General features: G+C 73.3%; 44 protein-coding genes and 1 tRNA gene (1 of these 45 running past the window's edge). 20 read left to right on the top strand and 25 right to left on the bottom strand.

Annotated features, from left to right (window positions below):
* From ACFV20_RS26570 to ACFV20_RS26540, 7 genes are all read right to left on the bottom strand, one after another.
* Window positions 1-2,431, bottom strand: the 5' portion of a protein-coding gene (locus ACFV20_RS26570) for an amino acid adenylation domain-containing protein (RefSeq protein WP_385660406.1). Its footprint begins 8,471 nt before the window's first position; only the first 2,431 of its 10,902 coding nucleotides appear in the window; the start codon lies at window positions 2,429-2,431; the stop codon falls past the left edge of the window.
* Between the two features lie 53 nt (window positions 2,432-2,484).
* On the bottom strand, window positions 2,485-4,272 hold the full coding sequence (locus ACFV20_RS26565; protein ID WP_385660404.1) for an ABC transporter ATP-binding protein: 1,788 nt from the start codon (window positions 4,270-4,272) through the stop codon (window positions 2,485-2,487).
* Between the two features lie 4 nt (window positions 4,273-4,276).
* Window positions 4,277-5,335, bottom strand: coding sequence for an iron-siderophore ABC transporter substrate-binding protein (locus ACFV20_RS26560; RefSeq protein ID WP_385660401.1), 1,059 nt, complete (start codon window positions 5,333-5,335; stop codon window positions 4,277-4,279).
* Between the two features lie 91 nt (window positions 5,336-5,426).
* Entirely contained in the window at window positions 5,427-6,281 is an 855-nt protein-coding gene (locus tag ACFV20_RS26555) for an ABC transporter ATP-binding protein (protein WP_385660398.1), read from the bottom strand.
* A gap of 39 nt (window positions 6,282-6,320) precedes the next feature.
* Window positions 6,321-7,382 (bottom strand): FecCD family ABC transporter permease, encoded by a 1,062-nt coding sequence (locus tag ACFV20_RS26550; RefSeq protein WP_385660396.1) that lies wholly within the window; start codon window positions 7,380-7,382, stop codon window positions 6,321-6,323.
* Window positions 7,379-8,440 (bottom strand): FecCD family ABC transporter permease, encoded by a 1,062-nt coding sequence (locus ACFV20_RS26545; protein ID WP_385660394.1) that lies wholly within the window; start codon window positions 8,438-8,440, stop codon window positions 7,379-7,381. Before ACFV20_RS26545 ends, ACFV20_RS26550 begins: the two co-directional genes overlap by 4 nt.
* Before the next feature lie 97 nt (window positions 8,441-8,537).
* A complete protein-coding gene (locus ACFV20_RS26540) occupies window positions 8,538-9,893 on the bottom strand; it encodes a lysine N(6)-hydroxylase/L-ornithine N(5)-oxygenase family protein (protein ID WP_385660391.1) in 1,356 nt (451 codons plus the stop codon).
* A 248-nt stretch (window positions 9,894-10,141) separates the two neighbouring features.
* On the opposite strand from ACFV20_RS26540, the gene ACFV20_RS26535 reads away from it, so the two are divergent.
* Window positions 10,142-11,089: a methionyl-tRNA formyltransferase gene (locus tag ACFV20_RS26535; RefSeq protein WP_385660389.1), complete on the top strand. Its 948-nt coding sequence runs from the start codon at window positions 10,142-10,144 to the stop codon at window positions 11,087-11,089.
* A 24-nt stretch (window positions 11,090-11,113) separates the two neighbouring features.
* On the opposite strand, the gene ACFV20_RS26530 is transcribed toward ACFV20_RS26535, so the two are convergent.
* The 4 genes from ACFV20_RS26530 to ACFV20_RS26515 all read right to left on the bottom strand — a co-directional run bounded on the left by ACFV20_RS26530 (window position 11,114) and on the right by ACFV20_RS26515 (window position 16,272).
* A complete protein-coding gene (locus ACFV20_RS26530; protein WP_385660387.1) occupies window positions 11,114-11,815 on the bottom strand; it encodes a response regulator in 702 nt (233 codons plus the stop codon).
* The gene (locus ACFV20_RS26525) at window positions 11,812-13,440 is read right to left on the bottom strand and encodes an ATP-binding protein (RefSeq protein ID WP_385660384.1); all 1,629 of its coding nucleotides are present in this window, start codon (window positions 13,438-13,440) and stop codon (window positions 11,812-11,814) included. Before ACFV20_RS26525 ends, ACFV20_RS26530 begins: the two co-directional genes overlap by 4 nt.
* Before the next feature lie 264 nt (window positions 13,441-13,704).
* Window positions 13,705-14,244 carry a hypothetical protein gene (locus ACFV20_RS26520; RefSeq protein ID WP_385660381.1) on the bottom strand — a complete coding sequence of 180 codons (540 nt, stop codon included), beginning with the start codon at window positions 14,242-14,244 and terminating at the stop codon, window positions 13,705-13,707.
* Window positions 14,245-14,376: 132 nt separating this feature from the next.
* On the bottom strand, window positions 14,377-16,272 hold the full coding sequence (locus ACFV20_RS26515; protein WP_385660524.1) for an ABC transporter ATP-binding protein: 1,896 nt from the start codon (window positions 16,270-16,272) through the stop codon (window positions 14,377-14,379).
* Window positions 16,273-16,572: 300 nt separating this feature from the next.
* Here ACFV20_RS26515 and ACFV20_RS26510 point away from each other — a divergent pair, with 300 nt between their 5' ends.
* Entirely contained in the window at window positions 16,573-17,472 is a 900-nt protein-coding gene (locus tag ACFV20_RS26510; RefSeq protein WP_385660521.1) for a YbhN family protein, read from the top strand.
* Window positions 17,473-17,783: 311 nt separating this feature from the next.
* Window positions 17,784-18,881 (top strand): mechanosensitive ion channel family protein, encoded by a 1,098-nt coding sequence (locus ACFV20_RS26505; protein WP_385660378.1) that lies wholly within the window; start codon window positions 17,784-17,786, stop codon window positions 18,879-18,881.
* A 69-nt stretch (window positions 18,882-18,950) separates the two neighbouring features.
* On the opposite strand, the gene ACFV20_RS26500 is transcribed toward ACFV20_RS26505, so the two are convergent.
* Window positions 18,951-20,495 (bottom strand): M1 family metallopeptidase, encoded by a 1,545-nt coding sequence (locus ACFV20_RS26500; protein ID WP_385660376.1) that lies wholly within the window; start codon window positions 20,493-20,495, stop codon window positions 18,951-18,953.
* Between the two features lie 187 nt (window positions 20,496-20,682).
* Here ACFV20_RS26500 and ACFV20_RS26495 point away from each other — a divergent pair, with 187 nt between their 5' ends.
* Window positions 20,683-22,902 carry an NADP-dependent isocitrate dehydrogenase gene (locus tag ACFV20_RS26495; RefSeq protein ID WP_385660374.1) on the top strand — a complete coding sequence of 740 codons (2,220 nt, stop codon included), beginning with the start codon at window positions 20,683-20,685 and terminating at the stop codon, window positions 22,900-22,902.
* A 142-nt stretch (window positions 22,903-23,044) separates the two neighbouring features.
* Window positions 23,045-23,833, top strand: a complete 789-nt coding sequence (locus tag ACFV20_RS26490) for an N-formylglutamate amidohydrolase (protein WP_385660371.1) — start codon at window positions 23,045-23,047, stop codon at window positions 23,831-23,833.
* 36 nt (window positions 23,834-23,869) lie between these two features.
* On the opposite strand, the gene ACFV20_RS26485 is transcribed toward ACFV20_RS26490, so the two are convergent.
* The 3 genes from ACFV20_RS26485 to ACFV20_RS26475 all read right to left on the bottom strand — a co-directional run bounded on the left by ACFV20_RS26485 (window position 23,870) and on the right by ACFV20_RS26475 (window position 26,441).
* Window positions 23,870-24,349, bottom strand: coding sequence for a hypothetical protein (locus ACFV20_RS26485; RefSeq protein ID WP_385660518.1), 480 nt, complete (start codon window positions 24,347-24,349; stop codon window positions 23,870-23,872).
* Between the two features lie 23 nt (window positions 24,350-24,372).
* Window positions 24,373-24,948 (bottom strand): RNA polymerase sigma factor, encoded by a 576-nt coding sequence (locus tag ACFV20_RS26480; RefSeq protein ID WP_234845394.1) that lies wholly within the window; start codon window positions 24,946-24,948, stop codon window positions 24,373-24,375.
* Between the two features lie 62 nt (window positions 24,949-25,010).
* Window positions 25,011-26,441, bottom strand: a complete 1,431-nt coding sequence (locus tag ACFV20_RS26475) for a S8/S53 family peptidase (protein WP_385660368.1) — start codon at window positions 26,439-26,441, stop codon at window positions 25,011-25,013.
* A 170-nt stretch (window positions 26,442-26,611) separates the two neighbouring features.
* Here ACFV20_RS26475 and ACFV20_RS26470 point away from each other — a divergent pair, with 170 nt between their 5' ends.
* Window positions 26,612-29,179, top strand: coding sequence for a CHAT domain-containing protein (locus ACFV20_RS26470; RefSeq protein ID WP_385660515.1), 2,568 nt, complete (start codon window positions 26,612-26,614; stop codon window positions 29,177-29,179).
* 116 nt (window positions 29,180-29,295) lie between these two features.
* Here the strand turns inward: ACFV20_RS26470 and ACFV20_RS26465 are convergent, their stop codons facing one another.
* Window positions 29,296-31,023: a LuxR C-terminal-related transcriptional regulator gene (locus ACFV20_RS26465; RefSeq protein ID WP_385660366.1), complete on the bottom strand. Its 1,728-nt coding sequence runs from the start codon at window positions 31,021-31,023 to the stop codon at window positions 29,296-29,298.
* Window positions 31,024-31,122: 99 nt separating this feature from the next.
* On the opposite strand from ACFV20_RS26465, the gene ACFV20_RS26460 reads away from it, so the two are divergent.
* The 5 genes from ACFV20_RS26460 (at window position 31,123) to ACFV20_RS26440 (ending at window position 38,503) form a co-directional block, all read left to right on the top strand.
* Window positions 31,123-32,208 carry a M12 family metallopeptidase gene (locus ACFV20_RS26460; protein ID WP_385660363.1) on the top strand — a complete coding sequence of 362 codons (1,086 nt, stop codon included), beginning with the start codon at window positions 31,123-31,125 and terminating at the stop codon, window positions 32,206-32,208.
* A gap of 619 nt (window positions 32,209-32,827) precedes the next feature.
* Window positions 32,828-34,081 carry a hypothetical protein gene (locus ACFV20_RS26455; protein WP_385660361.1) on the top strand — a complete coding sequence of 418 codons (1,254 nt, stop codon included), beginning with the start codon at window positions 32,828-32,830 and terminating at the stop codon, window positions 34,079-34,081.
* A 56-nt stretch (window positions 34,082-34,137) separates the two neighbouring features.
* Window positions 34,138-35,076 carry a hypothetical protein gene (locus tag ACFV20_RS26450; RefSeq protein WP_385660358.1) on the top strand — a complete coding sequence of 313 codons (939 nt, stop codon included), beginning with the start codon at window positions 34,138-34,140 and terminating at the stop codon, window positions 35,074-35,076.
* Window positions 35,073-36,161 carry a hypothetical protein gene (locus ACFV20_RS26445; RefSeq protein WP_385660356.1) on the top strand — a complete coding sequence of 363 codons (1,089 nt, stop codon included), beginning with the start codon at window positions 35,073-35,075 and terminating at the stop codon, window positions 36,159-36,161. The genes ACFV20_RS26450 and ACFV20_RS26445 overlap by 4 nt, the downstream gene beginning before the upstream one ends.
* A gap of 47 nt (window positions 36,162-36,208) precedes the next feature.
* Entirely contained in the window at window positions 36,209-38,503 is a 2,295-nt protein-coding gene (locus ACFV20_RS26440; protein ID WP_385660353.1) for a hypothetical protein, read from the top strand.
* On the opposite strand, the gene ACFV20_RS26435 is transcribed toward ACFV20_RS26440, so the two are convergent.
* The 3 genes from ACFV20_RS26435 to fxsA form a co-directional block, all read right to left on the bottom strand.
* Complete coding sequence (locus tag ACFV20_RS26435; RefSeq protein ID WP_385660349.1) at window positions 38,481-39,476, bottom strand: hypothetical protein; 996 nt, start codon at window positions 39,474-39,476, stop codon at window positions 38,481-38,483. The two genes, ACFV20_RS26440 and ACFV20_RS26435, sit on opposite strands and share 23 nt — an antisense overlap.
* A gap of 45 nt (window positions 39,477-39,521) precedes the next feature.
* Window positions 39,522-43,145: an FxSxx-COOH system tetratricopeptide repeat protein gene (fxsT, locus tag ACFV20_RS26430; RefSeq protein ID WP_385660346.1), complete on the bottom strand. Its 3,624-nt coding sequence runs from the start codon at window positions 43,143-43,145 to the stop codon at window positions 39,522-39,524.
* Between the two features lie 124 nt (window positions 43,146-43,269).
* A complete protein-coding gene (fxsA, locus tag ACFV20_RS26425) occupies window positions 43,270-43,464 on the bottom strand; it encodes an FxSxx-COOH cyclophane-containing RiPP peptide (RefSeq protein ID WP_385660343.1) in 195 nt (64 codons plus the stop codon).
* Window positions 43,465-43,720: 256 nt separating this feature from the next.
* Between fxsA and ACFV20_RS26420 the strand changes: the two genes are divergently transcribed.
* The 3 genes from ACFV20_RS26420 (at window position 43,721) to ACFV20_RS26410 (ending at window position 48,101) form a co-directional block, all read left to right on the top strand.
* Complete coding sequence (locus ACFV20_RS26420) at window positions 43,721-44,944, top strand: FxsB family cyclophane-forming radical SAM/SPASM peptide maturase (protein ID WP_385660340.1); 1,224 nt, start codon at window positions 43,721-43,723, stop codon at window positions 44,942-44,944.
* Between the two features lie 20 nt (window positions 44,945-44,964).
* Window positions 44,965-46,308 carry an aKG-HExxH-type peptide beta-hydroxylase gene (locus tag ACFV20_RS26415; RefSeq protein WP_385660337.1) on the top strand — a complete coding sequence of 448 codons (1,344 nt, stop codon included), beginning with the start codon at window positions 44,965-44,967 and terminating at the stop codon, window positions 46,306-46,308.
* Window positions 46,309-46,418: 110 nt separating this feature from the next.
* A complete protein-coding gene (locus ACFV20_RS26410; protein WP_385660334.1) occupies window positions 46,419-48,101 on the top strand; it encodes an FAD-dependent monooxygenase in 1,683 nt (560 codons plus the stop codon).
* 100 nt (window positions 48,102-48,201) lie between these two features.
* Here ACFV20_RS26410 and ACFV20_RS26405 read toward each other — a convergent pair whose 3' ends face one another.
* The 3 genes from ACFV20_RS26405 to ACFV20_RS26395 form a co-directional block, all read right to left on the bottom strand.
* The gene (locus ACFV20_RS26405; RefSeq protein ID WP_372486533.1) at window positions 48,202-48,279 is read right to left on the bottom strand and encodes a 50S ribosomal protein bL37; all 78 of its coding nucleotides are present in this window, start codon (window positions 48,277-48,279) and stop codon (window positions 48,202-48,204) included.
* A 231-nt stretch (window positions 48,280-48,510) separates the two neighbouring features.
* Window positions 48,511-48,584, bottom strand: a tRNA-Pro gene (locus ACFV20_RS26400).
* Window positions 48,585-48,627: 43 nt separating this feature from the next.
* Window positions 48,628-48,873, bottom strand: a complete 246-nt coding sequence (locus tag ACFV20_RS26395; protein WP_385660332.1) for a hypothetical protein — start codon at window positions 48,871-48,873, stop codon at window positions 48,628-48,630.
* Between the two features lie 256 nt (window positions 48,874-49,129).
* On the opposite strand from ACFV20_RS26395, the gene ACFV20_RS26390 reads away from it, so the two are divergent.
* The gene (locus ACFV20_RS26390; protein WP_385660329.1) at window positions 49,130-49,474 is read left to right on the top strand and encodes a cupin domain-containing protein; all 345 of its coding nucleotides are present in this window, start codon (window positions 49,130-49,132) and stop codon (window positions 49,472-49,474) included.
* Between the two features lie 240 nt (window positions 49,475-49,714).
* Here the strand turns inward: ACFV20_RS26390 and ACFV20_RS26385 are convergent, their stop codons facing one another.
* Window positions 49,715-50,719: a LacI family DNA-binding transcriptional regulator gene (locus ACFV20_RS26385; RefSeq protein ID WP_385660326.1), complete on the bottom strand. Its 1,005-nt coding sequence runs from the start codon at window positions 50,717-50,719 to the stop codon at window positions 49,715-49,717.
* Window positions 50,720-50,852: 133 nt separating this feature from the next.
* On the opposite strand from ACFV20_RS26385, the gene ACFV20_RS26380 reads away from it, so the two are divergent.
* Window positions 50,853-52,016, top strand: a complete 1,164-nt coding sequence (locus ACFV20_RS26380; RefSeq protein WP_385660324.1) for a Gfo/Idh/MocA family protein — start codon at window positions 50,853-50,855, stop codon at window positions 52,014-52,016.
* A 9-nt stretch (window positions 52,017-52,025) separates the two neighbouring features.
* Here ACFV20_RS26380 and ACFV20_RS26375 read toward each other — a convergent pair whose 3' ends face one another.
* Entirely contained in the window at window positions 52,026-52,637 is a 612-nt protein-coding gene (locus ACFV20_RS26375) for a TMEM175 family protein (protein WP_385660321.1), read from the bottom strand.
* Between the two features lie 63 nt (window positions 52,638-52,700).
* Window positions 52,701-53,732, bottom strand: coding sequence for a LacI family DNA-binding transcriptional regulator (locus tag ACFV20_RS26370; RefSeq protein WP_385660318.1), 1,032 nt, complete (start codon window positions 53,730-53,732; stop codon window positions 52,701-52,703).
* Between the two features lie 108 nt (window positions 53,733-53,840).
* Here ACFV20_RS26370 and ACFV20_RS26365 point away from each other — a divergent pair, with 108 nt between their 5' ends.
* From ACFV20_RS26365 to ACFV20_RS26350, 4 genes are all read left to right on the top strand, one after another.
* The gene (locus tag ACFV20_RS26365; RefSeq protein WP_385660316.1) at window positions 53,841-54,998 is read left to right on the top strand and encodes a phytanoyl-CoA dioxygenase family protein; all 1,158 of its coding nucleotides are present in this window, start codon (window positions 53,841-53,843) and stop codon (window positions 54,996-54,998) included.
* Between the two features lie 8 nt (window positions 54,999-55,006).
* Window positions 55,007-55,783 carry an SDR family oxidoreductase gene (locus tag ACFV20_RS26360; RefSeq protein ID WP_385660314.1) on the top strand — a complete coding sequence of 259 codons (777 nt, stop codon included), beginning with the start codon at window positions 55,007-55,009 and terminating at the stop codon, window positions 55,781-55,783.
* 121 nt (window positions 55,784-55,904) lie between these two features.
* Entirely contained in the window at window positions 55,905-56,909 is a 1,005-nt protein-coding gene (locus ACFV20_RS26355) for a Gfo/Idh/MocA family oxidoreductase (RefSeq protein WP_385660312.1), read from the top strand.
* 311 nt (window positions 56,910-57,220) lie between these two features.
* Window positions 57,221-57,607 (top strand): hypothetical protein, encoded by a 387-nt coding sequence (locus tag ACFV20_RS26350; protein ID WP_385660310.1) that lies wholly within the window; start codon window positions 57,221-57,223, stop codon window positions 57,605-57,607.
* Window positions 57,608-57,671 lie beyond the last annotated feature (64 nt).

Below are 57,671 nucleotides of genomic sequence, written 5' to 3'. Positions count from 1 at the left end.
GGTCGCTGCGCTGCCAGCCGGGCGCGGCCCCGTCCGGCCCGGGGATGTCGAAGCTCCAGCGGCTGCCGCGCACCAGCTTGGCGCGGAGCATGTCGTGCCGGGTGAGGAGGGCGGTGAGGAGCGCGTCGAGGGCGTCGCCGGTCAGCTCGGCGGGGGTGTTCAGGACGACGGACTGGACGAAGCCGTCGACGGCGTCGGTGGTCTCGCCGAGCCACTGCACGACGGGTGAGCCCACGACGGTGCCGGTGGCGACGTCGTTGTGGTCCACGGCGGCGATGTCCTCGCGGGCGGCGACCGCGGCCAGCGCGCCGACGGTGCTGTGTGTGAAGATCTGCCGTGCCGTGACGTGCAGGCCCCGTTCGCGCAGGGCACTCAGCAGGGAGATCGCCAGGATGCTGTCGCCGCCGAGCTGGAAGAAGTCCTGGTCGACGCCGACCTCGTCGAGGCGCAGCACCTGCGCGACCGCCGCGCTCACGGCCCGTTCGTCGTCGGTGGCCGGGCGGAGGAGCGAGCCCGTCCCGAGGGCGGGTTCGGGCAGGGCGTTGCGGTCGAGCTTGCCGTTGGCGGTGAGCGGGAACTCCGCCAGTACCACGATGTGCGCGGGCACCGTGTACGCGACCATGTGCGCGCCGGCCCATGCTCTGACCTCGTCGGCCCGCAGGTCCTCGCTGCCCGCGGCGGGTATGACGTAGCCGATGAGGTAGGTGCCGCCGGCCGCGTTCTTCCTCGCGACGACGCAGGTGTGCCGGACCCTCGGGTGTTCGGCGAGAGAGGCCTCGACGTCCTCGATCTCCAGGCGCATGCCGCGGATCTTGATCTGGTTGTCGGCGCGGCCGAGGAAGTCCAGCGATCCGTCGGGGGCGAAGCGGGCCAGGTCGCCGGTGCGGTAGAGGCGGGAGCCGTCGTTCGCGAAGGGGTTGGCGACGAAGCGTGCGGCGGTCAGGCCGGGCGCGCCGACGTAGCCGCGGCCCAGGAGGAAGCCGCCCACGTAGAGTTCACCACCGACGCCGACCGGGCACGGGCGCAGTTCGTCGTCCAGGACGTAGAGCTGGGTGTTGGGGTTGGCCTTGCCGATGGACGTCGACAGGCGTTCCGCGGCGCCCCGGTAGATGACGTGGGAGACGCCGATGGTCGTCTCCGCGGGGCCGTAGCCGTGGTACATGGGGATGTCGAGCCGGGTGCGGAAGCGCTCGTACAGCTCGGGGGTGAGAACCTCGCCGCCGCACCACACGTGGCGCAGGCTGTCCAGGCGCCCGGAGTCGCCGGCCATCTCCAGCAGCACGTCCAGCATCGACGACACCAGGTACGTGAAGGTGACGCGCTGTTCGGCGATGACGCTCAGCAGGTGCTGCGGGTCGCGTTCGCCGCCGGGCCGCAGGACGACGAGCCGGCCGCCCGAGACGAGCGGCAGGAAGATCTCGTTGATGGAGATGTCGAAGGACAGCGGTGCCTTGAACAGGGAGGCGTCGCCGGGGCCGAAGCCGAGGATCTCGTTCACCTGCCACAGCAGGCGCTCGCTGATCGCCTCGTGCCGGATCATCGCGCCCTTCGGGCGTCCGGTCGAACCGGATGTGAAGATCACGTAGGCCAGTGCGTCGCCGAGGACGTGGACACCGGGCCCTTCGGCCGGGTACGAGCCGTACCGCCACCGGCCGAGGTCGACGGCCACGGCGTCCGGTTCGGCCGGGTCGTGCGCGCCGGAGGCGTTGAGCTGCACGGCGACGCGGGCGTCCTCGATGACGACGGCCCGGCGCTCGGCGGGCCACTGCGGGTCGAGCGGCACGAAGGCGCACCCGGCCTGAAGCACGGCGAGCAGCCCGACGACCATGTCGGCGGAGCGGGTCAGGGAGATGCCGACGACCTGTTCGGCACGGAGCCCCCGGGCCCGCAGATGATGGGCCAGCTGAGCCGCGTGGGCGGCCGTTTCACGGTAGGTCAGCGACCGGTGCTCGTCGACGACGGCGACGGCGTCCGGGCGCGCGCTCGCCTGCCGGAGGAACATCTCCACGAGGGTGGGCCGGTCCCGGTCGGCCCGGTTGTCGTTCCACTCGGCCAGGACCCGGAGCCGGTCCGCCACGCCGGAGGGGCCGATGGTGCCGAGCGGCCGGTCCGGGAAGTCGGCCAGGTCGTCGAGCGCCGCCTGCGCGTCCGCCAGGGTGACCCCCTCGGGGACGGTGATGCCGAGCCCGTCCGGGGTGACGTCCCAACCGCCGGGCGGTGTACCGCCGTTGCCGGTCCAGCCGAGGACGTCGGCGAAGAGCGTGCCGGGCGTGAGGTCGATGCCTTCGGGGCTGCGGCCCGTCGCCCAGTACGACAGCCCGATGGCGCAGGCCCGGGTGATGGTCAGGTCGGGGTGGTCGCCGATCCGCCGGCGCACATCGGCCAGGCGCGTGGGAGAGAGCAGGGCGAGACGTGCGTGCGGTTCCATCAAGACTCAGCGTCCCTTCCAGAATGTGGAGTTAGGCTAACCTAAATAAGGGTTGCCTAACTACCCTCTCGCCAGGCCCGCCACAGTCGTGCGTACCGGCCGCTCAGAGCCACCAGTTCCTCGTGCGTCCCCTGCTCCACGACCCGTCCGGCGTCGAGCACGGCGATCCGGTCCGCCGCCATCGCCTGGGTCAGCCGGTGCGCCACGAACAGCGTGGTCCGCCCCTCGCACGCGGCCAGGACGGCCCGTTCCAGCTCGGCGGCGCCCTCGCTGCCGGCCTCCGCGGTCGACTCGTCGAGGACCACCACAGGTGCCCGCCCCAGCACCAGCCGCGCCAGCGCGATCTGGGCGACCTTGGTGACGTCCAGGCGCTCGCCCCCCTCGCCGACGGGCGTACGCAGACCGTCGGGGAACGCGCCGACCCAGCCCTCGGCCCCGACGATGCGCAGGGCGTCCATCAGTTCGGCGTCGGTCGCTCCCGGGGCGGACAGCCGCAGGTCGTCGGCGAGCGGGCCGGAGAACACGTGCGTCTCCTGCGTCAGGATGCTGACCAGGGCCCGCGCCCCGGCCTCGTCCAGGCCGGCCAGATCGGTCCCGCCGATGCGCACCGAACCGGCCTCGGGCGTGCCGATGCCGGCGATCAGCGCGGCCAGCGTCGTCTTGCCCGCGCCCGTGGCGCCCACCAGGGCGAGCGAACCGCCGGCGGGGATCGTCAGGTCGACGTCGCGCAGCACCGGCTCCTCGGAGCCCGGGTAACGGAACGTCAGCCCCTCGACCGTCACCGGGCACGCCCCCGCGGGGGGCGCCGGGACGGACTCGTCTCCGACCAGCCGCTCCTCGGCGGACTCCCCCAGCACCCCGACCAGGCGGGTCAGGCTCGCGCCGGACTTCTGCGCCTCGTCGAAGGTGAACATGATGGCGCCGAGCGGCGTGAACAGCCGGTGGAACAGCAGCGGGGCCGCCGACACCTCGCCCAGAGTGGCCGCGTCCGCCTCCAGCAGCGCGTAGCCGACCACGAGGATCAGGACGAGGCCGATGAACTCGGCGCGGTTCTCCCGGCCGACGAACCGGCCGAAGAACCGGAACACCTCGATCCCGAGTTCACGCACCCGCCAGGACTCGGTGGTGACCTTCTCGCGGAAGGCGCTCTCCAGGCGGTAGGCCCGGACCGTGTCGATGCCGTTGAGGCCGCTGATGAGCGCCTGGGCGCGGTCGGCCTGGGCGAGGCGCTGCTTGCGGTAGAGGGGGGCGGACCGGGGCAGGTACCAGCGCAGCGCCAGCGCGTACGCGGGCAGCGCGCCCGCGCCGGCCAGGCCCAGCCGCCAGTCCAGTCCGAACATGCCGAGGGTCGCGATGACGACGAGCACGCCCGCCGAGAACACCGTGGGGACGGCGGTGCGGATGCCCTTGGAGATGACGGCCACGTCGTCCCCGACCCGGGAGAGCACGTCTCCGCGGCCGACCTGCTCGATCCGGGCGCTGGGCATGCCGAGCACCGCCCGTACGGCGCCTTCGCGCAGCCGTGCGAGCAGATCCGCGCCGAGCCGTCCGATCAGGTAGGTCGAGGCGGCGGTGGCCGCCGCGCCGAGCAGCGCGGCGGCACCGATGAGCACGCCGATCGTGACGAGGACGGAACGGTCGCCGCCTTTGACGACCGCGTCGACCACACGGCCGAGCAGGAGCACCGGGAGCACTTGGAGTGCCGCCCCCGCGATCGTGGTGAGCACGGTCGCGACCGTCAGGCCGGGCATCGCGCGGCAGTGGTCCGCGACCCAGCGGGCGGCCTCGCGTCCGGTCGTCGTGCGCAGGGTCGCCGGGGCGACGCGCGTGTCGGTGGCGCTCACTTCCCTACTCGACCGACTTGACGAGTTCGTCGATGGCGTAGGGCATGGACAGCAGCGTGCCCTGGGAGATGGCGGCGCCGACCGCCGGCCCCTCACTGTCCAGCAGGTAGGACACGTCGCCCTTCTGCACGGCGTCGAGGTTGGCGAACAGCTTGAACTTCTTGAGGGCCTCGGTGTCGGCCTTGTCGTTGATGACGAAGATGTGGTCGACGTCGACCAGGTCGACCCGCTCCGGCGAGAGCGTGGTGTAGAAGCCGCCGTCAGCGATCTTGTCGATCTCGGTCTGGTACGTGTAGCCGATGCCCGTGACGAGCCGGCCGCGCACGTCCGTGGAGGTGAAGGGCGCCACCGAGTCCTTGTACCAGGACAGGGCGACGGCGGTCTCCCTGGCGAGTTCGGGGTGCGCCTTCCTGGCCGCGTCCAGCTGCCCCTGGATGCCGTCGACCATCTTCCGGCCCTCCTCGGCCCGGCCGAGGGCCTTGGCGATGTGCAGGGCGTTGTCCTGCCAGGGGGCGCTGAAGGGCTCCTTCTCGCCCTTGGTGCGCGCCACCGTGGGGGCGATCCTGGAGAGCTTGTCGTAGGCGGCCTTGTCGATCTCGGAGTACACCGCGACGATCAGGTCGGGCCGGAGGGCGGCGATCTTCTCGTAATGGGGGCCGGAGTCGCCGTTCTTCATGACGACCTCGGGCCTGGTGTCGCCCCACTTGTCTTTCACCCAGGGCCACTGGGTGTTGATGTCGGGGCTCCTGCCCGGCGGGTTCGGGTACTGGTCGACCATGCCGACGGGCTTGATGCCGAAGGCCAGGACGGTCTGGTCGTCGGTGTAGCCCACGGAGACGACCCGCTGCGGTGCCTTCTCGACGGTGGTGGATCCGAAGGCGTGCTCCACGGTGACCGGGAAGTCGCCGGCGGTCGCGGCCCGCGTGTTCCCGCCCTCGCCGTCCGCCGTGTCCGCCGGGCCGGAACCGCATCCCGCGAGGAGACCGACCCCGAGGGCGGCCGCGGACAGGGCCGCCGCCAGCCGACGCCACGGCTTCCCGGGCGTCGTTCGATTCAGGAGCATCCACATCCCCTTGCTGTCGCGCCGGTTCGCTGCGCCCGTGCCTGAGGGCAGCCACACCTTACCGCGCCCTGGTGAGGCTAGCCTAGCCTTACTAATCCTTCCGCTCCGGGATGTGGACCGGCCGTACGTGAGTCCGCCCGATCGGCACGACCAGCGGCCGGTCGCCGACCGGGTCGTCGATCACCCGGGCACGCAGCCCGAAGGCCTCGTGCAGCAGTTCGGCGGTGACGACGTCACGCGGATGCCCCTGCGCCAAAATCGAGCCGTCCCGCATCACCACCAGGTTGTCGCTGTAGCGGGCGGCCAGGTTGAGGTCGTGCAGCACCATCACGACGGTGCAGCCCGACTCGTGCAGGTCGTCCACCAGATCCAGGACGTCGAGGGCGTGCGCCAGGTCCAGGTAGGTCGTCGGCTCGTCCAGCAGCAGCAGATCGGTGCCCTGAGCCAGCGTCATCGAGATCCAGACGCGCTGGCGCTGCCCGCCGGACAGCGCGTCGACCGGGCGGTCGGCCAGGTCGGAGACCCCGGTCATGGCCAGGGCGCGTTCCACCACGTCGGCGTCGTCGGACGACCACTGCCGCAGCCAGCTCTGGTGCGGATGGCGGCCCCGGGCGACCAGGTCCGCCACCGTCAGCCCTTCCGGGGCGAGAGGTGTCTGCGGCAGCAGGCCGAGCTTCTGCGCCACGTCACGGGTCTTGAGCCCGCCGATGTCCTCGCCGTCCAGGACGACCGTCCCGCGCGCCGGCTTGAGCAGCCTCGACAGCGTCCTCAGCAGGGTCGATTTGCCACAGCCGTTGGGGCCGATGATCGTGGTGATCACACCGGGCGGTATCGCCACGTCGAGCTCGTCGATGACGACCCGGCCGCCGTAGCCGACCGTGACGCCTCGGGCTGCCAGCCGCGAAGCGCCCCCGACCGCGGCCTCGGTGACGGACTGTGCGACCACGGGTCCCCCCTTGTTCGGATCCACCTGACTCCGGTCCCTCTAGCGCAGGTTCGCCCGCACCAGCAGATACACGAGAAACGGTCCGCCGATCGCGGCGGTGACCACCCCGACCGGGAGCGAGACCGGCAGCGCCGTACGCGCGACGAGGTCCGAGCCGGTCAGCAGCAGGGCACCCGTCAGGCCCGAGGCCGCCAGCGGCGGCGTGGGGCAGCGGGTCAGACGCATCGCCAGCTGTGGCGCCACCAGCGCGACGAACGGGACCGGCCCCGCCGCGCTCACCGCCACACCGGCCAGCAGGACCGCGCACAGCAGCAGCGTCGCCCGCACCCTCGCGTACCGGACGCCGAGGCCCGCTGCGACGTCGTCGCCGAAGTGCATCGGCCTGAACTGGAAGGCGACGCAGGAGACGACGAGCAACAGGGCGAGTCCGCACCACAGGGCCGTCCGGACCTCGCCCCACGAGCGGTCCGCCAGCGAGCCGACCAGCCACGCCTGGGCCCGGGCCACGTCCCGGATGTCCGCGGTGACCAGCAGCCAGGTCGTGATCGCTTCCATCACGGCGCTCACCGAGATGCCGATGAGGATGAGCCGGAAGCCGTCCACCCCGCGCCGCCACGCCAGGAAGTACACCAGCAGGCCGGTGCCCAGCCCGCCCGCGAGCGCCGCGGCCGACAGGCCCACCGAGTCGGCGATCGCCGAGGCGGTCCCGCCCGTGACCGTCACCAGGAACACCGCGACGGCCGCGGCACCCGAGGTGACCCCCAGGACGTCCGGGGCGGCCAGCGGGTTGCGCGCGACGGACTGCGTGAGCGCCCCGGACACCCCGAGCGCGACACCCACGACGACGCCGGCCAGAGCGCGCGGCATCCGCAGGTCCATGATGACGAACGCGTCGACCTGTTCGCCCCGCCCGAAGAGTGTGGCGACGACCCGCGGGAGGCCGATCGGGAACTCCCCGACGCCGATCGACACGCAGAACACGAGGAAGGTCGCCGCCGCGAGCAGCAGCGTGACGCACAGGGGCCAGGGCCGCCACACGAACGACATCCGGCCGAGCCGCACGCCCGGCGGCAGGGACGCCCTCACCTCGGTCACGTTCATGCTTTCCTGAACTTTCCGCGCCGGACGAGCACCGCGAAGAAGGGGGCGCCGAGCAGCGCCACGAGGACACCGGCGTCCAGTTCGCCCGGCCGCACCACCAGCCGGCCGGCCATGTCGCACAGCAGCAGCACGACGGCCCCGAGCAGCCCGGCGTACGGCACCAGCCAGCGGTAGTCCGGACCGGTCAGGTACCGGGCCACGTGGGCGACCATCAGACCGAGGAAGGCGACGGGACCGCACGCGGCCGTCGCGGCCCCCGCCAGCAGGGTGACGGCGGTGATGCCGACGGTCCGGCTCAGCGCGATGTTCACGCCCAGCCCCCTGGCCACGTCGTCCCCCAGGTTGAGCAGGTTGAGCGAGGGCAGTGTGCTCACGGCCAGCACCAGCCCGGCGCCGATGAACACCGTCACCGGCCCGATGACGTCGAACCCGACACCGGCGAGGGAGCCCGCGTTCCAGAACCGCAGGGCGTTCAGCGCGGCCTGGTCCGACAGCGCGACGGCGGTGGTCATCGCCGCGAGGAACACCGTGACGCCCTGGCCGGCCAGGGCCAGCGTCAGCGGGTTGCCCGCCCCGCGTCCGATGCTCGCCAGCCCGAACACCACGACACCGGCGACGGCGGCCCCGGCGAACGCGAACCAGACGTACTGGAACGGATCGCCGAGCCCGAACACGGAGATCGCCACCACGACCGCGAACGAGGCGCCGGCGTTCACGCCCAGCAGTCCGGTGTCGGCGATCGGGTTGCGCGTGAACCCCTGGATCAGCGCCCCGCCGGCCCCGAGGGCGAGACCCGCGACGATCCCGAGGACCGTGCGGGGCACCCGTACCGTCTCGACGATGAGTCTGATCTCCGTGAGCCGCCGGTCGGGATCGGGGGCGTCGAACAGCCCGTGCCACACCTCGGCGGGGCTCAGCGCCCGTGCGCCGACGGCCAGCGAGAGCGCGGCGGCGATCACGAGGGACGTCACCAGGGCGGCCAGTCCCACGGCCCGTCGCCGGTGGACCGGGGCCGAGCCCCTGGCCGAAGGGCGCTCCACTGCGGCAGTCGTGCCCATGTCGACGTACGGTCTCCCTTGCGCGGTGGGCGGGTTGACGAGTCGGCTCCTGCGACGCCCGAAGGGGCGCGGGGAACCGGACGACCGGCGCGGAGCGCTAACGGGTGGCGCTGCCCGTGCCGTCGGCGAGGGTGTGCCCGCGGTCCGCGGCGGGCCCGGCTCCGCGGCCGAGGAGGGAGTCCAGGATCTCGCCCACCCGGACGGCGGTGTTGGACAGCAGCGACGAAGTGATGCCGTGCGTGTGCTCCGTGCCGCCCTGGAGGTAGATGCCGCAGCGCAGGGCGGGATCGGTCGCGATGCGCCAGTCCCGCTCGACGCGGACGCGGCCCTCGTCGTCGCGCAGACAGCGGTCGGCGACCTCACCGAGCAGGCCGGTGGGGTCGACGGGGCTGTAGCCGGTGGCGAGGACCACGACGTCCGCGTCCAGGTCGGTCTCCTCGCCGGTGACGAGGGAGGCCACCGAGGCACGGACGCTCGTCGGAGTCTCCTTGACGGCGGTGAGCCGGGACACGTTGAGGAACCGCAGCCGCTCGGTGCCCAGCACCTTCTCCTGGTACGACTGCCGGTAGAGGTCGTCGATCAGGTCGATGTCCACCACGGAGTAGTTGGTGTTGCCGTGGTAGTCCATCAGCCGGCGCTTGACGTCCGCGGGCGCGGCGAAGTACTCGTCGACGGCCTGCGGGTCGAAGATCCGGTTGGCGAAACCGCTGTCGTCGGCGGGGCTGTAGCCGTAGCGGGAGAAGACCGCGCAGACCTCGGCCCCGGGAAAGCGCCGGTGCAGGTAGGCGACGTTCTCGGCGGCGCTCTGCCCGGCGCCCACGACGACGAACCGGGTGGGCGAGGTGCCCTCCAACCGGTCGACGTTCGCGAGCAGTTCGGAGTTGTGCCAGACGCGTTCGCCGCGCTCCACGCCCTCGGGCAGAAGGGGGCGCAGACCGGTGCCGATGACGAGGTTGCGGGCCCGGTGGATCTCGAGGCCGCCGCCCGACCGGACGGTCACCTCCACGTGCTCCACGACGCCGTCCCGGGTCACGGGCGCGACCCCGACGACCTCGTGACCGTAGGAGACCATGTCGTCGACCTGGGCCGCGGCCCACTCGAAGTAGTCGTGGAACTCCACGCGCAGCGGGAACAGGTTCTTGTGGTTGATGAAGTCGATCAGCCGGCCCTTGCTCTGCAGGTAGCAGAGGAAGCTGTACTCGCTGGCCGGGTTGCGCAGCGTCACCAGGTCCTTGAGGAAGGAGACCTGCATGGTGGCGTCGTCGATGAGCATGCCGCGGTGCCAGCCGAAGCGGGGCTGCTGCTCGAAGAAGTGAGCGGTGACGGCCTCCTGCCTGCCGGCGCGGGCGTTGTGCTCGCGGAGCGCGATCGCCATGGCCACATTGGACGGCCCGAAGCCGATACCGATCAGGTCGTGGACCGGCGATGCGTCATCAGGAAGAACCTGCGACATGTCACTCCCATCGTGCGGGGCAGCCGCGCGTGTCAGCTGTGGGGAAGGGGAGGCGGGCGTGCCGACGACGCGACACGCCAACGAACTTAGGTGAGCCTAAGCTAAACCGATGGAGGTGTCGACAGGGCAAAACGGACACGCCCCGAGGGGCGATCTCGTCAACTGATCCATTCCATAAGGCCGTTGCGCACTAAGGTAAGGCTTGCTTTACTTGCGTCGGCCACCACCGCGCTCTGAGGAGGAACCCCATGCGGGTCGTCATGTTCGGTTACCAGACCTGGGGGCATCGCACCCTGCAAGCCCTCCTGGAGTCCGAGCACGACGTGGTGCTGGTGGTGACCCACCCCCGGAGCGAGCACGCCTACGAGAAGATCTGGAGCGACTCGGTCGCCGACCTCGCCGAGGAGCACGGTGTCCCGGTGCTGATCCGCAACCGCCCGGACGACGACGAGCTGTTCGAGCGCCTCCGGGACGCCGACCCGGACATCATCGTGGCCAACAACTGGCGCACCTGGATCCCCCCGCGCATCTTCGGCCTGCCCCGCCACGGCACGCTGAACGTGCACGACTCGCTGCTGCCGAAGTACGCCGGGTTCTCCCCGCTGATCTGGGCGCTCATCAACGGCGAGCCGGAAGTCGGCGTCACGGCGCACATGATGAACGACGAGCTCGACGCCGGCGACATCGTCCGGCAGGAGGCGGTGCCGGTCGGCCCCACGGACACCGCGACCGACCTCTTCCACAAGACCGTCGACCTCATCGCCCCCGTCACCATCGGCGCGCTCCGGCTGATCGCCTCAGGACGGACCGAGTTCACGCGGCAGGACCGCTCGCAGGCGTCCTTCTTCCACAAGCGCGCCGACGAGGACAGCCGCATCGACTGGAGCTGGCCGGCCGAGGACCTGGAGCGCCTGGTGCGCGCCCAGTCCGAGCCGTACCCGAGCGCCTACACCTTCCACCGGGGCAAGCGGCTGGAGGTCCTGGCCTCGCGCGTCTCCGAGGGCCGCTACGGCGGCACCCCCGGCCGGATCTTCTACCGCGAGGGCGAGGGCGTGGTGATCGTCGCCGGCGCCGACGCCCGTACGGGACGCAACCGCGGCCTTGCCCTGACCCGCGTACGCACCGAGGACGGCCGGGAGCTTCCCGCGGCCGAGTACTTCACCTCCATGGGCGGCTACCTCACCACCCACGCCTGATCGTGTGCCCGGGCCCGTGACGGCTCAGGCCCGCCAGGCGTAACGGCGTTCGGGCCGGCCGGCGGCGCCGTAGCGCAGGGACACCTCCGCGCTGCCGATGCCGTGGAAGTACTCCAGGTAGCGGCGGGCGCTCACCCGGGACACGCCGGTGGCGGCGGCGCACTCGGTGGCGGACAGGGTGCCCTCCGCCGCGCGCAGGGCCCGCTCGACGAGCTCGGCGGTCTCCACGCTCATGCCCTTGGGCAGGGTGGGGGCCGGTGCCGGGCCGAACGCGCCGGCCAGGACGCGGTCCACGTCCGCCTGGCCGCGGACCACCGTCGTGAGCAGCCTGCCCCGCTGCACCGCGTAGCGCTCCAGGCGCAGCCGCAGATCCTCGAAGTCGAAGGGTTTCAGGAGGTAGTCGGCCACGCCCCGGCGGACGGCCCCGCGCACCGTCCCGGCCTCCGTCGCCGCGCTGATGACCATGACGTCGCAGTCGTGCCCCGCGGTGCGCAGCCGCGGTATGACGTCGAGCCCGAAGAGGTCGGGGAGGTACAGGTCCAGCAGGACGAGGTCGGGGCGCAGCGCGTCGACCGCCTCGATGGCCTGTCCGCCCGTGTGGGCCGTGCCGACGACCCGGAACGGCTCGACGCGTTCGACGTACGCGCGGTGGACCCGGGCCACCATGAAGTCGTCGTCGACCACGAGGACGTCGATCGCGTCCGCCTTGTCGCCCGTCCCGGTCATGGGGCTGCTCCTTCCGCCACCGTGCCCGTGAGGTGGCCGACCGTCATCCGCGCGGTGAACACCGCCCCTTCAGGGGTGTTGGACACCGAGATCTCTCCCCCGTGCCGTTCACAGACCAGCTTGGTCAGGGCCAGTCCGATGCCGCGCTCGCCCTCCCGGGCGGCCTTGGTGGTGAAACCGTGGGAGAAGACCTCGCGGGCCAGCTCCGGAGCCACGCCCGGCCCCGAGTCACGGACCACGATCTCCACGCTGGAGGCGTCCTGCCGCAGCGCCACCTCCACCCAGGCGTCGTGGCGCGCGGCGGCGGCGTCGACGGCGTTGTCCACGAGGTTGCCGACCACGGTCGCCACATCGGCGGCGTCCTCGGGGGTCAGCCGCTCCAGCGCGGTGTCGTCCGAGATCCGCAGGCTGACCTTCCGTTCCGCGGCGAGGGAGGCCTTCGCCGTCAGCAGCGCGGCGACCGCGGTGTCCCGGACACGGCGGCTGAGGGACACGTCGAGGGACTGGCGGTGCCGGCTCAGGGCGCGGATGTAGGCCACGACTTCGTCCTGCTCCCCGATCTGGATCAGCCCGGAGATGGTGTGCAGCTGGTTGGCGAACTCGTGCGCCTGTGCGCGCAGCAGCTCCGAGGAACTGCGGAAGGAGCCGATCTCCCGTTCCAGCCGGGCGAGTTCGGTACGGTCGCGCAGGGTGGTGACCGAGCCGAGGGCCCGCCCGTCCTTGGTGACGGTCATCCGGTTCATCACCAGGACCCTGCCGTGGCGTACGACGACCTCGTCGCGCTCGCCGGCGGCGGTGCCGGCCAGCACGTCGCGCAGCCGCCCGTCGATGCCGAGCCCCTCCAGGCTCTGGCCGACGCAGTCCTCGGGCAGGTCGAGCAGGCGGCGGCCCATGGCGTTGACCAGGGTGAGCCGGTGCTGCGGGTCCAGGGCGATCACGCCCTCGGCGATCCCGTAGAGCATTGCCTCCCGGTGCTCGGCGAGCCCGGCGATCTCGCGCGGCTCCAGCCCCAGGGTCTGCCGCTTCACCCGCCGCGCGAGCAGCCAGGAGCCGGCCACACCGAGTCCGCTGGCGATGCCCAGATAGGCGAGCAGGTAGGAGGAGGCGCCGCTGAGCCGCTGCCACACCGTCGGATCGGCCTCACCGATCATCACCGTGCCGAGGATCTCGCCCAGGTTCTCCTCACTCGCCCCGAGGACCGGCACCTGCGCGGCCAGTTCGCGGTCGCCGTCCAGCGTGAACTGCCCGGACCAGCCACGCCCGCGGGCCGTGCCCGGTCCCAGCCGCAGTCGCTCCCCGACGACCGTGGGGTTCGTGGAACTGACGATGCGTCCCTCCACGTCGGCCACCGTCACCGAGGTCACCCCCGACTGCGCCTGGGTGGCGAGCACCAGCGGGGCGAGCGCCTCCCCCGGCGCGGGGCGCACCAGCTGGCTGCGCACCAGGGGGTTGGCGGCCAGTTGCTCGGCGAGCGCGCCCACCCGGCGTCCTTCGACGCGATTGAAGGTGGCCTGGGACTGGGCGAGGGAGACCGCGGCGACGGCCAGCAGCACCACCACGACGATGGCGAGCTGCAGCACCAGCATCTCGCCCGCGAGCGAGTGGCGACGAAAGGTGGCGACCACGACGAACTCAATCTGCGATGCCGCCGCGGCGGGGGCGGCTCATGTGCCGAGCCGCACCATCATGACGCCCACCAGCCGAAATCGAAAGAGACCACCCACCGCCCACCCGACTCGGGCCCAGAAGCCCCATGGCCTCCCGCCCGGCTCGGGGCCCAAGGCCCTATGGCTCCCCGCCCGGCTCAGGGCCCAAGGCCCCATGGCCTCCCCCGCCCGACTCGGGCCCCGAAGCCCTACGGCTCCCCGCCCGGCTCGGGCCCCGAGGCCCTACGGCTTCCCGCGCTGCTCGGGGCCGTTGCCCCGTGACTCTCCGCCCTGCTCGGGCCCGATGCCGCGCAGCTCCCTGATCGTGCCGCCGAGCTTCGCGCGGAAGGACTCCAGCAGCGCCGGTTTCACGCTGACCACCCAGCGTGTGCCGACGAGGTACGTGCCTCCGTAGACGCGCGCCTCCTCCAGCCAGGTCTCCTTGAGCTTCTCCTTCGGGAAGGTGGTGATGAGGTAGTCGGCCTTCTCGGTGTGGCACAGGCCCTGGCGCAGCTCGTCGGCGTCGATGCGGATCTCCGCCTTGCAGCCGGTCAGCCCGGCGATCACCTCCACCTTGGCCGGTGCGACGACTCCGGCGGCCGGGGCCGCGGTCACGCTCGGTGCCGCCTTGCCGCCGTCGGTGCCCTTGCCGTCGCCACCGCCGCCACACGCCGTGACGAGGGGGAGGACGGCCAGGGCGCCGGCCGCCGCGAGGGCGCGCGGCCGGCGGGCACGGGGCGGGGTGCGGCGGGTGGGTCGTGCGGGCGGTTGATGCTGGGACACGTCGCCTCTCCGGGTGCGGTGCTCGTCGACTGGCCGACCTGCCTCGCCCCGCGGGTCGACGGCATCGCTCCCGGGAGTCCTTCGGCAGGTGCTCGACAGGAGTACGCACAGGTCCGGGCGGGCGTTCACGCCTCAGGCGGCGTCCTCCACCGCCTCGCCCCGCGTGGCGGCGGCCGGTTCCGCGAACTGGGTGCGGTACAGCTCCGCGTACCGCCGCCCCGCCGCCAGGAGTTCCTCGTGCGTACCCCGTTCGACGATCCGGCCGGCCTCGACGACCAGGATCTGGTCGGCCGCGCGGACGGTGGAGAGGCGGTGGGCGATCACGACGGCCGTGCGGCCCTCGAGTGCTTCGGTGAGGGCCTCCTGGACGGCGGCCTCGGAGGTGTTGTCGAGGTGGGCGGTGGCCTCGTCGAGGATGACGACGCGCTGGCGGGCCAGCAGGAGCCGGGCGATGGTCATGCGCTGGCGTTCACCGCCGGACAGGCGGTAGCCGCGCTCGCCGACCACGGTGTCCAGACCGTCGGGCAGGGACCGTACGAGGTCGTCGAGGCGGGCCCGGCGCAGGGCGTCCCACAGGTCGCTCTCGGTCGCCTCGGGACGGGCCAGGAGCAGGTTGGCGCGGACGGTGTCGTGGAAGAGGTGGCCGTCCTGGGTGACCATGCCCAGGGTCTGCCGCAGCGACCGGGCCGTGAGGTCGCGGACGTCGACGCCGCCGATGCGCACCGCCCCCTCGTCGGTGTCGTACAGACGCGGCATCAGTTGCGCGATGGTCGACTTGCCCGCGCCGGAGGAGCCGACGAGCGCCACGGTCTGACCGGGTTCGGCGCGGAAGGACAGGCCGTGCAGCACCTCGTCGCCGCCTCGGCCGTCCAGGGACGCGACCTCCTCCAGGGAGGCGAGGGAGACCTTGTCGGCCGCGGGGTAGCCGAAGCGTACGTCGTCGAACTCGACCGCGACGGGCCCGTCGGGCACCGCACGGGCGTCCGCCTTCTCCTCGATGAGGGGCTTGAGGTCGAGCACTTCGAAGACCCGCTCGAAACTGACCAGGGCGCTCATCACCTCCACACGCGCCCCCGCGAGCGCCGTCAGCGGCGCGTAGAGCCGGGTCAGGAGCAGCGCGAGCGACACGACCGCGCCGGGTTCCAGGGCGCCGCGCAGGGCGAACCAGCCGCCGAGGCCGTAGACCAGGGCCAGGGCGAGGGCCGAGACCAGGGTGAGCGCGGTGATGAAGGCCGCCTGGGCGGTCGCCGTGCGGATGCCGATGTCCGCGACGCGGCGGGCCCGTTCGGCGAACTCGCGCGACTCCTCCTCCGGCCGTCCGAACAGTTTGACGAGCGTGGCACCGGGGGCGGAGAAGCGCTCGGTCATGCGGGTGCCCATCGCGGCGTTCAGCGTGGCCGCCTCCCGCTGCATCCGGGCCATGCGGCGGCCCATGCGGCGGGCCGGGATCACGAACACCGGCAGCAGCACCAGCGCCAGCAGGGTGATCTGCCAGGACAGCGTGAGCATCACCGCGAGGGTGAGCAGCAGCGTGACGAGGTTGCTGACCACTCCGGAGAGGGTGTTGCTGAACGCGCGCTGCGCGCCGATGACGTCGTTGTTGAGCCGGGAGACGAGAGCGCCCGTACGAGTGCGTGTGAAGAACGCGACCGGCATGCGCTGCACATGGTCGAAGACGGCGGTCCGCAGATCGAGGATCAGATGCTCCCCGAGCGTCGCCGACAGTCTCCGGCCCAGGATGCCCAGGGCCGCCTCCGCCACCGCGATCAGCGCGATGAGCAGGGCGAGACGTACGACCCTGTCCTCGTCCCCGCGGGACACGATCGTGTCCACGACCCACCCGGCCAGGACGGGTGTCGCCACGGCCAGCAGGGCGGTGCCCACGCCCAGCAGGACGAAGAGGGCGATGCGGCGCCGGTGCGGGCGGGCGAAGGCCCCGATGCGGCGCAGGGTCGCCAACGCGAAGGGGCGGCGCTCCTGTTCGGCGTTGATCACGCTGTGCAGCTGTGTCCACGCTGTGGTCTCCATGCTCATGAGGACGACCGTAGGACCTCAAGCAATATTGAGGTCAAGGAAGCTCGCACATTGCCCCGACATCCCGCACAATCAGCCCGATCCCCCTCTTCCCCGCCCCTTCGCACAAAGGCCCCGATGACGCTCCCCACCCAGCCGCTTCCGGCGCGCAATCCCCAGTCCCCGCTCCCGCAACCCGCAGTTGGCACGGCCTGGACAGCCTCGGGAGACGTGACAGCGGTACAACTCCCCGAACTTGGCCCGGGACGACTCCCCCGTCGCGTCCCGGCCCGCCGTCTGCGGCAGATCCTGTGCCTGCTCCCGCTCCTGCTCGTCACCGTGGTCGCGGTGCGGCACCGTTCGGTGCTGGCCGACGGTTTCGCGCACCTGGGCACCGCCGAGTGGCCCTGGCTGCTGGCGGCGGTCGGCGCGACCTGCCTGACCTGGGTCGCCGCCGCCTGCACCCGACAGGGTGCGGTCGTCGAGCGGCTGCCCCGACGGCGGCTGCTGGCCACGCAGTTCGCGGCCGGCGCGGCCAACCACCTGCTGCCGACCGGGCTGGGTGCGAGCGCGGTCAACCTGCGGTTCATGACGGTGTGCGGGCTGCCGCTCGCCCGTTCCTCGGCGGCTCTCGGCCTGTACCTGCTCGCCGAGAGCGCCGGCCGGGTGCTGCTGCTGGGCGCCCTGCTCGTCGCCTTCCCCGACGCGCTGCGCCTCGGCACGCTGGTGCCGGAGACGGCGTTCGGCCCGCTGCTGGCCGGTGTCGCGGTGGTGCTGGTGATCGCCGCGACGGTGCTCGCCCTCGTACGGCGGTTGCGTTCGGCCCTGGTGTCCTTCCTGCGGACGGCGCTCGGCGAGGCGCGCGCGGTGCACACCCGGCCCGCCCGGGTCCTCGCGCTGTGGGGCGGCTCCTTCGCCTTCCCGGCGTTGCAGGCGTCCGTCCTGGTGCTGGTGGGGCGGGCGCTGGGGCTCGACGTCCCGGCCGCGCACATGGCGGTGGCCTACCTGGCGGCGACGGTCGCCGTCGCGCTGGTGCCCACGCCGGGCGGCATCGGCTCGGTCGAGGCGGCGCTGGTGGTGGCGCTGGTCGCGGCGGGCGGCCCGGCGGCGGTCGCCACCGCGGTGGTGCTGGCGTTCCGGGTCATCACCGTCTGGCTGCCGCTGGCGCCGGGCGCGTTGACGCTGGCGGCACTGGTCCGGCTGAAGGTGATCTGACCCGGCAAGCGCGCGGACTCCGTGCACGCGGAAGGAACTTCGGCCTGCCGCAGCGGTGCATCCGTCCGGGTGGGACGACCACCGCCGCCCGCTCCCGCCCCCGTGTGCACCAACTCACCCTCGTCCGCCCCCGTCTCCGGTACGGAACCCCGTGCGGGATACGGCAGGATGAACGATCGTGCCGACCGCAGGTCAGGGTGGTCGGGCACCTTCTGACATCCCGGAAGACGAGCAGGTGACGACGTGATGACACTTCACATCCGGCCGCAGGCGGCGGCGTTCGCCGCGGTTCCCCGCCCCGGAGGTGACCGGTGAACCGGGCACTGACCGTGGACGATCTGCTGTTCGCCGGCATCGCCCTCGGCTCGGGCCTGCTGGCGGCGTTCGCGCTGCGCGTCCTGCTGCGCTGGCTGGGCCGGCACGCCGACCGCACCCGCTGGAGCGGCGACGACGTGATCGTGCACGCGCTGCGGGCCGTGGTGCCCTGGGCGGCGGTCGTGGGCGGCGTGGCGGGCGCGGCGGCGGTGCTGCCGCTGACCCGGGCGGTGCAGCACACCACCAACCAGGTGCTCACGGTTCTGCTGATCTTCGTGGCGACCGTGTCGGTGGCCCGGGTCGTGACAGGGCTGGTGCGTACGGTCACCCAGTCCCGCTCCGGGGTCGCCGGATCGGCCACGATCTTCGTCAACATCACCCGGATCCTGGTCCTGGCGATCGGCTTCCTGGTGGTCCTGCAGACCCTGGGCATCTCGATAGCGCCGCTGCTCACCGCCCTCGGCGTCGGCGGTCTGGCGGTCGCGCTGGCGCTTCAGGACACCCTCGCCAATCTCTTCGCGGGCATCCACATCCTCGCCTCCAAGACCGTCCAGCCCGGTGACTACATCAAGCTCAGCAGCGGCGAGGAGGGCTACGTCGAGGACATCAACTGGCGGCAGACGACGATCCGCAACCTGTCCAACAACCTCATCGTGCTCCCCAACGGTCAGCTCGCGCAGGCGAACATGACCAACTTCATGCGCCCCGAGGAGCAGCTCACCGTCCTGGTCCAGGTCGGAGTGGCCTACGACAGCGATCTCGACCACGTGGAGCGGGTGACCAACGAGGTCATCGCCGAGACGATGACCGAGGTCGAGGGCGCCGTGCCGGACCACGAGCCCATCATCAGGTTCCACACCTTCGGCGACTCCCGCATCGGTTTCACCGTCATCCTGGGCGTGGGCGAGTTCAGCGACCAGTACCGGATCAAGCACGAGTTCATCAAGCGTCTGCACAAGCGCTACCGCGCGGAGGGCATCCGCATCCCCGCCCCGGCGCGCACGGTCGCGCTCCAGCAGGGCGGCGTCGTCATCCCGCAGCAGCGCACGGGCGAGATCGAGCCGGGCGGCCTGAGCTCCGCCCGGCTCGACTGAGGCACGCCGGCGCGGGCCCGGGGGTGCCCCGGCCGGGGCACGAGGGCTCGGCCGGGGCACCCCTTTCCGCTACAGCGTCGCGGAGTTCTCGTGGTGGCGGCTGTCCCTCCGGTCGCGCGGTGACGCGAGGGACGACTTCACGGGCGTCACCGTCCAGTCCGGGTGCCCCGGCATCCGCGGCGTCTTCGTGCCGTACAGCCAGTCCCGCAGGAAGCCGGTGAGGTCCTGCCCCGAGACCTCCGAGGCGAGGGCGATGTAGTCCTCGGTGGAGGCGGTGGAGTCGCGGTACCGCTCCAGGAACGTGCGCTCCAGGGCCGTGAAGGCCGCCTCGCCGACCTGCTGCCGCAGCGCGTACAGCACGAGCACGCCGCCCAGGTAGCGCTGGCTGTCGAACAGGTTGGCCGCGTTGGGCGCCGCCACCGGGCCGGAGTCGCGACGCCACTGGTCGCCCTGGGCGTAGGTGTGCTTCATGCGCGCTTCCAGCGTGGTCAGGCCGAGCGAATCGGCCCAGCCGCGCTCGTAGCGGTACAGCAGTCCGTAGAAGTCGGCGTGGCCCTCGTTCAGCCACAGGTCGGCCCAGGTCGCGGGGCTGACGCTGTTGCCGAAGTAGGAGTGGACCAGCTCGTGCATCATGTGCGAGCCGATCTTGCTCTCCTCCTGGAGGAGGTAGTTCGGCTTGTAGAGCGTGAGGGTCTGGGTCTCCAGGCCGGTGAAGTCGAAGGCGTCGGGGGCGTCGTTGTTGCAGGGCAGCAGGCCGTACGTCTCGAAGGGGTACGCGCCGAGCCGCTGCTCGACCCACGCCACCAGGCCCGGGGTGAGCGCCAGGGCCGGTTCCAGGGCGGTGGCCCGGGCCACGGGGACGACGTCGCGCAGCGGCAGGCCGTGCGGGCCCTGCCGGTCCTTGATCACGTAGTCGCCGACGGTGATCTGCACCACCTCGGTGGCGATCGGCGAGCGCGAGCGGTACGTGTACGCGGTCAGGCCGCCGGGCAGCTGCTCGGTGCACACCGGTGTGCCGCTCGCGACGCCCCGCAGCCCCTCGGGCACGGTGATCCGGACGGTGAAGTCGGCCTTGTCGGAGGGGTGGTCGTTGCAGGGGAAGACGGTGTGCGCCAGGTCCGGCTGGCAGCACACCGCGAAGCCGTCCGGGGTGGCCACCCAGCCGCCGGCGGGCGGCGGGGTGCGGCGCGGGTCGGCGCCGTAGGCCACCACGACCTTGACCCGGGCCTTCGCCGCGAGCGGGTGGGCGGGGGTGATCCGCAGCTTCTCGGCCACCTGCTCGAAGGCGGCGGTGCGGCCGCCGACCCGGACGGAGCGTATGTCCAGGCCGCGCGCGTCCAGGGAGAAGCGGCTCAGGGCCTGGGTGGTGCGGAGAGTCAGGGTGGCGGTGGCCTCGACGAGTTTGGTCGTGGCGTCGTAGGCGATGTCGAGGTGGTAGGCCGAGACGCGGTATCCGCCGTTGCCGAGGGCGGGGTAGACGGAGTCACCGAGGGTCTCGGCGCCGGGGGTGGCGCCGGTCCCGGGCGCGGCCTGGGCGGGGATCCCCGTGGTGAGCGCCGCCGCGGTGCCGATCAGGGCGGCCGCGGGGGCCGTCACTCTGGTGCGATATCTCATGGTCCGCTTTCGCTCGGACGGCCGGGTGGTCAGGTCCGGCCGTGGCTTGGAGTGAGTGATCTCTCTCCCAGACACGGCAGCGGGGCGATCGGTTGCACGAAACCGGTCGCGGACCCCTGTCGAGACGAGGTCGGCCACGAGATATCTTGATGTCGAGCAATGTTGCAGACGTGGAGCGGAGCACCCGGTGACTGACTCGACCATCATCTATACGCACACTGACGAGGCCCCCGCCCTGGCGACGTATTCCTTCCTGCCGGTGGTCCGGGCGTACGCATCGCAGGCGGGTGTCCCGGTGGAGACCCGCGACATCTCGCTGGCCGGACGCATCATCGCCGTGTTCCCGGAGTACCTGACCGAGGACCAGCGCATCCCGGACGCCCTCGCGGAGCTCGGCGAGCTGGCCAAGACGCCCGCCGCCAACATCATCAAGCTGCCGAACATCTCGGCGTCCATCCCGCAGCTCAAGGCCGCCGTCGCCGAGCTGCAGGGCCAGGGCTACGCGCTGCCGGACTACCCGGACGACCCGAAGACCGACGAGGAGCGCGAGATCCGCGCCCGCTACGACAAGGTCAAGGGCTCCGCCGTGAACCCGGTCCTGCGCGAGGGCAACTCCGACCGGCGCGCCCCCGCCTCGGTCAAGAACTACGCCAAGTCCCACCCGCACCGCATGGGCGCCTGGACCCCCGAGTCCAAGACCAACGTGGCGACCATGGGCCAGAACGACTTCCGCTCCACCGAGAAGTCGGTCGTGATCGCCGAGGACGGCGCGCTGCGCATCGAGCTCGTCGGCGACGACGGCACGACCACCGTGCTGCGCGAGTCCGTACCGGTGCTCGCCGGTGAGGTCGTCGACGCCTCCGTGATGCGCGTCGCCGCGCTGCGCGAGTTCCTGACCGCGCAGGTCGCCCGCGCCAAGGCCGAGGGCGTGCTGTTCTCGGTGCACCTGAAGGCGACGATGATGAAGGTCTCCGACCCGATCGTCTTCGGCCACGTGGTGCGCGCCTTCTTCCCGAAGACGTTCGCGCAGTACGGCGACAAGCTCGCCGCGGCCGGCCTCACCCCGAACGACGGTCTGGGCGGCATCTGGAAGGGTCTGGACGCCCTGCCGGAGGGTGCCGAGATCAAGGCCTCCTTCGACGCCGAGCTCGCCGAGGGCCCGGAGCTGGCGATGGTCGACTCCGACAAGGGCATCACCAACCTGCACGTGCCCTCCGACGTCATCATCGACGCCTCCATGCCGGCCATGATCCGCACCTCCGGCCACATGTGGGGCCCGGACGGGCAGGAGCACGACGCCCTCGCGGTCATCCCGGACTCCTCCTACGCGGGCGTCTACCAGGCCGTGATCGAGGACTGCCGGGCCAACGGCGCCTTCGACCCGTCCGTCATGGGCACCGTGCCGAACGTGGGTCTGATGGCGCAGAAGGCCGAGGAGTACGGCAGCCACGACAAGACGTTCGAGATCCCGGTCACGGGCACCGTCCGCCTGGTCGACGCCGACGGCACCGCCCTGGTCGAGCAGGCCGTCTCGGCCGGTGACATCTTCCGCGCCTGCCAGACCAAGGACGCGCCGATCAAGGACTGGGTGAAGCTGGCCGTCACCCGCGCCCGCGCCACCGGCGACCCGGCCGTGTTCTGGCTGGACGAGACCCGCGCGCACGACGCCAACCTGATCGCCAAGGTCAACACCTACCTCGCCGAGCACGACACCGAGGGCCTGGACATCCGGATCCTCAATCCGGTCGAGGCGACCAAGCTGTCGGTGGAGCGCATCCGCCGCGGCGAGAACACGATCTCGGTCACCGGCAACGTCCTGCGCGACTACCTGACCGACCTGTTCCCGATCCTGGAGCTGGGCACCAGCGCCAAGATGCTGTCGGTCGTCCCGCTGATGGCGGGCGGCGGCCTGTTCGAGACGGGTGCCGGCGGTTCCGCGCCGAAGCACGTGCAGCAGCTGGTCAAGGAGAACTACCTGCGCTGGGACTCCCTGGGTGAGTTCTTCGCCCTGGTGCCGTCCCTGGAGCAGTACGCCAAGGTGACGGGCAACGCCCGCGCCCAGGTGCTGGCCGACACCCTCGACCGCGCCACGGCGACCTTCCTCAACGAGGACAAGTCCCCGACCCGTCGGGTCGGCGGCATCGACAACCGCGGCAGCCACTTCTACCTGTCCCTGTACTGGGCGCAGGAGCTGGCCGGGCAGACCGACGACGCGGACCTGGCGAAGGCCTTCGCCCCGCTGGCCGAGACGCTCGCCGCGAACGAGCAGAAGATCGTCGACGAGCTGATCGGCGCCCAGGGCAAGCCCGTCGACATCGGCGGCTACTACCAGCCCGACCCGGCCAAGGCCGCGGAGGTCATGCGCCCGTCCACCACGTGGAACGAGACGCTGGCGTCCCTGAGCTGACGCCCCGGGCCGCATCGGTCCTCCGACTCCGCCCCGGCCGGCAGCGCACCGGCCGGGGCGGAGCCGTGTCCGCCCTCCCCGGCCTCGTCGGGGACCTCGATCCCTGCCGAACACCATCGGACCCACGTCCCGGAGCCGCCTCGTGACCGACGCCCCGCCGCCCTTCGAGCTCCTGCCCGGGACCGGGCGGTCCCCGGTGATCCTCCATGTACCGCACTCCGCGCGGGAGATACCCGACGCCGTGCGGGAGCGGATCGTGCTCGGTGACGAGGAACTGGAGCGGGAGCTCGACCACATCACCGACGCGCACACGGCAAAGATCGCCGCGACGGCGGCCGGACTGGCCGGCGTCACACCGTGGCGCTTCGTCAACCGGCTGTCGCGGCTGGTCGTCGATCCGGAACGGTTCCCGGACGAGCGGGAGGAGATGCTGGCCGTCGGGATGGGGGCGGTCTACACGCGGGCCTCGCACGGCGGGGCGCTGCGGCCCGCCGGCTTCGATGCCGGGCCGCTCGTCGCGCGGTACTTCGAGCCGTACGCGCGGGCGATGACGCGGGCCGTGGCGGACCGGCTGGACGTCACCGGGAGGGCTGTGATCATCGACGTGCACTCCTACCCGAGCCGGAGGCTGCCCTACGAGCTGCACGGGGAGGGGCCCCGCCCGGCGGTCTGTCTCGGCACCGACTCCTTCCACACGCCTCCCGCACTGCTGGACGCGGCCCGGGAGGCGTTCGGGGAGACGGAACTCGACACCCCGTTCAGCGGGACCTACGTCCCCCTGGAGTTCCACGGGAGGCGGCCCGAGGTGAGCGCGCTCATGGTGGAGATCCGCCGGGACACCTACATGACCGAACCGGGCGGCCCCGCCGGGCCCGGGCTGGAGCGGCTCGGCAGGGCACTGGCCTCACTGGTGGACGCCGTGTCCCGCTGAACCGCCCGACGGTGATCCGTGCCCACCGCCCCGCGATCAGGCCCGCAGCCACTCCGTGACCACCACGTCCCCTCCGGTCCGCAGACGCAGGGCGAACGGGCCGGACGGCGGTGCGTCGGTGCTGAAGCGGCCCAGGTCGTCGGCCGTGAGCGGGGAGCCGGGCCGCGGCCCGCCGAGCACCTCGATCCGGGCCGGCTGCGGCGGCAGCACCTGTCCCATCAGCCCCCGCTCGGTCACCTCGACGTCCACCGTCACCTCACCCGCCCGGAACGTCAGCATCCGGGGCACGTCGGCGACCCCCCTGACCGGGAGGGCGTCGACCAGGGAATCGAAGGTCAGCTCGGCCACGCGCGCGTCCAGGTCGTGCAGCGCGTAGGCGTCGACCGCGATCTGCTGGAGCACCGCGGGAACGGGGTCGAGGACGGAGGCGGCCCGCCGCAGTTCCTCCTCCAGCAGATCGTCGTCGAACTCCCGGTCGTCGAAGTCCTCCTCGCCGAACAGGTCGTCGTCGTCCATGCCGCCCAGGCCGTTCCTGCCGCTCACATCGCCCCCCGTGCCTCGAGCCGGGCCCGCAGACGCCGCAGGCAGCGCTGGCGCAGCGGCCCGATGCTGCCCACCGCGATCCCCAGCGCGGCGGACACGTCGTGGTAGCTGGGCGGCGGCGTGGCCATCAGCACCCGCAGCAACTGCCTGCACCGCTCGCCCAGTTCCTCGAACTCCTGCCACAGCCGCCGGACGCGTTCGCTCTGCGCGGCGGCCTCCTCGGAGTCGAGCAGCGACTGTTCCGGCGTGCCGTCCTCACTGACCCGGTCCAGCATCCGCGGATCGTCCGTGAGGGTCAGCCGCTGCGCACTGCGGATGACCTTCAGGCACTCGTGGCGCGCGGTGCTCGCCAGCCACGCGCCCGCCTTGCCGGGCTCGCGGATCCGCCCGAGGTGCTGGGCGAAGCGGAACCAGGCCGTCTGGTACACCTCGTGGGCGTCGGCGTCGGAGAGCCGGTGCGCCCGGACGACGGACCACACCAGGGGGCTCAGCCCCTCCACGAGCGCTTTCCAGGCCGCCGCGTCGCCGTCGGCGGCCGCCTGGACGAGCGCGCCGGCATCAGTACGGTCCACGGCAGCCCCACCCCTCGAGTACGGCACGTCATCGTACGCCGTGCGGGGGGCGGTTTCGGCCGTCACAGCCGGGGGCCGAGCGCCATGACGGGCACCGGGCGCCAGGTGGGCGGACGCAGCGCCGGGACGTGGGCACCGCGTACTTCCGCGAACTCCGCCTTCGTGTGCAGGAGCTGCCGCCGGGCCGCGCGCGGGTCGGCCTCCTTGTGCGCCGTCATGTGCGCGGCGACCAGGCCGGCGGTCACCGGGGTGGCGAAGGAGGTGCCGCTCCACTGCGCGTACCCCTCGAACATCACCTGGTCCGGCTTGGCGGCGACGCCCTCGTCGCTCAGCACGCCGCTGTGCCGGGGGTGGCTGCACGTGCAGCCGTAGGAGAAGCCGTAGCGGCAGGCGTCGTACGTGGAGTGCTGGTAGACGTAGGGGACCGGGGAGTCGAAGCCGGTGAGGGCGCTGGTGAGGCGCTCCCCCGGGGCGTAGACCTTCACCCAGGGGCCGTGGTTGGTGAAGCAGGCGCCGAACTCGCCGTCGCTGCGCAGGGCGCCGACCGACAGCACGGAGTCCTCCCAGCCGGGCAGGCCGGCGTAGGCGGCGGGCCAGAACGGTGTGGCGCTCGCGTTGTTGCCGGCGGCGGCGACCAGCAGGGTGCGCTGCTCGCGCAGCTCCCGCATGAAGTTCTCGACGCCCAGCAGGCCGTCGGTGCGGCCGTTGGCGGTGCCGGCGGAGAGGCTGAGGACGTCGGGCCAGCCGCCCGCGTCAACGGCCTCGAAGAGCCTCTCGCCGAACTCCGACTCCAGGACGGCGCCCGCGTCGTTGAGGGTGCCGCGCACGGTGATCTCGGTGTTGGGCGCCACGGCCGCCACGAGCCCGGCGATGAACGTGCCGTGCCCGACGTACTGCCGGAGGACCCCCTGCTCGTCGCACTCCCGCTCCTGGGCGTCGCCGCCGGTGTGGGCCAGCAGACCGCACGAGCGGTAGTCGTGCGTGAGGCCGGTGTCGACGACGAGGACCGCGACGGCGGTGTCCGGGTCGTGGGGCGTGTCGGCGGCGGCCGGGTTGGGGGGGTCGCTGAGCGGTACGGGGACGGGTTCGTCGCCGGGGCAGGCGTTGACGGCGATGTGCACCACGTGGTTGCGGGCGGCCATCCGGTGCCCGGCCCGGGACTCGTGCTCGCGTACCGAGCGCAGGGCGTGGGCGACGGCACGGTCGGCGCCCCGGCCGCCCTCGCCGGGGTCGCCGACCCGGATGCGGGTGATGCCGCTGCGGTTGGTCCGCGGGCCCGCGCGCCGGACCTGCTCCTGGTCGAGGTCGGGTGCCGCCGTGAAGTGCGCCCGTACCGTGTCCTCGACGACGCGGGCCTCCTCGCCGTCGCGGACGAGGACCACGCCCTTCTCGTACATGAACTCCGCCGAGTCGTCGGGGCCCATCGCCAGGGGTACGTCCGGCATCGAACGCTGGATGTGGTCGAACTGCTCGTGGAATCGCTGAGGTGCCATGGCGGGTCCTCCCGTTGGTGCGACGGCGTCGTCCGGTGGCGCTGAGCGGTCGTCAACAAGAGCCGCCGGGCCGTCCCTTGATACAGCTCCGGGCCTGTGGGGCGTGCCGCGGGACCACTACCATCCGAGGAGTGACAGCGGGAAGCGACTCGGTGACCGAACTGCTGCCGATGGTGTTCGCCGACCCGGGCGAGGCTCTCGCGAGGGCCCGGGCGCTGCTCGCCGCCGGCCCCTCCCCGCTGGACGCCTCCGTCGCCCACCAGGTGATCGGCATCTGGCAGCGGGACTTCGGTGATCTGCGGCTCGCGCTGCACCATCTTCGGCGGGCCCGGGCTTGCGCGGCGCGCGCCGACTCGGCCGACCGGGAGGCGGACGTGCTGGCCACGCTGGGCGTGGCACTGGTGCACGCGGGCCGCACCCGGGACGGCCTGGCCGCGTTCGAGCGGGGGGTGGCACGGGGCGGCGGGCACACCAGGGCGCGGGTGCTGTACCGGCGGGCCTACGTGTGGTGGGTGCTGGGCCGGCATCGCGAGGCGCTGGAGGACGTACGCCGGGCGGTGCCCGTGCTGCGGCAGGCGGACGACGTGATCTGGACGGCGCGGGCGCTGACCCTGCGGGCCACCGTGCATCTGGCGCTGGGTTCGGTGGAGCGGGCGGAGGCGGACTTCACCGCGGCCGAGGCACTGTGGGACACCACCGGCCAGGAACACGACAAGGCCGACGCGGTGGAGAGCCGGGGCCTGGCCGCGTTCCGGTCGGGGGACGTACCGGCGGCGCTGCGGCTGCTGGACGAGGCGGAGGAGCGGTACGCCCGGCTCGGCACGCCGACGTTCATGCTGGACATCCGGCGCTGCGAGGTGCTGATGGCGGCCGGTCTGGCGCCGGAGGCGCTGGCCGAGGCGGACGCGGCGACGGGGAGGCTGGACGGGATGGGCGGGCAGTCCACCCGCAAGGCGGAGTCGCTGCTGGCCGCGGCGCGGGCCGCCCGGCTCGCGGGCGATCCGCACACGGCGATCGCCCGCGCGGCCCTCGCGGTGCGGCTGTTCGCCGGGCAACGGCGCACCTGGTGGGAGACGCACGCCCGGCTGGTGCTGACCGAGGCGCGGCACGCGGCCGGGCGCGGCTCGGGGCGGCTGGTCGCCGACGCGGCCGCGGTGGCCGGGAAGCTCGCGTCCTTCGGTTCCCCGGCCGCGCCGGAGGCGTCGCTGCTCGCCGGCCGGATCGCGCTGGACCTGGGCTGGACCGCCGACGCGGAGCGGCACCTGGCCGTGGCGGCGCGCAGCCGGCGCAGCGGTCCGCCGCTGGCGCGGTTGACGGGCTGGGCGGCGCAGGCGCTGCGGGCACGGGCGGCAGGGTCGTCCCGGGGTGTGCTGGAGGCGTGCCGGCGGGGTCTGGACGTGCTGGACGACCACCGGATGACCCTGGGCGCCTCGGAACTCAGGGCCCGTGCCACCGAACAGGGCGCGGAACTGGCCGCGTCGGCGCAGCGGGTCAGTCTGGTCTCCGGCGGGCCGCGGCGGCTGCTGGTGTGGAGCGAGCGCTGGCGGGCCACCGTGCTGTCCGCACCGCCGACCCGGCCGCCCGCCGACCCGGAGCTGCTCAGCGGCATGACGGCCTTCCGGGAGATCGCCTCGCGTGCGGAGGCGGCCCGGATGGAGGGCCGGCCGGTCGTCGCGCTGGAGCGCGAACAGCGGCGCCTGGAGCGGGAGATCCGCTCCCGGACGCTGCACATGCGGGGCGAGGCGCCCGGGATCGGTGACCGGTTCGACGTCGGCCGGCTGCTGGAACGGCTGGGCGACGAGGTGCTGCTGGTGGAGCTGGCCGTCGTCGACGGGCGGGTGCAGGTGCTGTTGTGCGGGCGGGGGCGGGTGCGCCGGTTCGAGGCCGGGCTGCTCACCGAGGCGGAGATCGAGGCGGAGCATGTGCAGGCGGGCCTGCGGCGGCTGGCCCACCCCGGGGCCGAGGCCCGGCTCGCGGTGGTGGAGGCGGCGGGGCGGCGGCTGGAGGAGCTGCTGCTCGGGTCGGCCGCGGGGCAGCTGGGCAGCGGTCCGGTGGTGATCGTGCCGCCGGGGCGGCTGCACCGGGTGCCGTGGGCGCTGCTGCCGTCGCTGCGGGAGCGGGTGCTCAGCGTGTCGCCGTCGGCGGGCAGCTGGCTGCGGGCCCGGGAGACCACGCCGCCGCCGGACGGCCGTCAGGTGCTGGTGCGCGGCCCGGGCCTGGCGACGGGCGGTGCCGAGGTGCCCGAACTGGCCGGCCGCTACGGCGGTGCGACGGTCTTGGAGGAGGACAGGGCGCGGGTGCCCCGGGTGCTGGAGGAGCTGGACGGGGCGGCGCTGGCGCACATCGCGGCGCACGGCACGTTCCGTGCGGACAGTCCGCTGTTCTCGTCCCTGCGGATGGCGGACGGGCCGATCGTCGTGCACGACTTCGAGCGGCTGGACCGCAGTCCGTACCGGATCATCCTGTCCTGCTGCGACACCGCCCGGCTCGCCTCCGTCGGCGCCGACGAACTGCTGGGCCTGGTCACGGCGTTGCTGCCGCTGGGCACGGCCGGGGTGGTGGCGTGCAGCGCGCCCGTGAACGACGCCGCGGTGGTGCCGCTGATGCTGGCGCTGCACAAGGGCCTGGAGGCCGGTCTGTCCCTGGCGGAGGCGCTGCGCGACGCCCGGGCCGCGCTGCCGGGCGACGCGCTGCACCAGGCCACCGGCTGGGCGTTCGCCGCTTTCGGGGCGGCCTGACCCGTCCCCTGTGCGGGTCAGGCCGCCGGTCCTCGGTGCCGGCGCCGGGCCGGCTGTGCCCGCGCGCCGGTCCGGGCCGCCCCGCCGCCGGTGCGGGTCGGCTGTCCGGTGCCGGTTCAGGCCGACTGGGCCTGCGGTGCCCCGTCCGGCCACGGCAGGGCGCCGCGGTCGCTCGCGCCGAGGCGGGCGTAGGCGCTGTACAGGTGGTTGCCGACGGTGCGGACGGACAGGGTGAGGCGTTCGGCGATCTGCCGGTTGGTCAGACCGGCCGCCGCGAGGGCGACGATCTGCCGCTGTCTGGCGGTGAGTTCGCCGAGGACCAGTCCGGACAGCGCGGGCGTCCGCGCACCCTGGCAGCGCCGGGCCAGCGCGACGGCCCGGGTGCGCGAGTGCCGGGCGGCGCGCGGATCCCGGTGGGCGCGCACGGCCTGGGCGTGGGCCTCGGCGGCGAACAGCAGGAAGCCCCGCCGCTCCCATTCCCCCGCCACCTCGTCCAGGCGCGGGCCGTCGGCGCGGCTGAGCGCGTCGGCGTGGCGGGCGAAGACGCCGCCGAGCCGTGCGGCGGCCTTCTCCGGGACACCGAGACGCACGGCCTCGTAGGGGTCGGTGAGGGCCTCCGGGTCCGGGCCGGGGCCGCCGGGATGGTCCACCGCCGCGACGGCCAGGCCGAGTTCCGCCCGGCAGGACGCGTCGGCGGGATCGCTCCCCAGGCCTTCCCGCGCCCAGGCCGCCGCCTCCCGCACCTCCCCGCGCAGCCGCGCGAACCGGGCGCGTACCGCGGCGTACCCGGCCGGTACCGGGCCGCCCTCGGCCACCAGCCACTCCCCCACCGGCGTGCCCGTCGCCCGTACGTCGGCCCGGTCGATGCGGCGGGCCAGGGCGGCCGACTCGGCGTCGAGGGCGGCGGCGTACGCGTCCGGCGTCCTGGCCAGCCTGCGTGCCCGCAGCCGGCCCGCCGCGGCCCGCAGCACCGGCCCGTACAGGGGGTGGGAGAGTCGGACGGCACCGTGGTCGTCGACCTCGATCAGGCCGTCGGACTCCAGCGCTTCGAGGACCCCGAGGTCCAGGTCGTCCTGGTCCGGCGGCAGGGGTTCGGCGAAGGCGAGCCGGTCGAGCATCTCGCGCTCCGCGGGGCAGGCCCGGCCGAGGACGGGAAGGGCACGCTCGCGGACGGCGGGGGTCAGCGGGACCGGGCCCCGCCACGCCCGTTCCCCGGTGCCGGGGTCGGGGGTCAGCAGCCCGCGCACCGCCCCCAGCAGGTCGCGCAGCAGCCGCAGGTCGCCCTGGCTGAGACGGCGCAGCCGGTTGACGGTGAGCGCGTCGAGGGGACCGGCAGCGGCCGTGACCAGGGGGCCGGTCTCCTCCTCGGGCAGCGGCTCCAGCACCAGGCGCGGAAGGAGTTCACCGGTCCACAGCCGGGAGATCGCGCCGGGCACGCGGAAGCCGTCGGTGGTGACGACCAGCAGCCGGGTGTGCCCGTGCACGGCGAGCTGGTGGACCAGGGCGGCGGAGGCGTCGTCGAGGAGGTGCGCGTCGTCCACCAGCAGGGTGCGCACCCCCGACAGCGAGCGGACCGCGCCGTGCAGCGTGACCGGCTCGGGCAGCAGATGGGCGAACGCCGCGAACGGAGTGGTCCGGCTCTCGGGGGTGCCGGCCGTCCGGGCGCAGTCGGTGCCCCGGATCGCCTCGGTGACCAGGCGGGTCTTGCCGCTGCCCGCCGGGCCCGTCACCACGATGCCGCGCCGCGCGCCGGTCACGGACCGGCGGACCAGCTCCAGTTCGTCCTCCCGCCCGGTGAACGGCCAGGGCAGCTCCAGGGTCGTCGCGTCCCTCTCGTAAGTCATCACACAGACATGAGCGCGGCTACTCACTCTTGATACAGGGCGACTTGAGTAGCCCCCGACTCAGGCGCCGGGGACGGGCCGCACGGCAGGCTGTGGCCCATGACCGCACGCTACTGCTCGCTGGCACGGACGCCGGCGCCCGCCTTCGCACCGGGGCAGGCGGTCGAGCGGCTGAGCGCACTCGCGAGCGGACGGCGCAAGTGGGTCAACGGCACCGTCCTGCACTACTGGTTCTTCGGCGGCGACTCCGAGGCGTCCGTCATCCCCGTGCCGGGGAGGGGGATGACGCGGCGGGTGTCGTGGGCCGGTGCCGAGGAGCAGCGGGACGTGGTGCGCGCGTGCTTCCGGGAGTGGCAGGACCTCGGCATCGGGGTCGTTTTCGCCGAGGTCGCCGACCGTTCGGAGGCCGAACTGCGCATCGGCTTCCAGGCCGGCGACGGCTCCTGGTCGGCGGTGGGCCGGGAGGCGCTGCGGGCCGGGCGGCACGAGCGCACCATGAACTTCGGCTGGGACCTGACCGCGCCCGGGGAGCGCGCGACGGCCCTGCACCAGATCGGGCACGCGCTCGGTCTGCTGCACGAGCACCAGAGTCCGTTCGCCGGCATCCACTGGGACGACGAGGCGGTGTACGCCGAACTGGCGGGCCCGCCCCACCACTGGAGCCGGGAGCGGACGCACGACAACATCCTGCGCAAGCTGGCACCCGACGAGGTCGACGCCCCCGTCTGGGACCCGCAGTCGATCATGGGGTTCTCCTTTCCGCCGGGGCTGATCCTCGAACCGGAGCAGTACCGCGGTGGCTTGAACCCGCCCGGCACCCTGTCCGCCGCCGACAAGGAGGCGGTGCTCCGCTGGTATCCGCCGGCGCCTGCGCGGGGCGCGCCCGCGCTGGTGCCGTTCCGTTCGGTGCCGCTCGGCCTCGGCCCGGGCGAGCAGGCGGACTTCCGGATCGACCCGCCCGAGAGCCGCACCTACACGCTCAGCACCTTCGGCGACTGCGACGCCGTCGTCGTGGTCTTCGAGGAGCGTGACGGGGAGCCCCGCTATCTCGTCGGCCGGGACGACGGGGGCACGCCGCACAACGCCACGATCCGCGCCCGGCTCGTCAAGGGCCGCCGCTACGTCGTCCGCGTACGTCTGTACTCCGCCCGGGGATGCGGGGGGACGGCGGTGATGTGCTGGTGACGGCACGGATCCGCGGCGCGGGCACCTGAGCCACAGTCCGGCACCGGGGGAGCGGTCGAGGACGTCGCCCATGGGGGTGGGTGACGTCCTCGACCACGCCATGTGCCGGGGGGCGGTAGGGCACCGGCTCGCACGCCATGTGCCGGGGGGCGGTAGGGCACCGGCTCGCACGCCACGTGTCCAGGGGGACCGGCTCGTACGCCATGTGTCCGGGGGGACCGGCTCGTACGCCATGTGTCCCAGGGGGTCGGCTCGCGCACGCCGGGTGCGGCTTGCCGGGCGCGTGCGCCGCCGTCCGCACCCGCACGCCGATGTCCGGCCGTGGCCGGGGGCGCACACCCGACGGACTCGGTGCCTTCCGGGGCCCGCCGCGGGCGGCGGGGCGGACGCGGGGCGCACCGGCCCGGGCGCCGTGGACCCGCCCCCGGGACGAGGAGCGTTCAGCGGCCGCCGCGACCGGGCATCGTGCAAGGGAACGGCCGGCAATGGTGTTACGCCGTCCGGGTGCTCGCATCTAACCTTTGTTGCTCTCGCGGTTGCACGTCCGTATCGATCAGCGCACGAGGTGCCTACGGCCCGACTACGCTCGCGGCGTACCACCGTGGGATGGGGGGAGCAGGTGGAGAGGTCACGACCCGGCCGCGGCCGGCCGCGGAAGCTGCCGGCGGTTCCGGCCGTACTGCTGGGCGCGCTGGGCGCGCTGCTCCTGGGGACGTCCATCGGCCTGGCGGCGGACCCGACGCGCCTCGTCGGCACCACCGGGTACGTCGTCGCCACCGGGCTGCTGCTCGCGGTGGGCCTGTACGGCAGCACGTACGGCATCGATCTCGCCGACCTCCGGCGTGATCTGCGGGGCGTGGTGGCGGCCGTCACGCTGGGGGTCGTCCTGAAGGCGGCGATGATCTCGGGCGTGATGGTCTGGGCCTTCGACCGCCCGCAGTACCTGGTCCTCGGCATCGTCGTCGCGCAGATCGACCCGTTGTCCGTGGCCGCCCTCAGCAAGGACGGGCACATGTCGCAACGTGCCCGCTCCCTGCTCACGGCGTGGGCCGCCTTCGACGATCCGATGACGGTCCTGCTGACGCTGTACGTCGCCGGGTACGCCTACACGGCCGCGGGGCACACGGGCACGCCCTCGGTGGTGGGAGGCGGGGCCCGCGGGTACGCCCTGGGGCTGGTGCTGAACGGGTTGCTGGTGGCCGGAGCCCTGCTGGCGTGGTGGGTGTGCGCCAGGCTGTGGCCGGCCGGCGGGGCGGACGAGGAGCCCGTGCGCCCGAGGCGCCCGGTGACGCCGCTCGCGGTCCTGCTGGTCGTGGTCATGCTGGCGCTCGCCGCCGCGAACATGCTCATGCTGGCCGTCGCGGTGGCCGGACTGTTCCTGCGTAGCCCGGCGTTCGCCCGCCCCCTCGCCCGGGCGGTCACCGGCGCCTTCCTGCTCGCCACCGCCCTGCTGGGCCTGTTCGTCGCCCAGGGGGTGGCGTTCAAGCCCGGGCTGCTGCTGGGGGGTTCGGCCTTCCTGGCGCAGGCGGTGGTGGCCGTGCTGCTGATGCCGCTCTTCGTCCGCGGTCTGTCCGCGAGGGACCGCATCCTGCTGGGGATCGGTCAGCAGAACGGCCTCACGGCCGTGTTGCTCGCCCTCACCCTCGAACGCGACTTCCCGAAGACGGTGGGCGTCGTCGCACCGGCCGTGGTGACCGTCAACCTGCTGCACTACGGTGCCCGGATCGGGTTCGGCTGCTGGTCGCGTCACCGGGCGGGGAAGAAGCGGCAACCCGCGACCGGGCAGAGGCGTCTCCCCCGGCATCCGGACCCCGCCGGCGGCCCGCCGGGCGGGACACCGGCCACGACCGACGGACTGCGGTCCTCCGCATAGCCGCAGGGGTGTGCCGCGTCCCGGACGGGTCGCGGCCGGGAGAACGGGGAGGCCGGATGGTCGAGCGGGGAGGAAGCGGCGGGGGGCGCCCCCGCCGCTGCCGACGTGCTCGCCGCACCGGGCGCGCGTACGGCGTCCTGCGCTCCTCCCCCGCCCCGCGCCTGCGGCCCGTCCTCCTCGGCGCCCTGCTGCTGCTCCCGGTCACCGCGGGGCAGGCCGTGGCCGACAGCGGCGACGATGTCCGCCTGGTGTACTGCCTGGCCGACGACCACCGTGACGAGCTCAGGCAGGCCGCGTTACGACTGGGCGTGGTGCGGCGGCCGTCGGGACCGGCCGCCCCGGACGCCGTCCGGGTGCCCGGTTCCGCGGGCGGTGCGATGGCGCTCGACGACTGGGCAGGCAAGCACGGAAGTGACTTCGAGCGGGTCTGCGACGCGGTCATGGCCGCGGCGGGCGACCCCCCGGGGGCGTCCGCGGACCAGGGCGGCTCCGGTGGCCTGGGCGGTTTCCTCGACGGGGTGTACCTGCTGGCGGCCGGGGCGGCCCTCACCCTGGTCGGACAGGCGACGGAACGGATCTCGGCGGAGCGGCGCACGCACGACCGGCAACTGGCGGCGGCCGTGCAGGAATTCCGGAGGATCGCATGGCTGTATCTCGCGGCGTACGAACGGGATCCCGAGACGGACCCCGCCGAGGCGTTACGGGCCCGGGAGACGCTCACCGGTCTCCTCGCCCAGGTGCCCGGCCCCGCTCCGCGCCGCGAAGCGGCCCGGCGGCTGGCCGAATCCCTGCCCCTGACGGACAGACTGCCGAGCAGCCGGGACGGTCGGCTCCTGCTGCCGCGCCAGAGAAAGAGCGAGGCGGACGCCGTGCGCACGACCCTGGACCTGCGGACCCGCGAGGTGGCGGATCTGCGACGCCCGGCGCCCCTGTGGTGGCTGCCCGGAACACGCGGCGGCGACCGTCCCACCAGCGCCGGAGGACCTCACGCATGACCAGCTCCGACTGGGCCAACCCCTACGGAGTGCGCAAACCGTACGGATCGAACGGTCCGGCGCACGGTGATCCGGACGCCGGGGCCCGCGCGACGTTCAGCGCCGACCACCCCCTGGTGCCGTGGAAGCAGCCGGACCACATGGACCAGTGGGTGGACGTGGATCACTCGGGCGAGCAGCTCAAGCGTTTCCTCGCACGCTGGCCCACCCTGGACGAACTCCTCGACGGGGGTTCCGGGGACGGCCGTGTGGTGATCGTCAGCGGGCTTCCCGGCATGGGCAAGACCAGCCTCATCCACCGGTGCATCCACGAGGCGCGGCAACGGGTGGCGAAGGGGGCGGCCGAGGCGGGCGACCCGCTCGCCGTGTGCGTGCCGACCGCGGGTCTGATGAACGACGGCCACCGCATCAGCGTCGGACCGGACGGGTCGTTCGCGCCGGTCGAACTGATCAACACCCGTATACGCAAGGAGATCGCGAAGCGGCTGTTGCGGCACGCGTTCCCCGAGGAGCGCGTCCGGTCGATCGTCGCGGAGGAGGACCCGTACCAGGCCTACGGCGACATGAGGGATCTGCTGGACCAGCACAACGCCCTGCTCTTCGCCGTGATCCCGCACATACGGTGGAACGACGCCGGCCTGCGCACCGACTTTCTGCGCTCCTGTCTGAGCGCCGCGCACCCCAGGATCGTACTGTTCGTCGAAGTGAGCCACGGTGCTGCGGAGACGGCGCGGGAAGAAGTGGCCGCCACCGTCAACGGATCGGCGGCGGTCACCCATCTCGCCCTGCGCGAGCTGGACTCCGAGGACATCTGGCGGTTCAGCCGCAGCGCCCGGGCCGCGCACGGCGGCCCGGACGGACTGGTCGAGCCGGACCGGACCTCCCTGCTGGCGGCGCACTCCGAGTGGAGACCGTCCGACGTACGCGAGCTGCGGACGGTGTTCCACTCGGCGGCGGACGCGCTGCGCAGCGCGCCGCACCCCTGGCCGATCGACGCCGACGCGCTCAGACCCCACTGGGAGCGGCGGCGGGCCGGCCGCGCCTCCCTGCTCCGTGACCCGATCCCGCCCCGCTCCGGCGGCTGACGCCCACCCCCGACCGCGCCCTCACCGGACCCGCAAGGAGTGCCATCGTGGCCGCAGCAGACAATGCAGACACCTGGTACAGCAACCCCTTCCCCCTGGTGCCGGTCGTGCGGCTGGGCCCGTCGGCGGACCTCGGCGAGGCCCCGGTGGAGGCCGCGGACTCGGGCAACGCCCATGTCCCGACCCAGATCCTGGAGGAGCTCCAGGGCCTGGTGCGCGACTACCTCCGCGACCGCCCCCGGGGCGGCCGGCGCGGCCGGGCCATCGCCGTGGTGGGCGAGTTCGGCCTGGGCAAGTCCCATGCGGCCCGGGAGGTCTGCAACGCGCTGGCCCGCCCGGACGGCCCCGCCCTGTGGATCGTCGACGAGCCGGCGCAGGACTTCGGCCGGATGTACCGCGACCGGCTGCGGGGACCCGCCGACAGCCCGGAGGGGCGTGCCGCGTTCGAGGAACTCGTCCGGGACTACTACGCCTACGTGACGGCGGTGCGGGTCGGCGAGCAGAGCTCCGACACGCGCCCGGGCCGGGCGGACGACATCCCGCTGGGCGACATCGCCCTCGACGACATCGCCACCGGGCTGCGCGACCGGGTCCTCGACCCGGACAAGGTGGTCTCCGCCCTGCGCTACGACCCGGAGGTGATGCACGCGGACCTGCGCGTCACCCTGGGCGAGGTGACGGAGCACCGGCGGTTCGCCACCGCGCTGGCCCTGCTCCAGGACCCGCGGTTCACGTCGATGGTGTGGGCGTGGCTGAGCGGCGACGAGCCAGCGCAGCAGTTGCGGGAACGCGGCATCAAGGACGCCGTCTCGGGCATCGACCCGGTCTTCGACGCGCTGGCCGTGCAGGGCTTCCTGCACGGCCGGGTGGGCAAACCGTACGTGCTGCTGATCGACTCGCTGGAGAAGGTGCTGGACTGGCCGGAGGAGTCCCGGCGCACGTTCGTGGACGCCTTCGAGCGGCTGGTCAACGTGTATGTCAGCCGGGGCGGTCTGCTGGTGTTCTGCACCTCGCCGCGCGGTCTGAACGCCTTCCGGCCGAGCCTGCACGAGCGGGTGGTGCAGCTGTGGCCGACCCGGTTCGGCGCGGAGCTCACCGGGCGCCTGGTCGCCGAGTACGCCGGGTCGGGCGCCCGGCCGGAGGCGAGCGCGGGGTCGGACGCGATCGAGCGGTGGCCGGCGCCGTTCGGCTCCGAGTCGGTCGCCGTCCTCCAGGAGCTCACCGGCGGGGTGCCCCGGGAGATCCTCAAGACGTGCCGTCACGCCTGGCAGTTGAGCGAGGACGGGGGCGGCGCGGTCCGGGAGGTGAGCGCCGCGACCGTGCTGCGGGCCGTGCGCGAGCTGCACGACAAGGTCTCCGAGGACCAGGTGCTGTCCACGATCCACGACGCGCTGGCGCTCGGCCAGTGGCGCATCGCCTCACCCGACCCGGTCCCGGCACGCGGTTCCGGCGCCGACGGGCCGTTGGCGGTGGCGTACTGGCTGGAGCCGGTCCCGAACGCCTACATCGCGATCGTGGTCACCCCGTCGGTGCTCGTCGCGGACGACGAGGAGCGCATCACCGCACGGGTCCGGGCGCTGCGCGGCGTCCTTCATCCGGCGCAGGCCGAGGTGCTGCTGGTGGTGAACGGCCTGGTGTCGCGCACCATGCGGGACCGGCTGGCGCGCTCCCTGGGCTCCCAGCCCCTGGTGTACCGCCCGGGCGACTTCGCGCAGGCCGTCAACCAGGCCCTGGACCGGCTGCGGGCCCGCCTCACCCAACTGCGCCAGGAGGCCGATCTCGCCGAGCTGACCACCGAGTTGCGCAGTGCCCTGGGGGAGCACGGTGCCCAACTGGGGCAGCTGCGGCGGACGGTGAGCGATCTGGCCCGGCGTGATCTGGTCGCGGCGGTGCCCGGGCCGGCGCGGACAGCGCTTCCGGAGCCCGTCGAAGGGCGCTTCGAGGAGGTGTTCGCGCTGCTGGACGCGTCCGTGGAACGGCTGGCCGGGCACCCCGCGGACGGGCACCCCGCGGACGGGGACGCCGCCGCCGGTCCGGCCCTGCGGGCGGGGCCGGCGGAGCTGGCGGCGCTGGGTTGCGCCACGCTGGTGCGGCAGTTGACGGAGAGTTTCCGTACGGGAGCCGACGCCTGGTTCCGTGCCGTCTCGGCCGGTGTGCCGAGCGAGGAGCAGTGGGCGCGGCTGCGCGGGGTCTGCCGGCAGTACGAGACGGCGGTCGAGGTGCTGCCCGTGCAGGCGCTCGGCGGGGCGGGACCGGTGCACCGTCCGACCGTGGCGCGGGCGGTGGAGGCACTCGCCGACGAGGTGTGGGGGGACCTGGTCAGCGCCGTCCGGGCGCCGTGACCTCGCGCAGGGCGTCCGCCAGCAGGTTCAGCCGGGTTTCGGCGTGGGCGACCTGCCGCTGGTCCAGGGTCACTCCGAGGACGTAGTCGCGGGGTGTCAGCCAGAGCACGTGGACGGCGCCCTCCTGGACGTCCAGGACGAGGCGGTCGGCGGGCGGTGCCACCACCAGCCGCAACGCGTCGGTGAGCCGGGCGAGATGGCCGCGCAGACTCCGGGCGAGGTCGCGGTAGGAGGTGCGGCGTGAGCGCACGCTGGTCTCCAAGAAGCGCGGGCCGAGCTCCGGACTTTCGAAGACGTCGCCCGCGCAGACGAGTTTCCAGTCCCGGTAATAGGCGGCGTACTGCAGGTCGAGGGTGTTGACGTGACCGCCCCACAGGGCCCGCAGCCGCATCTCGGAGGGGCCGTCGTGCCCGGCCGCCGCCGTCCCGAAGTCGATCCGCAGCCGCCCCTTGTCCTCCGGCAGGGGCTGCATCATGTCCGTGAGGCCGCCGGGCAGTTCGTCGGGCAGGTGGTGCACCTGGGTGCGGATCGCGGAGACGAGGGAGTTCATGGCCTCGTCCACGGCGGGCATCCCGCCGGCGGTGTCGGTGTGCGCGGAGAGGTACTCCCCCGTCTTGACGCGTCCGCCCCACAGGCCGCCGTGCGCGTTGGCCACCACGACACGCATCAGTTCACCGGTGCCCAGCGGGCGCATCAGCGCGCCCAGGTCCTGGGTGCACAGCAGCAGCCGGCTGCCGGGCAGCGCCTCGTTCGCGATGTCCTCGCCGCCCACGGTGACCAGGCTGCTCAGCGGCGGGGAGTCTCCCCGGCGGACCACGAAGTCGATGATCCCGTTGCTGTAGTGGGACACCGACCTCAGGGCGGGGACACCGGCGAAGGCCCCTTGGCACAGCGCCGTTATTCGGCCGTGGCCCTCCGGGGACCAGTGGGACTCCGTGAAGAGCTCGGTCTCCGGGTGCGGGGCTGTTGCCACGTACGCTCACCTTCCGTCGGGGAACCGCCGGGGCGACGGCCGGTCCTAGATGCCGGGCAGTTCCAGATCGAGGTCGAAGTCCCTGGCCGGTGCGGTGGCACCGGAGGCCCGGGAGGTGAGCCAGGCGTGGTGCGCCCCCACGCGCCGCCCGTCGGGGCGATGCCCCATGTCCAGGTCCCGCAAACGGCGCAGGGCGCTCTCGGCGAGCCCGGTCGCCTCCTCGGGCCGTCCGGCGGCGGCGAGGGTGGCCGCGAGGGAGTTCTCCGCGGCGGAGACCCAGGCGTGACTGTCGCCGAGCCGGTCGGTCAGCAGGTGCAGCGCGGCCCGGCCGGTGGCCTCCGCGTCCTCGACGGCTCCGGTGGCCCGCAGGTACACCGCGTGCCGGACTCCGGCCAGTGCGGCGTAGGGGTGCCCGGCGCCGAGGGTGCTCTCCAGGGCGCGGCTGCACAGCCGGGCCTCGTGTTCGGCCTCGTCGTGCTTGCCGAGGGCGTGCAGGTCGGCGGCGAGGCTGAAGCGGCAGCGCACGGTGATCAGATGTCCGGCACCGAACCGGCCGGTCGTCTCGGCGAGCACCCGCCGGTCGCGTTCGAGGGCCTTCTCGTAGCCGTAGACGCGCTCGTGGGAGCGGGCGGAGTTGTAGGTGATGCGGCGTTCGCTGACGGCCAGGCCCAGTTCGATGATGAGGCGGGTGCCGGTGGTGACGTCGCCGTGGCGGTGCAGCCACTGCCGCAGCAGGTCCTGGGACTCCGCGTCGCGGCCCAGGGTGCGGTACACCCAGGCGAGCAGGTCGGCGGAGTGCCAGACGGCCGGATCGTCCTCGCCGCCGGCGGCCTGGCGGTCGCGGAACCGGGCGAGGAGCCGGGCGAGCGCGTCGGGGGCCCGTCCGCTCAGGGCTTCGGTCAAGGCGAGGTTGTGCTCGACCTGGACGGTCGCGGGGTGCCGCGGTCCGAGCAGCAGCGTCAGGCCCTCCAGGACGGGGCGGGCCTGGAACAGCGCGTCGGAGAATCTGCCGAGGGAGCGCAGGTTGGCGCCGTAGGAGTCGGCGGACAGCAGCGTCCTCGGGTGCAGGGGGCCGAGCAGCCGGCGGTGGCCGCGCAGGGCCTGTTCGGACAGCCGGCGGGCCGTTTCGTAGGCGCCGGTGAGGCGGTGGGCGCGTGCGGTGAAGTTGAGCAGGCGCAGGTATTCCGGTGACGGGTCGTCGTCGTCCGCCGGGGCCCAGGACGCCTGGGCGCGCTCGGAGATGTCGAGCAGGCGGGCGAGGTCGGCACTCTCGCCGCGCTGGCTGAGGGCGTTGAGGTGGCGCAGCAGGGAGCGCCGGACCCGGGGGCGGTGGTCCTCCCACAGGCGCAGGGAGTACACCTCGCGGGCCCAGTCGGCGCTCAGGCCGCGGTCCTCGTCCGGGGTGAACTCGGCGAGGGTGCCGCGCAGCACCTGCTCGATGTGGGCGCGCTCGGCCGGATCCATGGCGGTGCGGACGGCGTCCCGTACGGCGTGGTGCTGTCCCAGGGGCTGGTCGGGCCGGTCGAAGTCGACCTCCAGGAGCCCGACCCGGGACAGGGCCCACAGGGCGACGCTCACCATGTGCTCGTCGGGCATCCGCGCGTCGGCGGGGATCCGGCGCACCGGTGCGGCGGGGCCGTCGTCACGGGCGAGTTCGGAGAGGATCCGCCGTGAGCGGAGCAGTTCCAGGCCCATGCCGCGGCCGGTGAGCAGGGAGGCCGCGTTCAGCAGCCAGCCCAGGGCGTCGCTCGTACGGCTCTCCGCGCGCCAGGCGGCGGCGCCCGGGGTGTGCAGCACGGTCTGCCGCGCCACCCGCACCATGACGGGCACCGGCGGGGCGGTGCCGTCCTGTTCGAGCAGGGCCTGCTGGGCCGTGCGGTATTCGGCGAGGAGGTGGGCGACGGCCGCCCGGGCGGCGGCCTGGTCGCCCATGTTGTCGTCGCGCCGGTGGGCCGCCGCGCGTTCGGCGAGGCAGAGGGCGGCGATGCGCAGGGCGAGCGGGACGAAGCCCAGGACCTGGCCGACCCGCTGCGCCTGCTCCTCGTCGATCTCCGCGAGTTGTTCGCCGAGGACGGCCCGGCACTCGGCCGGGGACAGGGGAGGCAGGGGGAAGGCCGCCATGCCGGCCGTGGCCGGGGCGCTGCGGCTGGTGATCAGCACGTGCCCGCGGGCGTGCGGGGTGGGCAGCATGTCCTGCAGCCCGTCGGGGGATTCGGCGCCGTCGTAGACGAGCAGCCAGCTCTGTGTGTCGGTGCGGGAGAGGTGTTCGAACAGGGCCGGGGAGGCGCCGTCGCCGGTGGTGATCAGGTCGAGCCGGCCGGCGAGCCGGTCCAGGCCGCGGCGGGCGCGCGGGATCTCCCAGGAACGCACCCACCACACCACGTCGTAGGCGGAGCCGAAGCGGTGGCACAGCTCGCGGACGATCTCGCTCTTGCCCCAGCCGCTCGCGGCGTGCACGACCAGCGGGGTGTGGTCCCGGCCCGCCGCGTGCAGGTCGTCCAGGAGGGCGCCGAGGACGTCGTCCCTGCCGACGAAGCCGCTGTAGCGGGGGCCGACGTTGGTGACCGCGGGCAGCCGGGGGAAGCGGGCGCCGGGGGTGCCGTCGGCCGGGGGCGGCGCGCCGAGGCCGAGCCCGGCGTACAGCCGCCGCACCGCCTCCTCCTCGTCGGTGCCGCGCAGGTCGATGCGTTCGTGGTGGGCGGCGCCCGGGTCGGGGAAGGGCTCGTCGGCCAGGACGATCCGGACGTCGGGGTGGGAGAGCGCGGCGAGCTGGGCGAGGCCGGTGTGGTCCATGTCGGCGGGCGAGAGGAAGAGCAGCGCGGTGCCCGGGGCCGGCCGGTCGCCGGAGTAGGCGTCCAGGGCGCGCAGTTCGGTGCGGATGCCGCCGCGCCGGAACTGGTCCTCCAGCCAGGCCGCCCAGGGCGCGTGGCGCTGGGAGTGGACGAGGGTGACCCGGCTCAGCGGCAGCGGGCGCCGGTTGCGGAGCCAGTCGGCCAGCCGCTCGTAGTAGGGCCGCAGCCCGGTGACCGAGCCCTCCGGCTCGCTCTCCACCGCCAGTTGCCGGGTGTCGAGGTAGAGCGGGTGGTACGGGATCTCCAGGAAGGCGACCTCGGAGGTGCGGGAGGCCCGGGAGAGCGGCCCGAACTTGCGGCGCACCCGTTCGCGTGCGCCGCGCAGCCGGTCGTGCGACTCGACGTTGCTCTTCAGGCCCAGGGCCAGCAGCCGTACTGGCCGGCCGGAGCGGCCGCCGCTCATCTGCTCGGCCAGCGCGGCGGCGCCGTCGATGGACCAGGCGGTCATGGCGAAGCAGAGCACGAGGGAGTCGGCGAGCGAGCCGAGCCTGCCCTCGGCCGGCGCGTCGATCGCGTCGGGCAGCGGCGCCTCCACGAGGACGTGGTCGTGGCCGAGGGCCCGGGGGTCGGAGGTGAGGGCGAGGAGGGACGAGGCGTCCGGGCGGGTGACGGCGTGGATGCGCCCGGGTACGGGCTCGGGCACCGGGGCGTCGCCGGGCGCGGCGCCGGACCGGCCGTCGACGACGAGGACGCTGCGGTTGCCGGCGGCCAGCAGGTCCGCGACGTTGCGTACCGTCGTGCTGACGCCGAGGTTCTCCGCGGTGGAGCAGAAGAGGGCGAACCGTCCCGAGCGGTCGGCTGCGTGGATGTCGGGCATGGCCACTCCGCTTCGGACGGCAGGTGCTGGACGGTGGGGCTCGACAGTCAGGGACGGTCAGTATAAGACGGGTTGCCCCTGATCAGGCGGTTTCGCGTGAGGGCCGCGTCGGCGCGGGGGCCGGTCATTGGCTCTCGTTGTGGCCGGTGACGAAGGGCTCGTCGGGGTCGCCGCCGGTGCGCAGCCTGCGCAGGGTCTCGCCCAGTACGGAGGGCGGCAGCGCGGCGAGGTCGTCCAGGGGCACGTCGGTGAGGTCCAGTACGACGGACTCCAGGGCGGCCTCGTCCCGCTCGGCACCCGCTTCCTCGAGCTCTGCCATGGCCCATCCTCCGCGGTGCCCGACCAACCGCCGTGTGGCGGCTCTCCACGCCCGGCGCCTGCGTGTCCCGGGACTCGGTGTCCAGTGTTGACGTCCCCACGGGCCACCGCGGGAAAACGGCGACTTTCGGGCGGTGGCGGCCCGGACGACGGATTCTCGATGTTGACGGCCCGTCACCCTCACCGAATACTGGGCCCGATGGCGTGGACCGGCCGGACGGGCACGGGCCGGTCGGCATGCGAACCGGGGGGTGCGTATGAATCGGCTGCGCCACGCGGAGCCGCCGTGGCCGGTCGCGGCCGACGTCGCGGCCAGGGAGGCGGCGGGCTGGGTGCCCGTGCCGTTGCACTCCTTCGTCCTGAAGGTGCACAGCCGCTGCGACCTCGCCTGCCGGTACTGCTACATGTACCGCTCACGGGACCGCGGTTGGCGTGAGCAGCCGCGCCTCATGACGCCGGAGACGGTGGATCGCACGGCCGGCCGCATCGCGGAGCACCTCGCGGCGCACGGCGTGCGTGAGGCCGCGGTGGTGCTGCACGGGGGCGAGCCGCTGCTGGCCGGTGAGTCCGCGGTCGGACGCACCGTCTCGGCCCTGCGTGCCGCGGCCGGTCCCGGCGTACGGCTGCACGTTTCCCTGCAGACCAACGGCGTGCGGCTGAGCGAGCGCTGGCTCGACCTGTGCGCCGAGCACGGCATCCGGATCTCGGTCAGCCTGGACGGGGACCGCGCGGCTCATGACCGGCACCGCCGCGGCGCGGACGGGCGCGGCAGCCACGCCCGGGTCGCCGACGCGCTGCACCGCCTGGCCGACGGGCCCCATCGCGAGCTGTTCGCGGGCCTGTTGTGCGCCATCGACCTGCGCAACGATCCGGTGCGCTGCTACGAGCACCTGCTGACGTACCGCCCGCCCGCGGTGGACTTCCTGCTGCCGCAGGGCAATTGGGGGACGCTCCCACCGGGGCTGGGCCCGGGCACGCCGTACGCGGACTGGCTGTGGCGGGTGTTCGAGCGGTGGTACGGGGCGGGACGGCGGGAGACCCGGGTGCGGCTGCTGGAGGACATGATGGCGCTGCTGCTCGGCGGGACCCCGCAGACGGAGGTGCTGGGCCTGGCCCCGGTGAGGTACGCGGTGGTGGAGACGGACGGCTCCCTCGCCCAGGACGACACGCTGCGCACCGCGTACGACGGCGCCTCCGGGACGGGTCTGCACGTCGGGCGCGATTCCTTCGACGCGCTGCTGCGCCATCCGGGTGTCGCGGCCCGGCAGTGGGGGGCCGACGGTCTGTCCGCGCAGTGCCGTGCGTGCCGGCTGCGGCAGGTGTGCGGGGGCGGGCACTACGCCCACCGCTACCGTGCGGCCACCGGGTTCGCCAATCCCAGTGTCTACTGCGCCGATCTGACGGCGCTGATCACGCGGGTCAGGGGGCGGCTGGCCGCGGACCTGGACGGGCTGCGCGCCGCTGCGGCGGAAGCGGCATGACGGGGCCGGTGCCGCTTCGTGTGCCGGGAAGGATCTTCACCGCGCTCGCTTCGGGCGGCGGCGGGGCAGGGGCCCTGCGCCTGCTGGCCCGCGCCGAGCACAGCCGCCGGCTGGCCTGCGCGCTGGCCGTGACGGAGACCGCCGGTGCGGTCGGCGGCGGCGTGGCCGACGCCGCCGCGCACGCGTGGGACGTGCTCAGGGCCGCCCACCGGACCGACCCGGAGGCCGTGGCGGCGGTCCTGTCCCATCCGTCGGCGGGTACCGCGCTGACGGGTCTGCTGGCCCGGCTGGACCGGGTCGTCGCGGCCGGGCCCGGGGCGGCGTGCGCGCCGCCCGTGCACTGGTTCAGCGCGCTGGCCGCGGCCGCCGCGGTCCGCGCGGGCGTGCCCGGACGGGTGCGGTGGGCCTTGGTGACGGACGAGGTGTTCCTGCCCTCGCTCGGCGGTGCCCGCTTTCCCGGGGCCCGGCCCGGTGACCTGGCCGAGGTGGTCGTGGACACGGACGGCGCGGCCAGGATCCAGGTGGCGGGAGGCAGTTGCCGGGCCCGCCCGGTCGAGGTTCCGCGGGCCCCGTCCGGGCCGTCGGGCAGGTGGCGGGCGGCGCACCGGCTCGTGGTGCCGGACGGAGGTGCGCCGCTGCTCCTGGACGACGCCGACCCGCTGCGCTTCCCCGGTGTCCCCGCGCGGCCGCTGGGACTGACGCAGGACGACCTGTGCCGGTGGCGGAGCACGGCCCGGGAGGCCTGCCGTCTGCTGCGGGACCACCACCCGCAGACCTACGCCGAACTCACCGCCGGTCCACGCACGTTGGTCCCGGTCGACCGCCCGGGCAGCTTCAGCGGCAGCAGCGCGGAGGCGTTCGGCGCCATGGCGATGTCCCGGCCGCGCTCCGCGCGGGGCCTGGCCCTGTCCATGGCGCACGAGATGCAGCACGCCAAGTTCGCCGCCGTACTGCACCTGTTCGACCTCTTCGAGCCGGACGGCGAGGAGCTCTACTACGCCCCCTGGCGCCCCGATCCGCGCCCGTTGCTCGGTCTCTTCCACGGGGCCTACGCGCACCTGGGCGTGGCGGACTTCTGGGACCGCCGCCGGGCCGTGGAGCGGGACCCTGCCGAACGCGCCCTGGCCGAGGCGCAGTTCGCCCGCTGGCGGGTGGGCGCCCGGCAGGCCACCGAGGTGCTGCTGGCCTCCGGTCGCCTCACCGCCCTGGGCGAGCACTTCGCGCAGACGATGCTGGACACGCTCGACACCCTGTGCCGCCTTCCCGTCCCGGCCGAGGCCCGCCGCCGGGGCATGGCCCTGGCGGCGGACCACCGGGCGCAGTGGGTCCGCAGGAACGGGGTGCCGGAGGCGCAGCTGATCTGACCGCCCCGGGCCCGCCGGCCTGCCGTGGGCCGCGGTGGAGTCGCTGTCCCCCGCCCGGCGGTGGACCATGGAGGCAGAAGCCGAAGGGGGGCTCCGGGCAGGAGATAACGGTGGTGGACACGGACGTACTGGTCGTGGGCGCGGGCCCGGTCGGGCTGACCGCGGCGGCGGAGCTGCGACGGCAGGGGGTCCGCTGCCGGATCATCGACCGGCTGCCGGCCCGGCTGCCGTACGCCAAGGCGGTGGGTGTCCAGCCGCGCACGCTGGAGGCCTGGGACCGGATGGGCCTGGTGCGGGCGGCCCTGGAGGCCGCCGTGCCGCTGCGCGGGCAGCTGACGTACGCCGACGGCGTCGAGCAGGCGCGCTTCGAGCTGCGGCTGCCGCCGGAGGTCCCCTACGCCTTCGCGGCCCTGCCGCAGTACGAGACGGAGCGGATCATCGAGGAGCACCTCGCCCGCTTCGGCACCGGCGTCGAGCGGGGCACGGAGCTGCTGGGGTTCACCCAGGACGAGGGCGGGGTCGTGAGCAGGATCGGCACGGCGTCCGGTGCCCGGGAAGAGCTGCGGACGCGCTTCCTGATCGGCTGCGACGGGGCGCACAGCATCGTCCGCAAAGGGCTCGGGCTCACCTTCGAGGGGGGCGCGTTCCCGGAGGAGTACATGCTCGCCGACGTGGAGGTGGACTGGAGCCGGCCGGAGGGCTACGGGGTGCGGTCCCTGCACCACGGCGCCGACGGCCGCGTCGACGACGCCCTGGTCTGCATCCCGTTGCCCGGGGACCGCCGGTACCGCATGTCGATGCTGGTGCCGCCCGAGCTCTCGGCGAAGAGCGAGCAGCCCGCGCGGGGCGAGACGGCCCATGGCCTGGAGGGTGGGCGCGCACCCCGCCTCGAGCACATCCAGGCGGTCGTCGACCGGCTGTCGCCGGAACCCGCCACCGTGTCCGCCCTGCGCTGGTCGTCGGTGTTCCGCATCAGTCACCGCATCGTCGACCGGTACGCGGTGGGCCGGGTCTTCGTCGCCGGGGACGCCGCGCACATCCACCCGCCGACCGGCGCGCAGGGCATGAACACCGGCATCCAGGACGCCTGCAACCTGGCCTGGAAACTGGCCCTCTGCCTCGACGGCGGCGCGCATCCACGGCTGCTCGACAGCTACGACGCCGAACGCCGGCCCGTCGGCGAGGAGGTCGTCGGACGCACGGTCCGGCACGCCACCGCGGGCGGCGTCCAGGCCGCGAAGGACGACACGACAACGGTGATCCTGCGCGAGGCACAACTGCTCGTCGCCTACCCGGACAGCCCCCTGAACGCGACGAACGGCACGGGCCCCGGCGACGCGGACTCACCCGGACCGGCCCCGGGCGAACGGGCGCCCGACTGCCGCGGGCTCACCACCAGCCTGGCGACGAATCCCCTGCGTCTCTACGACCTGCTGCGCGACCGCGGGCACGTCCTGGTCCTGTACGCCGACTCGGCGGACGCGCTCACGGCCTGCCGCGAGACCGCCCACGCCGCGGACCGGCTGACCGGCGGCAAGCTGCCCGCGTTCGTGGTCGCCGCCGGGGACGCGGAGACGGCGGGGGCCTCCCGCGTGCCGGGCGGCGCGAACGGCGGGCACCTGCCCGTGTTCCGGGACACGGCGGGAGAGTTCGCACGACTGTACGGCGCGCGGGGTGCGACGGCCTTCCTGGTCCGCCCGGACGGCTATCTCGCCGCCCGCCTCGGACGGCTCGCGGCCACGGGAACGGAGTCCGCGCCGGCGGACGCCCTCGGGCGGATCTTCCGCCTGTGACGGCCGCCGGACGGCGAAGCGGCTTTGACAGCCTGCGAACGCAAACGGGCGGGTGGCACCGGCCACCCGCCCGTTCGTGTCGGCGCGCCCGCGCGATCCTTCAGGACTGCGGACGGCGGCCGTGGTTCGCGCCGTTCTTGCGGCGGGCCTTCTTCTTGCGACGTCGCTTCGAGGACATCGGACCTCCTCTTTCCGGCTCTCGGTCACCATCCACCGGATTGCCGCGTCCGGTGACTACAGAGCCACTTTCCAACGGGCGCGAACGCAAACACGGACGCTGCGAATGCACACGAGTGGCCTACGTCACGACAGGGGTGGGCGGCCCGACCACGGCCGAACCCGGGCGTGGACAAACTCAAGGGCTGTTTCGGATGCCTCCGAAACAGCCCTTGCCGGTGACTCGTACGAGTCGGGACGACAGGATTTGAACCTGCGACCCCTTGACCCCCAGTCAAGTGCGCTACCAAGCTGCGCCACGTCCCGATGTGTCCCACGCGGGTGAACCGCGTGATCACGCAGGTCAACCCTACCGCATGGGCACCCGTCCCCCGGTCCGCGCCGACGGCCCGTCCGGGCGGCGGGTCCAGCCCGCGAGTCCCACCGTCGACACCGCGACGGCGAGGACGGCCCACCAAGGGAGTCCGGCCTGGGTGGCGAGCCCCGCGAAGGCCGCGACGCCCAGGAGGACCGTGGCCACGCCTCCGGTGAGTTCGGCTCGCCGCGCGGACCGTTCCCGTGCCTCGTCCACGTCCTTCTCCCCCTTCACCCGCACGCTCGCACGCTCGCATCCCTCGGCCGTCACACCGGCCGGGCATATGCCGCAAACAATACGCGAGTCGGAGGGAACTCCCGACCAGGGCATAGGGGTTGAGACGGGCAGAGGGGCCTCGCCCTCGTGTCCGCGGCAGCACCGGGCAGGCGGGGACCCCGATGCGCGCACCGGGGGCGACGGAGTGTCCGCCCCGCCCGCTCGCGACCCCACACTCTGTCCAGGCCGCTCCCCCGCTCACCAGGGCTAGGGTCACCGCATGACGCACAGCTTCGTACTGCACATCCCCGACGCCGAGCTCGAACCCGAGCCCCTCGCGCCCGGGCAGATCGTCTCCGGGACGCCCGAGGTGACCGGGAAGGTGGTCTGGGAGTCGGAGGACGGCCGTCAGGTGCGGGGCGTCTGGCAGATCACCCCCGGTGTGGTCACCGACACCGAGGCCGACGAACTGTTCGTCGTGATCAGCGGGTCGGCGACGATCGAGGTCGAGGGCGGGCCGACGCTCACGGTCGGGCCGGGCGACATGGCCGTCCTGCGCGAGGGCGACCGCACGACGTGGACGGTGCACGAAACCCTGCGCAAGGCGTACGCGATCAACCTCTGAGCGGAGCCCACGCGACATCCGAGCGGCCTCCGGGCGTCATCCGCGCAGTATGCCGACTGCGCCTGCGCGGTCCCCGGTGCCCGGGTCTCCGAGGGGCGCGTCTCGTCACCACCCGGCGCGCGCCCCGTCTCCGAGCAGTACCCGCGCCGGTGTTCGCGCGGCGCGAGCCCGGCGCACGGCGCGAGCCGGTCAGGGGCCGGGAGCAGTCAGGGGCCGAGCGCGGTCGGCGGCCGGGCGCGGTCAGGGGCCGGGCGCGGGGGCCGTCGTCCCGCGGATCTCCAGGGTGGGCGAAGCGAGTCGGACGCGGCCCGGGAGGCCGGCGTCCTCGAAGCGTTCCAGGAGGCAGCGGGCCGCGCGGCGGCCGACCTCGTGGCTCGAGTTGTCGACCGTCGTCAGCCACACGTGCCGCAGCCGGGCGATGCTCGTGTTGTCGTAGCCGACGACGGACAGCTCGTGCGGGACGCGCAGGCCAAGTTCCCCGGCCGCCGAGAGCGCGCCGATCGCCGCGATGTCGTTGACGGCGAAGACGGCCGTGGGCCGGTCGGGGCGGCTGAGCAGCCGGACGGTCGTGCGGTAGCCGCCCTCCTCGGTCATGTCGCTCGGCTCGACCAGCGCCTCGTCCGCGAGACCGTGCCGGCGCATCGTCGCCTCGAAGCTCCGGCGGCGCAGCTCGCCCACCGCTCCGTAGCCGGCGATGTGCGCGATCCGGTGGTGGCCCAGGCCGATCAGGTGCTCGGTCACCAGACGGGCTCCGCGCTCGTCGTCGCCCGCCACCACGTCGACGCCCGGCGGCGCCGGTTCGCGGGAGCCGGCCAGGACGACCGGGATGCGCCCGGCCGCGTCCTCGAGCGCCGCCGGATCGGGCAGTGTGCCGACCACGACCAGGCCGTCGACGCGCAGGTCCAGCAGCGGGTCGGCCGGGTCCTGGCCGGTGCGGCGGTTGAGGCGGGCGTCGGCCAGCAGCATGCGCAGGCCGCCTGCGTGCAGCAGGGAGTTGAGGCCGTCGAGGAGGTCGACGAACCAGGGGTTGCGCAGATCGTTCAGGAGGACGCCGACCGTGCGGGTGCGCCGCTCGCTGAGGCTGCGGGCGGCGGCGTTGGGGCGGTAGCCGAGCTCCCCGGCCGCCCGGAGCACGGCGTCCCGCTTCTCGGGGCGCACCTGGTCGGAGCCGCGCAGCACGAGGGAGACCAGCGACTTCGAGACACCGGCCCGCTCGGCCACGTCCCGGATCGTCGGCGGTCTCATGGGATGGACCGTTCCATGGGGTGGTGCGGGTTGTCAAAGGAGGCGGCACGGCCCGTCAGAGGGTTGACAGCGTCGGCAGGCCCCGCCCAGGGTGGCCTGGACAGGTTCTGGAACGGTCCAAAGAGGGGCTCTCATGGTGGACACGCTCGGCGTCGCCGTCATCGGATTCGGCTGGATGGGGCGGGTGCACACCCAGGCCTACGCGCGCGTGCGGCACCACTACCCGCAGCTGCCCCTCGCCCCGGAACTGGTCACGGTCGCCGAGGAGGTGCCGGGCCGGGCCGAGGAGGCCGCCGCCCAGTTCGGGTTCGCCTCCGCGACCCGGGACTGGCGCGAGGTGGCCGCCGATCCGCGGGTGCGGGCGGTCAGCATCACCGCGCCGAACTTCCTGCACCGTGAGATCGGCGTCGCCATGGCCGAGGCGGGCAAGCACATCTGGATCGAGAAGCCGGTGGGTCTGACCGCCGAGGACGCCGGCGCCGTCGCGGACGCCGTCGCCGCGGCCGGAGTGCAGGGCACGGTGGGCTTCAACTACCGCAACGCGCCCGCCGTCGAAGCGGCCCGCGAGCTGATCACGGGAGGCGAGATCGGGACGGTCACGCACCTGCGCATCCGGCTGTTCAGCGACTACGCGGCGCACCCCGAAGGCGCGCTGACGTGGCGCTACGAGCGGGAGCGGGGCGGCAGCGGGGTCCTGGGCGACCTGGCCTCGCACGGCGTGGACCTGGCCCGGCACCTGGTCGGCGACATCGCGTCCCTGACGGCCGACACGGCGGTCTTCGTCCCGGAGCGGGCCCGCCCGTCCGGCGCCACGGCCGGTCACAGCCGTGCCGCCGGAGGGGAACTCGGCCCGGTCGAGAACGAGGACTACGTCGGCTGCCTGCTGCGCTTCGCCTCCGGCGCACGCGGCGTCCTGGAGGCCTGCCGGGTGTCGGTGGGCGAGCAGAACAACTACGGCTTCGAGGTGCACGGCACGAAGGGCGCGGTGTTCTGGGACTTCCGCCGTATGAACGAGCTGGGCGTCAGCCGCGGCACCACGTACCAGGACCAGTCCGTCACCACGGTCTACGTGGGCCCGGGCCACGGCGAGTTCGCCGCGTTCCAGCCGGGCGCGGCGAACGCCATGGGGTACGACGACCTGAAGGTCGTCGAGGCGTACCGCTTCCTGCGGTCGGTCGCCGAGGGCGTCCCGCACGGAGCGACGCTCACGGACGCCGTGCACAGCGCGGCCGCGCTGGACGCGATGGCGCGGTCGGCGCAGAGCGGGAGTTGGGCGAAGGTCGGCGGGCGGGCATGACTCCCGCCCTCATGAAGGGCTGACGAGCCTGCGGCCCAGGTAGACCTTCACGGGCACGAGGGCCAGCCACATCCACATGATCCTGGGACCGGCCACCATCGCCAGCGGGACGGTCGCGAGGAAGACCACCACGGACGTGGCGCTGTCCAGGAGGTAGAGGGTGGTCGCCGCCTCGGAGGGCCTGTCGTGGCGCAGCCAGGGGCGCTTCGCCAGCACCGCGGCCACCCCCAGATGGCAGGCGGCGAGCGCGGCGACGGCGCCCGCGTACACGGCGACCGACACGGGCTGGGCGCCGTACTCGGCGAGCAGCCGGGTCGGGAAGGGTACGAGGGCCGCGACGCCGAGTCCGGCCATCGAGAGACCGATCACCTGGCCGTCGATCTCCCGCACGTCCTGGAAGATCCGCCGGTGGTCGCGCCAGAAGCTCCCGAGCACCGCGACGCTCAGCGCGTAGGCCCCGAGGTCCGGGAGCAGTTCGCGCAGGGCCGCGCGGTACGCGGCGGGGTCCAGCTCCGGTGGCACGGACAGGTCCAGGACGAGCAGCGTGATGGCGATGGCGAACACGCCGTCGGCCAGGGTCACCAGCCGCTCGGGGCCGCCGTCCGGGCGCGAGGTCCACATGGAGCGACCGTAGGGGCGGGGCCGGGACTCCCCGCGCATCCACGCCCGGTGCCGCCCCCGGGATCACACGGCCGCCTGCGGTGGCATGTTGTACGGCGTCACCACCTGGATGGCCGACGGCAGGGTCGGTCCGGCCGGCGGCAGCGCGTCGTGGGCGCGCATGACGGTGTGGCAGGCCTCGCGCACGTCCTGGCGGAGGTCGTGGTGGAGCACGGCGGACAGGCGGTGCTCGCGCAGCAGGCGGGTGTTGTCGTGGTCGAGGTCGTGCGCGACGAACACCGCGCAGTGGCGGCCGAGGTCGTCGAAGGCGCGCAGGGTGGCGATGTTGCCGCCGCCGATCGAGTACACCGCGCGGATGTCCGGGTCGCGTTCGAGTGCGGCCCGGACGAGGTCGTACTGGGTGGTGTCCAGTCCCTGGCCCTCGGCGATCTCGACCAGCGTGCGCTCCGGGTGCCGGGCGCGCATGACGCTGCGGAAGCCCATCTCGCGCTCCTCCTCGTTGCGGAAGAACCCGCTGCTGAGGCTGGTGAGGATGTTGCCGGGGCGCTCCCCCAGCCACTGGCCCATCAGATAGGCGGCCGTGGCGCCCGCCGCCCGGTCGTCTATGCCGACGTAGGCGCGGCGGGCGCTGGCGGGCAGGTCGGTCACCAGCGTCACCACCGGGATGCCAGCGGCTTCGAGCCGGCCGACCGCGGCGGTCACCTCCGGGACGTCCGGGGCCTTGAGGATCACGCCCTGCGAGCCGCGCCGGGCGATGCGGTCGAGGATCCGCACCAGCTCCGCGGCCGGGCCGGTCTCGCGGAAGTGGAAGCGGGAGCGCAGCACCGCCGGACGCAGCGACGGCAGCTCCGCCTCCAGGGCGGCGCGGATCGCGGTGGTGAAGCGCTCGGGCGCCTGCATCACGATGTCGACCATGAACGTCCGGCCGACCAGGCGCACCTGGGTGCGCTGCCGGTCGAGATCGGCGATGGCCTGGCGGACCTCCCGGGCGGTGCTCTCCCGCACCCCGCCCCTGCCGTTGAGCACCCGGTCGACGGTCGCCTCGCTCAGACCCGCCTGACGGGCGATCTCCCGGATCGGGAACGGGTGGCCCATGCGCCGGCTCCTTGAGGGGTTTTTGATGGCTCGCTGCTGGTTGTTCGAAGGGTTTGTACTGACAAGAATGACAGGGCTGCGTCGCTCCGTGACCCCGAAGGGACGACGATGTCCTTCACTTCCGTACACCACCGTGCCTGGCTGTCCGAGCAGGACTGTGATCTCGACGCGTTCCGTGACCTGGTCGAACGGGCGACGGACCCCGCCGACTACCCGCATGCCTTCGCGGTCGAGCGGAACGTGCCCGTCTACGACTGCGGGCTGCTCGAAGGCGACCGGGTGGTCCAGGCCGAGCTGGTGCGGGCGCTCGCCGACGGGCCCGGCATCGTGGTCTTCCGCGGTGCCTTCCCCGACCCGGACGTCGTGGACCGGGCCACCGCCGTGTTCGAGGCGCTGATCGCCGAGCAGCGTGCCTCGGGCGCCGCCGCCGGAGACCACTTCGCGGCGCCCGGTGCCAACGACCGGGTGTGGAACGCGCTGGAGAAGGCGGCCCTGTACGACCCGGAGGCGTTCGCCGACTACTACGCGAACGACGTCCTGGCGCTGGTGGCCACCGCCTGGCTGGGCCCGGGCTATCAGGTCACCTCCCAGCTGAACGTGGTCAACCCGGGCGGCGCCGCCCAGACCGCGCACCGCGACTACCACCTGGGCTTCCTGTCGAACGAGGTCGCCGCCGCCTATCCGGCGCATGTCCACCGCCTCTCCCCCGTGCTGACGCTCCAGGGCGCGGTCGCGCACTGCGACATGCCGGTGGAGTCCGGGCCGACGATGTACCTGCCGCACTCGCAGAAGTACGAGCCGGGCTATCTCGCCTGGCGGCGCCCGGAGTTCCGGGCGTACTTCGACGCGCACCAGGTCCAGTTGCCGCTCGCCAAGGGCGACGCCGTGTTCTTCAACCCGGCGCTCTTCCACGCGGCCGGCACCAACCGCTCGGCGGACATCCGGCGCATGGCGAACCTGCTCCAGGTGTCGTCCGCCTTCGGCCGCGCGATGGAGACGGTGGACCGGGAGGCCGTGGCCAACGCGGTGTACCCGGTTCTCCTGCGGCGCAAGGCCGAGGGCGCCGACCAGGCATGGCTGGACCAGGTGGTCGCGGCGAGCGCCGAGGGCTACCCCTTCCCCACCAACCTCGACGGCGATCCGCCCGTCGACGGACTGGCACCGCCCTCGCAGGCGGACCTGGTGCGGCGCGCGCTGCGCGAGGGGTGGACGCCGCAGGCGCTCCGGGCGGAGCTGCGGGCCGGTGCCGAACGGCGAGAGAGCTGAGGAACCCGATGGGACTTCTCGACGACAAGGTCGTCCTGGTCAACGGCGGCAGCCAGGGGGTCGGCGCGGCCGTCGCGCGGGCCGCGGTACGCGAGGGGGCGGTCGTGACGGTGACCGGGCGGCGCCCGGAGCCCGGTGAGGCGCTGGTGGAGGAGCTGACCGCCGCGGGCGGCAAGGCCCTGTACGTACGGGCCGACCTGTCGGACGCCGGGCAGGCCCTGGCCTCCGTGGGCCGGGTCGTCGAGACGTACGGCCGGGTCGACTGCCTGGTGAACTCCGCCGGCCTGACGTCCCGGGGCACGCTGCTGGACACCACGCCCGAGCTGTTCGACCAGCACATCGGGATCAACCTCAAGGGCCCATTCTTCGCGATGCAGGCGGCGGTGTCGGACATGGTGGGCCGTCAGGCGCCCGGCACGATCGTCAACATCATCACCTCGTCGGCGCACGGCGGGCAGCCGTTCCTCGCGCCGTACGTCGCCGCCAAGGCCGGGCTGATCGGGCTGACCCGCAACGCGGCGCACGCGCACCGGTGGGACCGGGTCCGGATCAACGGGCTCAACATCGGCTGGACGGCGACGGAGGGCGAGGACGCCACGCAGAAGGCGTTCCACGGGGCGGGTGACGACTGGCGCGAGTCGGCCGCGGCGAAGCTGCCGATGGGCAAGCTGGGCCAGCCGGACGAGATCGCCGACTTCGTCGTGTTCCTGCTGTCGGAGCGGTCCGGGGTGGTCACCGGGTCGGTGATCGACTGGGACCAGAACGTCCTTGGAGGACTCGACTGAGGACGTGCCGCGCCCGCTCGTCGGTCGCGTGCGGCGCCCTCGTGGCTGATCGCGCAGTTCCCCGCGCCCCGAAAAGCGAGGGCGCAGCACCACCCCCCGTTCACCCCTAGGAGCAACACCCATGCGTATCGGAATCCTCGGCCTCGGCCGTATCGGCGCCTTCCACGCCGAGACCCTCTCCGGACTCGACGCCGTCGACTCCCTCGTCCTGACCGACCCGTTCGCGGACGCCGCCAAGAGTGCCGCCGAGCGGTTCGGGGCCGAGGTCGTGGACTCGCCGGAGGCGCTGCTGGCCGCCGGTGTGGACGGCATCGTCGTCGCCGCCGCCACGGACGCCCACCCGGCGCTGATCCTGGCCGGTGTCGAGGCCGGTGTCCCCGTGTTCTGCGAGAAGCCCGTGGCCAAGACGATGGCCGAGGGTGTCGAGGTGCTCAAGGCTGTCGCCGGGCGGGACGTGCCGATCCAGATCGGTTACAACCGCCGTTTCGACACCGGGTTCGTCAACGCCCGGGCGGCCGTGCACAGCGGTGAGCTCGGCAAGCTGCACACGGTCCGTTCGACCACGCTGGACCCGGCGCCGCCGCCGGCCGCGTACATCGCCGCCTCCGGTGGCATCTTCCGAGACTGCTCGGTGCACGACTTCGACATCATCCGCTGGGTGACCGGCCGTGAGGTGACCGAGGTGTACGCCGTGGGCGGCAACCGGGGCGCCGAGTACATCAAGGAGGCCGGGGACGCCGACACCACCGGCGCGATCCTCACCCTCGACGACGGCACCCTAGCGGTGGTGTCCAACTCCCGGCACAACGCCCGTGGTTACGACGTCCGCATGGAGATCCACGGCTTCCAGGACTCCATCGCCGTCGGCCTGGAGGACAAGCTGCCGCTGCGCTCGGTCGAGCCCGGGGTGACCTTCCCGGCGGGCACGCCGCACGACTTCTTCATGGACCGCTTCACCGAGGCCTACCGCGCCGAACTGACCGCGTTCACCGAGGTCGTCGCCGGCACCCGCCCCTCCCCCTGCACGATCGAGGACGCCCTGGAGGCGGGCTGGATCGCCGACGCCTGCACCCTGTCCCTGCACGAGCACCGCCCCGTGACGATCGAGGAGGTACGGCGGGCCTGAGCGGCCCGGCGCGACGGGCTCGGCGCGGCGTATCGGGCGGCGGGGTTCGAGCGGCGTCCTCGTACGGCACGCGCCGGTGTCAGCTGAAAGGGCAGAACCGAATACGAACCCCGGATCCTGGGCGTGACGGATATCCCGGACACTCCAGGAATTTACTAAAACTCTCTGGGCCGATCCGAAATGGCGGACCTCCTCCAAAAAGGCACACGCAAGTTTCCGGGGAACAGCCGCCCGATACATCAATCCATGTAGCCTCCAACTGACCAGTGCGCCACAGGAAGTGGCGTCCGGGGGAACAAGGAGGCAACAACATGAGGGTCAGGAGACTGATCGGCGCCGGGGTCGCAGCAGTGGCGATGACGGCCATGGCATCCGCACCGGCATCTGCCGACGAGACGGTCACCGGGGGCAACGTGGAAATGGTGATTTTCGGCAGCGGTACGCACGTCAGCTCGGTCACCGTCCACGGGCTCCCGGAACCGCAGGGACCTGCCCAGTATCAGTTCACCTATTTCGCCACCACATCACCGACCAAGACGCACACCATGATTTGCGGTGGCAGCAGCACGGGTGGCAGCTGCACTCACAAGTTCAAAATTGACGCCACATACGCCAAGGGCGTCGGAATCAAGAGCTGCGGGTCGATCAAGCGTGTCGACAACCAGCAGATCCTCGGGACCGCCTGCAAGAAGTGGTGACGGAGTAAAGCCGCGCCTGGCGCGGCGCACTCCACGATGATTGCGGACGTGGGGGCCGGGCCCC

This window comes from Streptomyces sp. NPDC059696, assembly GCF_042733745.1.
Classification (GTDB): domain Bacteria; phylum Actinomycetota; class Actinomycetes; order Streptomycetales; family Streptomycetaceae; genus Streptomyces.
Note: the sequence above shows the minus strand (reverse complement) of the source record. Positions and strands in the feature narration are given on the sequence as shown.

Coding starts and splice junctions, on each gene's coding strand:
- ACFV20_RS26560 (WP_385660401.1), bottom strand. CDS start 5,335: ATGCTCCTGAATCGAACGACGCCCGGGAAGCCGTGGCGTCGGCTGGCG.
- ACFV20_RS26550 (WP_385660396.1), bottom strand. CDS start 7,382: ATGAACGTGACCGAGGTGAGGGCGTCCCTGCCGCCGGGCGTGCGGCTC.
- ACFV20_RS26545 (WP_385660394.1), bottom strand. CDS start 8,440: ATGGGCACGACTGCCGCAGTGGAGCGCCCTTCGGCCAGGGGCTCGGCC.
- ACFV20_RS26540 (WP_385660391.1), bottom strand. CDS start 9,893: ATGTCGCAGGTTCTTCCTGATGACGCATCGCCGGTCCACGACCTGATC.
- ACFV20_RS26535 (WP_385660389.1), top strand. CDS start 10,142: ATGCGGGTCGTCATGTTCGGTTACCAGACCTGGGGGCATCGCACCCTG.
- ACFV20_RS26530 (WP_385660387.1), bottom strand. CDS start 11,815: ATGACCGGGACGGGCGACAAGGCGGACGCGATCGACGTCCTCGTGGTC.
- ACFV20_RS26515 (WP_385660524.1), bottom strand. CDS start 16,272: ATGGAGACCACAGCGTGGACACAGCTGCACAGCGTGATCAACGCCGAA.
- ACFV20_RS26500 (WP_385660376.1), bottom strand. CDS start 20,495: ATGAGATATCGCACCAGAGTGACGGCCCCCGCGGCCGCCCTGATCGGC.
- ACFV20_RS26485 (WP_385660518.1), bottom strand. CDS start 24,349: ATGGACGACGACGACCTGTTCGGCGAGGAGGACTTCGACGACCGGGAG.
- ACFV20_RS26475 (WP_385660368.1), bottom strand. CDS start 26,441: ATGGCACCTCAGCGATTCCACGAGCAGTTCGACCACATCCAGCGTTCG.
- ACFV20_RS26470 (WP_385660515.1), top strand. CDS start 26,612: ATGGTGTTCGCCGACCCGGGCGAGGCTCTCGCGAGGGCCCGGGCGCTG.
- ACFV20_RS26465 (WP_385660366.1), bottom strand. CDS start 31,023: ATGACTTACGAGAGGGACGCGACGACCCTGGAGCTGCCCTGGCCGTTC.
- ACFV20_RS26460 (WP_385660363.1), top strand. CDS start 31,123: ATGACCGCACGCTACTGCTCGCTGGCACGGACGCCGGCGCCCGCCTTC.
- ACFV20_RS26450 (WP_385660358.1), top strand. CDS start 34,138: ATGGTCGAGCGGGGAGGAAGCGGCGGGGGGCGCCCCCGCCGCTGCCGA.
- ACFV20_RS26445 (WP_385660356.1), top strand. CDS start 35,073: ATGACCAGCTCCGACTGGGCCAACCCCTACGGAGTGCGCAAACCGTAC.
- fxsT (WP_385660346.1), bottom strand. CDS start 43,145: ATGCCCGACATCCACGCAGCCGACCGCTCGGGACGGTTCGCCCTCTTC.
- fxsA (WP_385660343.1), bottom strand. CDS start 43,464: ATGGCAGAGCTCGAGGAAGCGGGTGCCGAGCGGGACGAGGCCGCCCTG.
- ACFV20_RS26420 (WP_385660340.1), top strand. CDS start 43,721: ATGAATCGGCTGCGCCACGCGGAGCCGCCGTGGCCGGTCGCGGCCGAC.
- ACFV20_RS26405 (WP_372486533.1), bottom strand. CDS start 48,279: ATGTCCTCGAAGCGACGTCGCAAGAAGAAGGCCCGCCGCAAGAACGGC.
- ACFV20_RS26390 (WP_385660329.1), top strand. CDS start 49,130: ATGACGCACAGCTTCGTACTGCACATCCCCGACGCCGAGCTCGAACCC.
- ACFV20_RS26385 (WP_385660326.1), bottom strand. CDS start 50,719: ATGAGACCGCCGACGATCCGGGACGTGGCCGAGCGGGCCGGTGTCTCG.
- ACFV20_RS26380 (WP_385660324.1), top strand. CDS start 50,853: ATGGTGGACACGCTCGGCGTCGCCGTCATCGGATTCGGCTGGATGGGG.
- ACFV20_RS26375 (WP_385660321.1), bottom strand. CDS start 52,637: ATGTGGACCTCGCGCCCGGACGGCGGCCCCGAGCGGCTGGTGACCCTG.
- ACFV20_RS26370 (WP_385660318.1), bottom strand. CDS start 53,732: ATGGGCCACCCGTTCCCGATCCGGGAGATCGCCCGTCAGGCGGGTCTG.
- ACFV20_RS26365 (WP_385660316.1), top strand. CDS start 53,841: ATGTCCTTCACTTCCGTACACCACCGTGCCTGGCTGTCCGAGCAGGAC.
- ACFV20_RS26360 (WP_385660314.1), top strand. CDS start 55,007: ATGGGACTTCTCGACGACAAGGTCGTCCTGGTCAACGGCGGCAGCCAG.
- ACFV20_RS26355 (WP_385660312.1), top strand. CDS start 55,905: ATGCGTATCGGAATCCTCGGCCTCGGCCGTATCGGCGCCTTCCACGCC.
- ACFV20_RS26350 (WP_385660310.1), top strand. CDS start 57,221: ATGAGGGTCAGGAGACTGATCGGCGCCGGGGTCGCAGCAGTGGCGATG.